We start from the raw sequence: 56,166 nt of genomic DNA on the forward strand, positions 1-56,166 counted from the left end.
AGGCATGGCCGCTGGGCATGCTGTAGCTGGTCAGTGGGTCGCTCAGCACTTCCGGGCGCACGCGGGCGAAAAAGTGCTTGGTCGCGGTATTGCCCAGCGCGGTGAAAAGCAAAGTGCCGCCTGCGAAAAGCGCGTGCCGCCATTGTCGTGTCAGCAACAGCAAAACTGTCAGCAGCGCGCTGAACATGAACATGTTGCGGAATTCGCCGATCAGCGTGAACACCACGGCCACTTCATCGAGCGCCGGGCTGCGGTGTTCCTGTATCAGGGTCATCAATCCTTGGTCGAGGGCGGTCAGGTGCGGGTAGCCGATGAACAGACCGATCAGGATCAACAGGCTCATGCTGCTGATCCAGATGGTCGCCCGGCGATGGCGGCGCAGGCTGCTGTTTGCGCTCAGACCTACCATCACCGCAATGCTGCCGGCGACAATCCCGGCTTCAAGCCAGAAACCTTCCGGCAATGGCAGGCGGATCGCCGCCCCGGTGGCCCAGCCCGGCAGGAGATAGGCGAGGCTCCAGCCTGCAGCAGCCAACAGGCTGACGACGGCGAAGCGCGGGAAGGGCATGTCGCACATCCCGGCAACCATCGGTAGCATCGGCCGCAAGGGGCCGATAAAGCGGCCGACCAACAGGCTGGCGATGCCATAGCGCTGGAAATACGCCTCGGCCCCGGCCATCCATTCCGGATGATGGCGCAACCCTGGCAGGCGACGGATGTTCTGGTGGAAATGTCGCCCTAAAAAGTACGAAACGATGTCACCCAGCACGCCGCCGAGGAAACCCAGTAGCAGCGTTTCACCCAATGACAACGCGCCACTGCCGGCCAGCACCGCCACGGCAAACAGCAATACTGTGCCGGGCACGATCAGCCCGGCAATCGCCAGGCATTCAATGCAAGCCACAATGAACACTGCCGCGGCCAACCACTGCGGATTGACCGTCAGCCAACCGGTCACGCTATCGAGCCATGGGCCCATAAAAACAACTCCATCGAATAATCAATTGGCCTCAAGGGACAAACGCAATCTTCACAACACCACAGATTTCATGTGGGAGCGGGCTTGCTCGCGAAGGCGGAGTGTCAGGCGGCACTAATATCGACTGAAAGGGCCCCTTCGCGAGCAAGCCCGCTCCCACACTGGATTTTCATCGTTCACGTCAGCAAAAAATAATCGCGCCCTTCGACTTGCCCCCGACGCAACGGGTTGCGCGTGCAATAAAGTGCGTAAGCCGCATCAACAAAACGGTACATCAAGTGTTCGTCACGCCCGTGGGGAATGCCCAGGCGTGTGGTCTGGATAATGTGGCCGGGCGCTGGCCCGACATCTTCCACCAGCAGCACTTCATGGTCGAAGCGCTTGGCGTCCCAGACCGGCACCTTCAGCCCCAGCGCCTTGCAAAGCAGCGTCTGCCCGGCACACAGCTTTTGCGAGGGGCGAGGGCGGCCCCGGGCATCGGGATTGTTCAATAGCATTTGCGCCAGGCTCGCCGGCCCGCTCAGTTCGTCGACCCATGGATAGGCGGATTTGATCAATACCGCATTACCCGGACCCTGAGCGCTGAAGTTCAACGAATCGCCACCGCGGGCGTAATACATATAGATGTGGCCGCCATCCAGAAACAAAGCCTTACGCTTTTCTGTGTAGCCAAGGGAGGCGTGGCTGCCTTTTTCTTCGCAGTAATAGGCTTCGGTCTCGATGATCCGGGCACTGAGCCACAGGTCGCCGACCTTATGGCGGATGATTTTACCCAGTAAATCCCGGGCCAGCGTTTGGGCGTCGCGGTCGAAAAATGCATCCGGCAGCCCCGTGGGCTGGCGCGTAGTGGATGCAGAAACAGGCAGATTGGTCATGATGAACAGCGTTTATCAGGGCTGATTGAGTCGTGATGATAACAATATGCAACTTAATCACGGCTGAACGTCGGCAAATTGCCCTCCATTTCGACCATCCGCCTGTCACCGCTGTTAGTCCCGGGACGCGACAGCTATAATCTGCCGCTTTACTCTTTACCAAGACCTTAGCAAAGACCATTGCAGACCATGACTGAGTCCGTTCTTGACTACATGACCCGTTTGGGTCGCGCCGCCCGCGAAGCTTCCCGCGTGATCGGCCGTGCCAGCACCGCGCAGAAAAACCGCGCCTTGCAGGCGGCTGCCAATGCGCTGGACGCTGCACGCGCCGAGCTGACCGCGGCCAATGAACTGGATTTGGCCGCCGGCCGCGCCAATGGTCTGGAACCTGCTTTGCTGGAACGTCTGGCACTGACCCCGGAGCGCATCGACGGCATGATCGTCGGTTTGCGTCAGGTCGCGGCACTGCCGGACCCAGTGGGGGCGATCCGCGACATGAGTTATCGCCCGTCTGGCATCCAGGTCGGCAAGATGCGCGTGCCATTGGGCGTGATCGGGATCATCTACGAATCACGGCCGAACGTGACCATCGATGCCGCCAGCCTGTGCCTGAAGTCCGGCAACGCGACCATCCTGCGTGGCGGCTCCGAGGCGATTCATTCCAACCGTGCCATTGCCGCCTGCATCCAGCGCGGCCTGGCCGAGGCCGGTCTGCCGGCCGCCGTGGTGCAAGTGGTCGAAACCACCGACCGTGCTGCCGTCGGCGCATTGATCACCATGCCGGAATACGTCGATGTCATCGTGCCCCGTGGTGGCCGTGGCCTCATCGAACGGGTCAGTCGCGATGCCCGCGTGCCCGTGATCAAGCACCTGGACGGCATTTGTCACGTCTACGTCAGCGCCCACGCCGATCTGCCGAAAGCCCAGCGCATCGCGTTCAACGCCAAGACTTACCGTTATGGCATCTGTGGCGCCATGGAAACCCTGCTGGTGGATCAAGCGGTCGCCAAGGATTTCCTGCCGTCGATGGCGGCACAGTTGCGCGAAAAAGGCGTCGAGCTGCGCGGTTGCGAGCGTACACGGGCGATCATCGAGGCCGTTGCGGCCACTGAAGAAGACTGGCACACCGAATACCTGGCGCCGATCCTCTCGATCCGCGTGGTCGACGGTCTGGATCAGGCCATTGAGCATATTAACAAGTACGGCTCCCATCACACCGATTCGATCGTCAGCGAAAACCTGGCCGATACCCGGCGTTTCGTGGCTGAAGTCGATTCGTCTTCGGTGATGATCAATACGCCGACGTGCTTTGCCGATGGCTTCGAATACGGATTGGGTGCCGAGATTGGCATTTCTACTGATAAGCTGCACGCCCGTGGCCCGGTGGGCCTCGAAGGGCTGACCTGCGAGAAGTACATCGTGGTCGGTGACGGTCAGTTGCGCGGCCAGGAGTCGCTCTGACTTGGGCGACCTCGACCCGTCAGCCCAGGTGACCGCCAGCGAGCCCCAGCCTCGACGCATTGGCGTGCTGGGCGGGACCTTCGACCCAGTGCACATCGGCCATTTGCGCGGTGCGCTGGAAGTCGCCGAATCGCTGGCGCTCGATGAGTTGCGTCTGACACCCAGTGCCAGGCCGCCTCATCGGGGCACGCCGCAGGTGTCAGCGAAGGACCGTCTGGCGATGGTCAAGTGCGCGGTGGCCGGTGTGGCACCGTTGGTAGTGGACGCCCGCGAATTGCAGCGGGACAAACCGTCCTACACCATCGACACCCTGGAACTGATGCGCGCCGAACTTGCCGCACAAGATCAGGTTTTTCTACTTTTGGGCTGGGACGCATTTTGCGGCCTGCCCACTTGGCACCGCTGGGAAGAGTTGCTCCAGCATTGCCACATCCTGGTGCTGCAACGCCCGGATGCCGACAGCGAACCGCCGGATGCCTTGCGCAACCTGCTGGCAGCGCGCTCGGTGAGCGACCCGCTGGCCCTCAAAGGGCCGAGCGGACAGATTGCATTCGTCTGGCAGACGCCGCTCGCGGTATCCGCCACCCAGATCCGTCAACTGCTGGCCAGCGGTAAGTCGGTACGTTTCCTGGTGCCCGACGCGGTCCTGGCCTACATCGATGCGCACGGGCTTTACCGTGCGTCGAACTGAAAAAGGGCGCGCTTCAAGGCACGTGAATGCGTGTATCGAAGCGCCCGAACACATGAGCAAAACGAGTTTTATATGACTGACAAAGACGTAAACAAAGTAAAGCGCAAGGGCACGTTCAAGAGCGCTCCGCTGCCAGTAGTGGCCAATACCGGCCCGGAACTGCGCGGCGAAGAGCTGGTCAAGGTTGCCGTAGCGGCCCTGGAAGACGTCAAGGCCCAGGATGTTCTGGTGATCGACGTTCGTGAAAAGCAGAGCATCACTGATTTCATGATCATCGCTACCGGTACTTCCAACCGCCAGATCGGCGCGATGCTGGATAAGGTCCGCGAGGCGGTCAAGGCCCAAGGCGTCAAGCCGTTGGGTGAAGAAGGCAAGGGCGACAGCGACTGGGTGCTGCTGGATATGGACGACGTCATCGTGCACATGATGACTGCCAGCGCTCGCCAGTTCTATGACCTGGAGCGTTTGTGGCAGGGTGCCGAGCAGAGCCGTGCCGGCAGCGCCGCGCACCACAGCCCGGAAAACACCCATGAGCATTTCATCAAGCTCAACAAAGACCAGCAATAAGGGAACGCTGTGCGACTGCGACTGATCGCCGTCGGTTCACGCATGCCCAAATGGGTGGAAGAAGGCTGGCATGAATATGCCAAGCGTCTTCCGTCCGAGCTGGCGCTGGAACTGGTGGAAATTCCGCTCAACACCCGCGGCAAGAACGCCGACGTGGCGCGCTTTATCCGTCAGGAAGGCGAAGCCATGCTGGCCAAGGTCGGGCCGAACGAGCGCATTGTCACCCTCGAAGTCCACGGCAAGCCCTGGAGCACCGAGCAACTGGCGGTCGAACTCGATCGCTGGCGGCTGGACTCGCGCACGGTGAATTTCATGGTCGGCGGCCCCGAGGGGCTGGCGCCGGAAGTCTGTGCCCGGGCGGATCAACGCTGGTCGTTGTCACCGTTGACGTTGCCGCACCCGCTGGTGCGGATTCTGATCGGCGAACAGCTGTATCGTGCCTGGACAGTCCTGTCCGGCCACCCTTACCACAAGTAGTTCTGCCCTCATGCCCCAGCCGATCCGCATCAAGGACCACGAAAAAGACGCCCGTCTGGTGCGTGGCCGCGTCGTGTTCGGGGCCATTGCAGTGGTGGCGCTGATTGGCGTGCTGATCGCGCGGCTGTATTTCCTTCAGGTGATCCAGTACGAGTACCACTCGACACTGTCGGAAAACAACCGCGTCCATGTGCAGCCGATTCCGCCGACTCGCGGGTTGATCTTCGACCGCAATGGCGTGGTGGTGGCCGATAACCGGCCCAGCTTCAGCCTGAGCATGACCCGCGAACGCTCCGGTGACTGGCAGCAAGTGCTCGACGTGATCGTTGAAGTGCTGGAGCTGACGCCCGAGGACCGGGTGATTTTCGAGAAGCGCATGCGTCAGGGGCGCCGACCGTTTGAGCCGGTGCCAATCCTGTTCGAACTGAGCGAAGAGCAGATCGCCCGCATCGCGGTGAACCAGTTCCGCCTGCCTGGTGTGGAAGTGGTCGCGCAGCTGGTGCGGCATTACCCGCAGGGTGCGCACTTTGCGCACTCGGTGGGTTACATGGGGCGGATCAACGAGAAAGAGCTCAAGACGCTCGATCCGGTGAGTTACAGCGGCACCCATCAAATTGGTAAAACCGGCATCGAGCGGTTTTACGAGCCCGAGCTGCACGGTCAGGTCGGTTACGAAGAAGTCGAGACCAACGCCCGTGGCCGCGTGTTGCGGGTGCTCAAACGTACCGAGCCGATTTCCGGCAAGGACATCGTCCTTAGCCTGGACATCAAATTGCAGGAAGCCGCCGAAGCCGCGCTCGGCGGTCGTCGTGGCGCGGTAGTGGCGCTGGACCCGAAAACCGGCGAAGTCCTGGCGATGGTCAGTCAGCCGAGTTTTGACCCGAACCTGTTCGTCACCGGCATCAGTTTCAAAGCCTATTCCGAGTTGCGCGATTCCATCGACCGGCCATTGTTCAACCGCGTGTTGCGCGGTCTGTACCCGCCGGGCTCGACGATTAAACCGGCGGTGGCGATTGCCGGCCTGGATGCGGGCGTGGTCACCGCATCGACCCGGGTCTACGACCCCGGTTACTACCAACTGCCCAATTACGATCACAAATACCGTAACTGGAACCGTACCGGCGACGGTTACGTGGATCTGGACACGGCGATCATGCGGTCCAACGACACCTACTTCTATGACCTGGCGCACAAGCTGGGGATTGATCGGTTGTCGGCTTACATGAGCAAATTCGGTATTGGTCAGAAGGTCTCCCTCGACATGTTCGAAGAGTCGCCGGGGTTGATGCCGACCCGGGAATGGAAGCGCGCGACCCGTCGTCAGGCCTGGTACCCGGGCGAAACGCTGATTCTCGGGATCGGTCAGGGCTACATGCAGTCCACTCCGTTGCAGTTGGCGCAGGCCACGGCGCTGGTGGCCAACAAGGGTGTGTGGAATCGTCCGCATTTGGCCAAGACCCTCGAAGGTGCGAAGCCGGTGGACGAAAATCCGATGCCGGACATCATTCTGCGCGACCCGTCGGACTGGACCAAGGTCAACCACGGCATGCAGCAGGTGATGCACGGTGCCCGCGGTACGGCGCGCAAGGCATCCATCGGTGCTCAATACCGGATTGCCGGCAAAAGTGGTACGGCCCAGGTGGTCGCGATCAAGCAGGGCGAGAAGTACGACCGCTCCAAGGTTCAGGAGCGTCACCGCGACCACGCCTTGTTCGTCGGCTTCGCGCCGGCCGACAACCCGCAAATCGTGGTGTCGGTAATGGTCGAGAACGGCGAGTCCGGTTCCGGCGTCGCCGCGCCAGTGGTGCGTCAAGTCATGGACGCCTGGCTCCTGGACCAGGACGGCCGACTGAAAGCCGAATACGCCAGCCCTATCAGTGCGGAGGCTACGGCCCGTGAAGAGTAATTTCGATCGCATCCTCTCCAGCGAGGATGTGATGCGTCGCCGTGCGACGCTGTTGCAACGCATGCACATCGACGGCCCATTGCTGATCCTGCTTCTGACCCTCGCGGCCGGCAGCCTGTTCGTGCTGTATTCGGCCAGCGGCAAAAGCTGGGATCTGCTGGCCAAGCAAGCCACTTCCTTCGGCATCGGCCTGGTGTCGATGATCGTCATCGCCCAGTTCGAGCCGCGCTTCATGGCCCGTTGGGTGCCGGTCGGTTATGTGATCGGCGTGCTGTTGCTGGTGGTGGTGGATGTCATGGGCCACAACGCCATGGGTGCCACGCGCTGGATCAACATTCCCGGGGTGATCCGCTTCCAGCCTTCGGAATTCATGAAGATCCTGATGCCGGCAACCATCGCCTGGTACCTGGCCAAGCGCTCCTTGCCGCCACAACTCAAGCATGTGGGCGTCAGTCTGTTTCTGATCGGGTTGCCGTTCATTCTGATCGTGCGTCAACCCGACCTCGGCACTTCGCTGCTTATTCTCGCCGGTGGCGCGTTCGTTCTGTTCATGGGCGGCCTGCGCTGGCGCTGGATTCTCAGCGTGATTGCCGCGGCTGTGCCGGTGGCGGTCGGCATGTGGTACTTCATCATGCACGACTACCAGAAGCAGCGAATCCTGACCTTCCTCGACCCAGAGAGCGATCCGCTGGGCACGGGCTGGAACATCATTCAGTCGAAAGCAGCCATCGGTTCCGGTGGCGTGTTCGGCAAAGGCTGGTTGCTTGGCACCCAGTCGCACCTGGACTTCCTGCCGGAAAGCCACACCGACTTCATTATTGCGGTGCTGGGCGAAGAATTCGGCCTGGTGGGCATCTGCGCATTGTTGCTGATTTACCTGTTGTTGATCGGTCGCGGGCTGGTGATTACCGCCCAGGCGCAGACATTGTTCGGCAAATTGCTCGCGGGCAGCCTGACCATGACGTTTTTTGTTTACGTTTTCGTCAACATCGGTATGGTCAGTGGCCTGTTGCCGGTTGTGGGGGTGCCGTTGCCGTTCATTAGCTACGGAGGAACTTCGCTGGTGACGCTACTGTCAGCGTTTGGGGTTTTGATGTCGATCCATACCCATCGCAAGTGGATCGCACAGGTTTGAATAAGGTGAAGATTTCAATGCAAGTAATGCGTGGCTGGGCGACTCGATACGCACCGTGGGTCGGCCTGGTAAGCATCCTTGGTACCACGCAGCAAGCGTGGGGCGGCGATTACGAAGGCTCACCCCAGGTGGCCGAGTTCGTCGGTGAAATGACCCGCGACTATGGCTTTGCCGGTGAACAGCTGATGGGCGTGTTCCGCGAAGCCGAGCGCAAACAGTCGATTCTGGACGCGATCTCCAAGCCCGCCGAACGGGTCAAACAGTGGAAAGAATATCGCCCGATGTTCATCACCGAGGCGCGCATCGCCCGTGGTGTGGACTTCTGGCGTCAGCACGAAGCGATCCTGGCTCGTGCCGAGCAGGAATACGGTGTGCCGGCGCAGGTCATCGTCTCGATCATCGGCGTGGAGACCTTCTTTGGTCGAAATACCGGCAATTTCCGGGTGATCGATGCCTTGTCGACCCTGGGTTTCGACTATCCTCCCCGTGCCGAATTCTTCCGCAAGGAATTGCGTGAATTCCTGCTGCTGGCCCGTGAAGAGCAGGTCGATCCGTTGACCCTCAAAGGCTCCTATGCCGGGGCCATGGGCTTGCCGCAATTCATGCCGAGCAGTTTTCGCGCCTATGCGGTGGATTTTGACGGTGACGGCCACATTAATATCTGGACCAACCCGGATGATGCCATCGGCAGCGTCGCCAGTTATTTCAAGCGTCACGGCTGGGTCGCCGGCGAACCTGTGGTCAGCCGCGCCGATGTGCGTGGCGATCAGGTAGATGAAGGTTTGACCGCAGGCATCGAGCCGACGAAAACTGTCGGGGAGTTGCGGGCGCTGGGCTGGTCGAGTCATGATGCGCTGCGCGATGATATGCCGGTCACAGCTTTTCGCCTGGAAGGTGACAATGGCCCTGAATACTGGATGGGCCTGACGAATTTTTACGCAATCACGCGTTATAACCGCAGCGTGATGTACGCCATGGCCGTACATCAACTGTCTGAACAGCTGGTCCAAGCACGGGGCGTCAAGTAATGCGGGCATTGCCTATGAATAAACCCCTGAAGCTCATGGCATTCGCCGCGTTGACGGTTCTGGTCGCCAGTTGTTCGACCAGTCGCGCGCCGGCTCAGAAGTCCCCGACCGCCGTTCGTTCGGCACTTGGCCTGGATATCAACCGGGCTCACAAGGATGGCGCACCCTGGTGGGACGTCGACGTAACGCGCATTCCAGATGCCACGCCGACCCTGCACAGCGGTCCTTATAAAGCCAACCCGTACACGGTGCTGGGCAAGACTTACTTCCCGATGCAAGAATCCAGGACCTACGTGGCCTCGGGCACTGCGTCCTGGTACGGCACCAAATTCCATGGCCAGAACACCGCCAACGGCGAAGTGTATGACCTGTACGGCATGAGCGCAGCGCACAAGACCCTGCCACTGCCCAGTTACGTTCGGGTGACTAACCTGGACAACAACAAGACGGTCATCCTGCGGGTCAACGACCGCGGGCCGTTCTACTCGGACCGGATCATCGACTTGTCCTACGCGGCCGCCAAGAAACTCGGCTATGCCGAAACCGGTACGGCGCGGGTCAAGGTCGAAGGCATCGACCCGCAGCAATGGTGGGCAGCCAAAGGCCGCCCGGCGCCTTTAATGCTTAACGAGCCGAAAGTCGCACAAAATAGCGCCCCGGTGATTACGGCATCGGCCGGCACCGTCGAGCAATGGACCCCACCGCCGCAGCAACACGCCGCGGCCGTAGTGCCCGTGCAGATCGATGCAAAAAAAAACGCTTCTGTACCAGCCTCTGGCCAGTATCTGCAGGTGGGCGCGTTCGCCAACCCGGACGCTGCAGAGCTCCTGAGATCGAAGCTCAGCGGGATGGTGAGCGCTCCGGTGTTCATCAGCTCGATCGTGCGTAACCAACAGACACTGCATCGGGTGCGCCTGGGGCCGATCGGCTCGCCGGGTGAAATCCAGCAAGTGCAAAACAGCGTGCGGCTGGCCAATCTCGGTTCGCCGAGCCTGGTCAGCGCCGAGTAACACGTAGTACTTGATTGACGGTTCGCTTGCGGTTTGGGGGGCGAACCGGGTTGTTGGCTCGTTGAAGAACAAAAGCCCGGCAAGGGTTGCAGAGTGAGCAACTGAACACGCGACAACTTTTTAGAGAGTTGTCTGATTAGTTTTGCCCTAGGGCAGTTTCCATTAGCGATTTCGAGAGACGGATGAACATCACCACCTTTGCCAAACGCCTGTGCCTGCTAGTCCCGCTGCTTCTCTCACCCGCGGCTTTCGCGGCCGAGATAATGCCGTCGCCACCGCAACTGGCCGCCAAAGCCTATGTACTCATGGACGCCAGCAGCGGCAACGTGCTGGTAGAGAACAATGGTGACCAGCGTCTGCCACCGGCCAGCCTGACCAAGCTGATGACCGCTTACATCGCGACCCTGGAAATCCGTCGTGGCCAGATCGGCGAAAACGATCCGGTGACCGTCAGCGAGAACGCCTGGCGTACCGGCGGTTCGCGGATGTTCATCAAGGTGGGTTCGCAAGTCACCGTCAGCGACCTGCTGCACGGCATCATCATTCAGTCGGGTAACGACGCCAGTGTTGCGCTCGCCGAGCACATCGCCGGCAGCGAAGACGCGTTCGCCGACATGATGAACAAAACCGTGGCCGACCTGGGCATGACCAACAGCCACTTCATGAACCCGACCGGTCTGCCAAACCCTGAGCACTACTCGTCGGCTCACGACATGGCCGTGCTGGCCCGCGCGATCATCCACGAAGACCCGGCTCACTACGCGATCTACTCGCAGAAAGAGTTCTTCTGGAACGGCATCAAGCAGCCTAACCGCAACCTGCTGCTGTGGCGCGACAAGACCGTCGACGGTCTGAAAACCGGTCACACCGACGAAGCCGGCTACTGCATGGTGTCTTCGGCTGTACGTGATGGCATGCGCCTGATCGCCGTGGTGTTCGGCACCAACAGCGAAGTGGCCCGTGCTGCTGAAACCCAGAAGCTGCTGACTTACGGTTTCCGCTTCTTCGAAACCCAGACCTTCTATCAGAAAGGCGCCGAGCTGGCTCAGGCACCTGTCTGGAAAGGCACCACCAATCAAGTCAAGGCCGGCCTGGCTCAAGACCTGACCATGACCCTGCCAAAAGGCCAGCTGAAAAAGCTCGCCGCCAGCATGACCATGACCCCGCAACTGGTCGCGCCAATCGCCAAGGGCGATGTGATCGGTAAAGTCGAAGTGAAACTGGACGACAAAGTGGTGCACAGCGCCGACCTGATCGCTCTGGACGCGGTTGACGAGGGTGGTATCTTCCGCCGCATGTGGGATAGCATCCGTCTATTCTTCTACGGCTTGTTCAACTGAATTAGTGTGGACCTGCATGGCCCCGTTCCAATCCGGAGCGGGGCCATGTCCGTTGCCACGGCTTACGAGGCCGTTACGCCATGACAGAAACTGAAGTAAAGGCGCCAAAAATCGAATTCCCCTGCGCGGATTACCCGATCAAGGTAATCGGCGACACCGGCGTGGGTTTCAAGGACAAGATCATTGCGATCCTTGAGAAACACGCGACCGTTGACCACAACACCTTTGCCGAACGGCAGAGTACCAACGGCAAGTACACGACCATCCAGTTGCACATCATCGCCACCGGCCAGGAACAGCTGTACGACATCAACAGCGAGTTGCGGGCTACCGGTTTCGTGCACATGGTGCTGTGATGTCTGGCACGCTGGGCTTTCGCGAGCTCGGCCAGATGGCTTACGAGCCGGTCTGGCATGCCATGCAGCGCTTCACCAATGAACGCGGCAGCGATGCCGCCGACGAAGTCTGGCTGGTCGAGCACCCGCCGGTGTTCACTCAGGGCCAGGCTGGCAAGGCCGAGCATCTGCTGCTGCCGGGGGATATTCCGGTGGTGAAGGTCGACCGCGGTGGTCAGGTGACTTATCACGGTCCCGGCCAGCTGGTGGCCTACCTGTTACTGGACGTTCGCAAGCTGGGGTTCGGCGTGCGTGATCTGGTCAGCCGCATGGAGCAATGCCTGATTGAGCTGCTGGCCAGCTACGGCGTGACCGCGGTGGCCAAGCCGGATGCGCCGGGTGTCTATGTCGATGGCGCGAAAATCGCTTCTCTGGGTCTGCGGATCCGCCACGGTTGCTCCTTTCATGGCCTGGCCTTGAACGTGGATATGAACCTGGAACCGTTTCGACGGATTAATCCCTGCGGCTACGCCGGGCTGGCAATGACCCAGCTGTGCGATCACGCAGGATCGATTGAATTTGCCGAGGTAAGTGCCCGGCTGCGCGCGCAGCTCGTCAAACACCTCGACTATGCTGAGCAGACGACCCTAACGGGCGGAATCGACTGATATGACTACTGATGCAGTGCAAACCATGATCCCGACGCTCGATGTCACCGAGCGTCCGGCCCCGCGTGCCAAGGTTGAAGCCGGCGTCAAGCTGCGCGGCGCCGAGAAGGTTGCACGCATCCCGGTGAAGATCATCCCGACCACTGAACTGCCGAAGAAACCCGACTGGATTCGCGTGCGCATCCCGGTTTCCCCGGAGGTCGACCGCATCAAGGCCCTGCTGCGCAAACACAAGCTGCACAGCGTGTGCGAAGAGGCGTCCTGCCCGAACCTGGGCGAGTGCTTCTCCGGTGGCACCGCGACCTTCATGATCATGGGTGACATCTGCACCCGTCGCTGCCCGTTCTGCGACGTTGGTCATGGTCGTCCGAAGCCACTGGACGTCAACGAGCCGCAAAGCCTGGCCATTGCCATCGCCGACCTGAAACTCAAGTACGTCGTAATCACCTCGGTAGACCGCGACGACCTGCGTGACGGCGGTGCCCAGCATTTTGCCGATTGCATCCGCGAAATCCGCAAACTGTCGCCGAACGTGCAGCTCGAGACCCTGGTTCCGGACTACCGTGGCCGCATGGACGTCGCGCTGGAAATCACCGCCGCCGAGCCGCCTGATGTGTTCAACCACAACCTGGAAACCGTGCCTCGCCTGTACAAGGCTGCGCGTCCGGGTTCGGATTACCAGTGGTCGCTGACCCTGCTGCAACGCTTCAAGCAGATGATGCCGCACATTCCGACCAAGTCCGGTTTGATGCTGGGCCTGGGCGAAACCGACGAAGAAGTCATCGAAGTCATGAAGCGCATGCGCGAACACGACATCGACATGCTGACCCTGGGCCAGTACCTGCAACCGTCCCGCAGCCACTTGCCGGTCCAGCGCTTCGTACACCCGGACACCTTCGCCTGGTTCGCCGAGGAAGGTTACAAGATGGGCTTCAAGAACGTTGCTTCCGGGCCGCTGGTACGTTCCTCGTACCACGCTGACGAGCAGGCGAAACTGGTCAAGGCCGAGCTGATGTCGTCCTGATCCCGTTTTGAGAGCAAAAAAGGCCCGCAAGGCTTCCAGGCCTTGCGGGCCTTTTTTTAGCAGTGCTCACGGCGATTACAGTCTTTTCCTGCAAATCGTGGTGCGATTGACCCTCTTCTGTTTATTCCCGTTCCTGACTACTGTGTGCTGAAGCGTTCACAGGGAGAATCATGGATGACTGCTCGACCGACCCACACCCTTTGTCCACATGCCCCCGTTCCGGCCTTGCCGCCTACAGGGCTGATTGGCGTGATCGCGCCCGCCGGCCCCGCAGCGCTGGACACCGATAAAGCCATCGGCTGGATGCGCGCTCGCGGCTATTCGCTGCGCGTGTTTCCCGGCGTTTATGAGCAAGAGGGTTATCTGGCCGGCAGTGATGATGTGCGGCTCAATGACTTGCATGGCGCATTCGCCGACAGCGAGGTCGATGCCATCATCTGTCTGCGTGGCGGTTACGGTACACCGCGTTTGCTTGATCGCATCGATTTCGAATTACTGCGCAACAACGCCAAGCCGTTTATCGGCTACAGCGACGTTACTGCACTGCACTCGGCCATCAGTCGTTATGCCGGGTTCGTGACCTTCCATGGCCCGATGCTCAACGCTGACCTGCTGGGTGACAAGCAGCAACCCACCGAGTTCTCGTTTTTCAACATGCTGCGCGGGCAGGTGAAGGCGGGCAGTGTGCTTTCTCACCCGGTGGCTTGGCCGTTGACCACAATCGAGCCCGGTATCGCTCACGGGCGCTTGCTGGGGGGCAATCTGTCGATGATCGCCGCGACCATGGGCACGCCTTATGAGATCGATGCCGAGGGCGTCATCCTGTTCATCGAGGACATCAACGAGCCGCTGTATCGCATCGACCGGCTGCTGACTCATTTGCGTCTGGCCGGCACGTTGCACAAGCTGCGTGGGGTTCTGGTGGGGGATGTGGCTGGGGTTGATGCGATTGCGCTGGAGAAGTTGCTCAAGCAGACCTTTGCGCCGTTGCGCATCCCCGTGCTGGCCGGATGGCGTAGCGGGCATTGTGATCCGAATCTGACGCTGCCGATGGGCGCGCTGGTCAGGCTGGATGCGGGGGGCAAGGCGTTGGTGTTGGAGCAGGATGTGGTGATCAAGCGGTAGTTCGTTAGCGCCTGATAGTCAGTCTTCGCGGGCAAGCCCGCTCCCACAGGGTCAAGGTGTATGCAAATGTCACATTCACCTTTGAACTTGTGGGAGCGGGCTTGCCCGCGATGCTTTTTAGCGGTTACGCAGACCTTCCAGCAACTTGTGCGTCGGATAACCATCCGCCGGCCAGCCAAACGACTGCTGCGCGCTGCGGATCGCTTTGCGGGTATTGGCGCCGATAATCCCGTCGGCGGTCCCTGCGTCGTAGTTCTGGGCGCTCAGCAGGTTTTGCAACTCGATTCGCTCGGTACGGCTCAGCGGCAAGTCATCTTTTGGCCATAGACCGCTGATCAAACCGCCACCATTGAAGCGCTCGGACAGCAGACTCACGGCCAGGGCGTAGGACGAAGAGTTGTTGTACTTGAGAATCGCGCGGAAGTTATCGAGGACCAGGAACGCCGGGCCGCGATAGCCTGCCGGCAACAACAGGGCGGCCGACAGGTGTTCGGAACCTGCCGGAACCTGGCCGCCATTGGGCAGGGTTACCCCCAGTTGTCGCCACTCGGCTACGCTCTTGCGAATCGCGCCATCGGCCAGGACGTAGTTGAAGCCGCTCGCCAGTTGTACTTCGAAGCCCCAAGGCTGACCTTTCTGCCAGCCGGAGCTTTGCAGGTAGTGCGCGGTCGAGGCCAATGCATCAGCGGAGCTGTTCCAGATGTCGCGGCGGCCATCACCGTCAAAGTCTACGGCGTGGGTGTTGTAGGTGGTCGGAATGAACTGGGTCTGGCCCATGGCGCCGGCCCAGGAACCGAGCATTTTCTCGGGGGCGATATCGCCTTGTTGCAGGATTTGCAAGGCTGCGATCAGTTGCGCGTGAGCAAAGCCCGGACGTCGACCTTCATAAGCCAGGGTCGCCAGGGAGTTGATCACCGACTTGCTGCCCTGGAACTGACCAAAGTTACTTTCCATGCCCCATACCGCGACCAGAGCCTGACGGTCGACGCCGTAGCGCTGTTCGATGTTTTGCAGGATGTCGGCGTGTTCGCCGACAAGCGCCTGACCTTTGCGCACCCGTAGCGGCGACAGCGCGCCATCGAGGTACTCCCACACCGGGCGAGTAAATTCCGGTTGGCTGCGATCGGCACGGATCACGCTGTCGTCCACGCTGACATTGGCAAAAGCACGATCGAACAGGTCGGCGCGAATGCCGGCGGCGAGGGCGTCTTTACGGAAACCCGCCTGCCATTCGGCAAAGGTCTGGGTAGGCTGGATGTCGAGATTTTCACCGGTTGGAACCACCGGCGGAATGATCGCAGGGGCCGTCGCAACGGTGCGGGTCTGAAGCGGTTGGGCGTCGGCGGCGGTGGGTTTTTCCGCGCAGGCGACAAGCAGAACGAGGCTGGAGGCAGCTATCAGTTGGCGAAGAGGCCAACGACGGGAAATACAAAGGGGCATGCACAGGTCCAGAGGATACGAATCAGGTGCAGACCTTAACATGTTGAGCGATGGCTTGCCTTTCAGGCCGCCAGAAAGTAAGAAGCCTCCCAGCTGTTAGACTGGAAGGCTTCGCGGCGGTAGCTGCCTTTGCCCTTGCCGGCTCGTTCCTGACGGCTACGGAACAGTGGCTGGGCGACGATGGATTTGGCCTTGTTGGGGCCATGTTTGGATGGCTTTTTGCTCATGATGGTCTCTCGCAAGTGAGTGGGTTTTGCGGGGGGAATAATCTGCCGAAGCAAGGGTTCTGTCTAGTCCCTACGATGTGTAGGAAATGATACCTGTGGCGAGGGAGCTTGCTCCCGCTCGGCTGCGCAGCAGTCGTGGAACTGGTAACCGAGGAACATCTGAAGGCGCGCGGTGACTGGTTTTAGGGTCGCTTCGCAACCCAGCGGGAGCAAGCTCCCTCGCCACAAAAACATTACTCGGCGGGTAACGATAATCTCTGCCCGGCCATCAACAGCGTCAACCGACTCAAACTCATCCACGGCGAACCCGCCGCCTGGCCTTTGATCTGCGCGTCGATGCGCTGGGCTTCCAACAGCAACTGCGCCCAGCGTTGTGCCGAGTAGCGTTGCAGCGCTTTGCTCATCAACGGTTTGCGTTTGTCCCAGATTGGCGGTCGGGCCTGGCTGAAAGCTTTGTCGAGCGGCACGCCTTGGCTGTATTGCAGCGACAGGTTGGCCAGCAGACGCAGTTCTCGGGCCAGCGCCCAGAGGATCACCGGCGGTTCGACGCCTTCGCCGCGCAACCCTTCGAGCATGCGCAGGGCGTGAGCAGCTTCGCCATTGAGAATCGCATCGGTCAGGCCGAAGACATCGAAACGGGCGCTGTCGGCTACTGCCGCTTGCACGGTTTCGACAGTGATCTGCCCACCCTCTGCCATCAGCTTGAGCTTTTCGATTTCCTGGGCGGCAGCCAGCAGGTTGCCCTCGACCCGAGCGGCGATCAGTTCGACAGCGTCCTGGCTGGCGGAAAGCCCGGCCTGGGACAGGCGTTGACGGATCCAGCTCGGCAACTGGTTGGTGTCCACGGGCCAGATCTGCACGAACTGGGTCTGCGGACCTTCGACCAGCGCCTTGCCCCACTTGGTCTTCTGCGCACTGCCGTCAAGCTTGGGCAGGCTGATCAGCAACACCGTGTCTTCGGCCGGGCGCGAGCAATACTCAATCAATGCCGCGGCGCCTTTGTCTCCGGGTTTGCCGGAGGGCAGACGCAGTTCCAGAAGACGTTTTTCGGCGAACAGCGACATGCTGGCGCCGGCCTGCAGCAGCGTACCCCAGTCGAAACTGGCGTCGGCGGCAAAGACCTGGCGTTCATCGAAACCTTGCTGGCGGGCAGCCGCGCGAATGGCGTCGGCGGCTTCCTGACACAGCAGTGGGTCATCGCCACTGATGACGTAGACCGGCGCGAGGGCGCCTTGCAGGTGTTTACCGAGTTGGGCGGGGGCGAGTTTCATAAGAAGAGGCAAACGGGGCGCCTGAGCGCCCCGTAAGGCTTATTGCTGCGGCAGTTCGATAGGCGACTGACGCGGCGTCTGCGCTTCAGCTTTCTGCGCCGCTTCCAATGCGTCGGCTTCAGCCTTGGCCCTGGCATCAGCGGTCTGTTGCAGTTGTTCCAACTGCGTCGGGGACATCTGTTGCAGGCGCAGCATCATGCGTTGAACCAGTTCACGACGCATTTCCTTGCGGGCATCGTTGGCTTCCTGGTCGGAACCCACCAGGTTGTTGCCGTCATGGATGAAGACTTTCTGCACTTCGAGCTTGTCGCTCAGCAGTGGCAGGTTGCTCTGACCCCGGATGTCATAGTTCAGCACCATGGTCATCTGGTACTCGCCAGTACGACCGGCGCCTGCGTAGCTGAGGATGCGCTGGCTTTCCTGCTCATCGGTCAGCACCAGTTTGTGAGGTGCGCCGCTGTAGACCTTGACGCCACTGCTTTCCAGCACCTGACGCAATTGCGTTACGGTTTCGCCGTAGGCATTGCGGGCGCTCAGATCGAGTTCCTTGATCGCCAGTTCAGTGGTGCCGGTGCCGCGCAGCTGGAAACCGCAGGCGCTCAGCAGGACTGCAAGGCCCATCACCAGCAAATTGCGTTTGATCATCTTGTTGCTCCCCTTGAAACCATGTGGGCCGGTCAAGCGGCCCGAAAGGTTTTACTCGGCGCCAGGCATCACCTGGCGCCCGATCCAATTTAGCTGGCGACGATATTGACCAGTTTCCCGGGCACTACGATCACTTTGCGAATAGTCAGGCCATCGACGAAGCGCAGGACGTTTTCGTTGGCCCGTGCGGCCGCTTCGACTTCTTCGCGGCTGGCGCTGGCCGGCATTTCGATGTGGCCGCGCAGCTTGCCGTTGACTTGAATGACAAGCTGCAGGCTGTCCTGTACCAGGGCACTTTCATCCAGCACCGGCCAACCGGCATCGATGACCGGATCGGCGTGACCCAGGCGATGCCACAGTTCGTGGCTGATGTGCGGGGTGATCGGAGCCAGCAGCAGGACTACGGTTTCCAGACCTTCGTGAATCAGTGCGCGATCCTGTTCGGTGCCTTGCGCGGCTTTTTCCAGCACGTTCATCAGCGTCATCACTTGGGCAATGGCGGTGTTGAATTTGTGGTTCTGGCCGACGTCGTGGCTGGCCTGCTTGATGGCCTGGTGGATCGAACGGCGAATGGCTTTCTGCTCGTCGTTCAGGCTGGCGACGTCCAGTTTGCCCGGCAGGCCCTGAGTGACGTGCGCTTGAGCCAGGCGCCAGACGCGCTTGAGGAAGCGGTGCGAACCCTCTACGCCGGAGTCGGACCATTCCGCGCTCATGTCGGGTGGCGAGGCGAACATCATGAACAGGCGGCAGGTGTCTGCGCCGAACTGGTCAATCATCGACTGTGGGTCGACGCCGTTGTTCTTTGACTTGGCCATCTTCTCGGTGCCACCGATTTCCACCGGCAGGCCGTCTGCGATCAGCTTGGCGCTAATGACCTTGGCCTTGCTGTCACGCTCAAGCTCCACGTCCGCCGGGTTGAACCAGGTGTAAGCACCATTGGCTTCGCGACGGTAGTAAGTCTCGGCGATCACCATGCCCTGAGTCAGCAGGTTCTTGAATGGCTCGTTGGAGCTCACCAGGCCTTCATCACGCATCAGCTTGTGGAAGAAGCGCGCATAAAGCAGGTGAAGAATGGCGTGTTCGATGCCACCGATGTACTGATCCACTGGCAACCAATGGTCGGCAGCCGATTTTTCCACCAGACCGCCTTCATAGTGCGGCGAGGCGTAGCGGGCGTAGTACCACGAGGACTCGACAAAGGTGTCCATGGTGTCGGTTTCACGCTTGGCTGCAGCGCCGCATTTCGGGCAGGTGCACTCGTAGAACTCGGGCATGCGCGCCAGTGGCGAACCGGCGCCGTCCGGTACGACGTCTTCCGGCAGCACCACGGGCAGTTGATCTTCCGGGACCGGCACATCACCGCAGGTGTCGCAGTGGATGATCGGGATCGGGCAGCCCCAGTAGCGCTGGCGGCTGATGCCCCAGTCGCGCAGGCGGAACTGGGTGCGCGAGGCTCCGAGGTTTTTCTTGATCAGCGCCACTTCAATGGCGTCGAACGCACCTGCGAAGTCGAGGCCGTCGAATTCGCCGGAGTTGATCAGCGTGCCGTGCTCGCCGTACGCATCCTGCCAAGGAGCCGGGTTGGTGTCACCGGAACTTGTGCGCACCACGGATTTGATCGGCAGGTTGTACTTGGTGGCGAACTCGAAATCACGTTCGTCGTGAGCCGGAACAGCCATGACCGCGCCATCGCCGTAATGCATCAGCACGTAGTTGGCGACCCACACCGGGAGTTTCTCACCGGTCAGCGGATGCTCGACGAACAGCGAGGTCGGCAGGCCTTTTTTCTCTTGAGTGGCGACGTCGGCTTCGGCAACGCTGCCGCCCTTGCATTCAGCGATGAACGCTTGCAGTTCAGGGTTGTTCTGCGCGGCCAGGGTCGCCAAATGGTGTTCGGCGGCCACCGCAACGTAGGTTGCGCCCATCAGGGTGTCCGGACGGGTGGTGAAGACTTTCAGCGCGCCGGTTTCACCGATGGAAGCGACGTCGTACGGGAATTGCACTTCCATGCCGCGAGATTTGCCGATCCAGTTGCGCTGCATGGTCTTGACCTGTTCAGGCCAGCCAGTCAGTTCGTCGAGGCTTTCCAGCAGCTCATCCGCGTAGGCGGTGATCTTGAAGTAGTACATCGGGATTTCGCGCTTTTCGATCAGCGCGCCGGAACGCCAGCCGCGACCGTCGATCACTTGCTCGTTGGCCAGAACGGTCTGGTCGACCGGATCCCAGTTCACAGTGCCGCTTTTTTTGTAAATCACGCCTTTTTCGAACAGGCGAGTGAACAGCCATTGTTCCCAGCGGTAGTAATCAGGCTTGCAGGTGGTCACTTCGCGCGACCAGTCCACCGCCAGGCCCAGGCTGCGCAGCTGGCTTTTCATGTAGGCGATGTTTTCGTAGGTCCACTTGGCGGGCGCTACGTTGTTCTTCATCGCGGCGTTTTCCGCCGGCATGCCGAAGGCGTCCCAACCCATGGGTTGCAGGACGTTCTTGCCTTGCATGCGCTGGTAGCGGGAGATCACGTCGCCGATGGTGTAGTTGCGCACGTGCCCCATGTGTAGCTTGCCGCTGGGGTAAGGGAACATCGACAGGCAGTAGAACGTCTCCTTGCCTGGCTGTTCACTGACTTCAAAGGACTTTTGCTCGTCCCAGAATGACTGGGCGGCGGCTTCGATTTCACGGGGCTGATATTGTTCGTGCATGGCTACTTTTGAACTGAATAGGGGTGGCCTAATCCTCTTCAATGCAACGCTGGACGGTGATAACGCCAAATCGACGTTTCGGTGCCCAGGCGAGCTGGAAGTGGAGTTACAGGAAGCGCCGTAGCATACATGACCGCACTCTACCGAGGGAAACCCTGATTACACGCAAGGATGCGGCCTATACCCGCTCCGAGGGCCGTTGGTCGCGGCACTCAGCCGGTTTTTTCAGCGAGGCTAAGCTCTAAAAGGGGAGTGAGTCTTATCTTCAATGAGGTGATGGATGGTTGAGTCACAGCAAAAAGCTACAAAACCGGAGCTGTACGAAAAACTGATAGACCGTCTCGCAATGGCCCTGGATGTGGCCAAAACCGCCGGTCGGCTTCGCGATGAGCGTCCCCTGGAGCTGGAGCTGCGTGGTTTGAGCCCCGCAGAGTTTGAACTGGTCAAGGCCTATCTGGACCGTAGTGAACGTGAGACGCATGGATGCTTGTCAGCAGCAGTGAAGCAACTCGAGGCACCACGTTCGGCCAATATCATCTGGCTCAAGGATAAGGCACCCGGCAAAGGCGCGGTAAAGGTCCGGTCTTTGCAATTCAAGTAAGAGCACTTGAAGCCGTTGGATATGCTTTTTTGAAGCAAAGTCCTTCCGCATTTGTTGTCGCATGGCGTCAATCCACCTAGGCTTCGGGCATCTATGGAGATGCCCGATGCCTTTTCGTTATTTCATTAAACAACTTCTATTGCCTCCCGGCATTTTATTGCTGTTGCTGGTGCTTGCCTGGTGGTGGCGCCGCTCAAGGCCGAGGCTGGCGGGGTTGTGCTTCGTCCTGGGCGTGGGTGGTTTCTGGTTGATGAGCCTGCCAGTGATGGTGGAGTGGAGTGCCAAGGCCCTGGAGCGCGAGCCGCCACTGGCGCGCGAGGAATGGGCAACCTTGGGCCGACGGGCGGACGCGATCGTGGTGCTGGGTTCAGGGCGTGAGCGTGGCGACCCGGCCTGGGGCGTTGACCAGCCGACCGGTGTAGGCCTGGGGCGCGAGCGTTATGCCGCGCGCCTGGCCAAGGCGTCCGGCTTGCCGATTCTGACCAGCGGCGGCCTGCATTACGGCACGCCACCGACCGAAGCGAAGCTGATGGCGGACTCATTGCTCGATGATTTTGGCGTGACGGTGCGCTGGCAGGAAGGGCGCAGCCGCACGACCTGGGAAAACGCGCAATTCAGCGCCCAGGTATTGTTGCCGGAGGGGATCAAGCGGGTGGTGGTCGTGACTCAGGCCTGGCACATGCCGCGAGCGGTCTGGAGTTTCCAGCAGGCGGGATTTGAGGTGGTGCCCGCGCCAGTAGGGTTTTTAGGCGTGGACAATGCCCGGCCGCTGGGTGGCTGGATGCCGGAGTTCAAATCGATCTGGCAGAGCGGGCAGCTGATGAATGAGGCGGTGGGGCAGATCGGGTATTCGTTGTTTTATCGAGGCGATGTCGACCCCGATTGATATTGTGCCTGTGATGCCGTCTTCGCGAGCAAGCCCGCTCCCACATTGGATCTCGAGTGTTCACACATACTGTGTTCGCCGCAGATCTACTGTGGGAGCGGGCTTGCTCGCGAAGCTTTAAACGGTCTTCGCCATCCGGTTCGCAACCAACGCCCAACCAAACAACAGCACGCAACTGATGATCAACGGCCACGAACGCCATTCCAGGTAGGGCGTCAGGTTGTGCATCGGCACCACTTCGCCATACAGAATGCCTTGTTCGAACTGCGGGATCTGCGCAGTGATTTGGCCAAACGGGTTGATCAGGCCGGTCACGCCGTTATTGGTGGAGCGGATCATCCAGCGGCCGGCTTCAAGTGCGCGCATCTGCGCCATCTGCAAATGCTGCAGCGGGCCGATCGAGGTGCCGAACCAGGTGTCGTTGCTGATGGTCAGCAGCAAATCGCTACGGGCGGCGAGGCTGGCGGCAAATTCCGGGTAGACCACTTCGTAGCAGATGAACGGCGCGATCTGATAACCCTTGGCTTGCAGCAGCGCTTGATCGGCCGGCCCACGGGCAAAGTCGGACATCGGCAGGTCGAAGAAGGCAATCAGGCCGCGCAAGACTTCTTGCAGTGGCACGTATTCGCCGAACGGCACCAGTTTCTGCTTCAGGTAAGTGCCATCGCCTTCACCGACGACGGTAATGCCGTTGAAATAGCGCTTTTGGTGATGGAGTTCCTGGCGAATCGGCACGCCGGTGATCAGCGCGGATTTACGCTCGGCGGCGAAGCTTCCCATCATGTTCAGGTAGCCCTCGGCGGACTCCCTGAGCACCGGGACCGCGGTTTCCGGCCAGATCAGCAGGTCGACGCGTTTGGAACTGAAACTCATGTCGCGGTACAGCGCCAACTGCGCATTGAGCTGCGACGGATCCCACTTCATGCTTTGTTCGATGTTGCCCTGAATCGCCGCGACGCTCAGTGGTGCGCCTGCGGGGCTGGTCCAGGCATGTTCCTTGAGTGCCATGCCGGCCACCCAAGGGCCAGCCAGCAGCAACACGCCGACAGCGATGAAGCCTTTACGTCCAGTGCGCACCAGGCGCGCCGCGTTGTAGATCAGAGCGGCCGTCAGAGCCAGGGTGAAGGAAATCAGCCACATTCCGCCGACCGGCGCGAGCCCGGCCAGTGGGCCATCGAGCTGGCTGTAGCCGGAATAGAGCCATGGGAAACCGGTAAGGAACCAGCCGCGAAAGGCTTCCTGACCCACCCACAACGCCGCAAATGCCAAGGCATCGGCCAGCGGCGCTTCGTTACGGCGCAGCCAGCGCGCCCAAATCCAGGCGGGCAGGGCGAAGAACCAGGCAATCGCTGCAGTGAAGAGCAGCATCAAGAACCCGGCCAACAGTACAGATGCGCCGCCGAAGTTGTGAATGCTGTAGTAGATCCAACTGGTGCCTGCGGCAAACAGGCCGAAACCGAAACACCAGCCACGGCCCAAGGCCTGACGGGGGCTCAGTTCGCGCAAACCGGCGTAAAAGAAACCGACCGCCAGCAAGGCCAGCGGCCAGATATCGAACGGCGCCAGGGCCAGAGTGGTGAGTGCACCGGCCGCCACGGCCAGCAGGTTACCGGGCCAGCCGGGGCGGGTCATCCAGTGCATTTCTTTCCTTAATTTTTACCGGGCAATAGGTGTCAGACGCAGCAAGTGAATCCGACGGCTGTCGGCGTTCAGGATGCGGAAGCGATAGGCGCCGATTTCAGTGATTTCGTTGCGTTTTGGCAAGTGCCCGAACGCGCTCATCACCAAGCCACCGACGGTGTCGAATTCATCGTCGGAGAATTCGCTGTCGAAGAACTCGTTGAAGTTATCGATCGGCGTCAGGGCCTTGATCAGGAAGTCACCGCTGGGCAGCGGCTTGATGTAGCTGTCTTCTTCGACGTCGTGCTCGTCTTCGATGTCGCCGACGATCTGTTCCAGCACGTCTTCGATGGTCACCAGACCGGCCACGCCGCCGTATTCGTCAATGACGATGGCCATGTGGTTATGGTTGGCGCGGAACTCGCGCAGCAGCACATTCAGGCGCTTGGACTCGGGCACGAACGTGGCCGGGCGCAGCAGGTCCTTGATGTTGAAGCTGTCGCCGTTCTCCTTGAGGATCAACGGCAGCAAGTCCTTGGCCAGCAACACACCCATCACGTCATCGTGGCTTTCGCCGATCACCGGGTAGCGGGAGTGGGCCGAGTCGACCACGGCCGGCAGGAACTCGCGAGGTGTCTGGGTCGCCTTGATGCTGATCATCTGCGAGCGCGGGACCATGATGTCCCGTACTTGCAGGTCTGCAACCTGGATGGCGCCTTCGACGATGGCCAGCGCTTCGCTGTCCAGCAACTTGTTTTGATGTGCATCGCGCAGCAGCTCCAGCAGCTCCTGGCGGTTTTTCGGCTCGTGGGCAAAAGCCTGGGTGAGCTTACCCAGCCATGACTTCTGCCCGTTGCTCGATCGATCTTCGCTCATAGCGATTACTCTGAATCCTTTGTTGTTACGATTGGGGATGTGTCTGTTTCGTCGTCCGCATAAGGGTCTGGATGACCCAACTCTGCAAGCAACGTTCGTTCCAGTGCTTCCATTTCTTCGGCTTCATCGTCATCTATATGGTCGTAACCAAGCAGATGCAAGCAGCCGTGAATGACCAGATGCGCCCAGTGGGCCTTTACTTCCTTGCCTTGTTCCGCCGCTTCGCGCTCCACCACTGCTACGCAGATCACCAGATCGCCGAGCAAGGGAATGTCGAGAAACTCATCGGGGACATCGGCCGGAAATGACAAAACGTTGGTGGCGTAGTCTTTCTGCCGCCAGGTGAAGTTCAGTTCGCGGGCTTCCTCTTCGTCGACCAGACGGATGGTCATTTCGGAGTCGGCAGTACGCTGGCGCAGGGCCAGTTCGCACCATTGTCGGAATTCGGCTTCGCTTGGGGCAGACGCTTCGGTAGCCAGTTGCAGGTCAAGCTCAAGCATCGGGGCGAGTGTCCTTGGGAGAGGGCTTCGCCGTTTCGTCGGCTATGCGATTTTCGAAGCGCTCATAGGCCTCGACAATGCGTTGCACCAACGGATGGCGCACCACGTCCTTGGGCATGAAGTGGGTGAAGCTGATCCCCGGAACGTCTTTGAGCACCTCGATCACATGATGCAGCCCGGATTTGGTGCCTTTCGGCAGGTCGACCTGGGTGATGTCACCGGTGATGACCGCAGTGGAGCCGAAGCCGATGCGGGTCAGGAACATCTTCATCTGCTCGACGGTGGTGTTCTGGCTTTCGTCGAGGATGATGAAACTGTTGTTCAGCGTACGACCGCGCATGTAGGCCAGCGGCGCGACTTCGATCACTTGACGCTCGATCAGCTTGGCCACGTATTCGAAGCCGAGCATTTCGTAGAGCGCGTCATAGAGCGGGCGCAGGTACGGGTCGATTTTCTGGGACAGGTCGCCGGGCAGGAAGCCGAGCTTTTCGCCCGCTTCAACCGCCGGACGAACCAGCAGAATACGGCGAATCTGCTCGCGTTCCAGCGCGTCTACCGCGCAGGCAACGGCCAGATAGGTCTTGCCGGTACCGGCCGGGCCGATGCCGAAGTTGATGTCGTTACCGAGGATTTCCTTCACATAGCGCACCTGATTCAAGCCGCGAGGGCGAATCATGCCTTTCTTGGTGCGCAAGGCGACGGACGGTTCGGCGGGGGAATGGTTGTCCAGTTCCTCGACGGCCGATTCCTGCAGGAACAGGTGAACCATGTCTGGCGATAGCTCGGTACCTTTGGTTTCCCGGTACAGGCGGCGCAGCAGGTTTTCCGCGGAGGTGGTGTGCTTGGGTTCGCCGATCAGTTCGAACTGGTTTCCGCGGTTGCGGATCTCGATCGCGAGGCGCTGTTCGATCAAGCGCAGATGCTCGTCGAATTGCCCGCACAGATTGGCGAAGCGGCGAGCTTCAAAAGGCTCGAGGATGAAACGATGTGGTTCTATGGGTGCGTTCAAGGTCGTATTTAGCCGCCCTGGGGCAATTATGATGAATAAAGGATAGCGCCAGTCGCCTGGGTACGAAAGCTCTTATACGGACCAATGTGATTCATGGTCTGGCGCGATCTCTGTGGGAGCGGGCTTGCTCGCGAAGAGGGAGTGTCAGTCGACATTAGTGTGGCTGACACACCGCTTTCGCGAGCAAGCCCGCTCCCACAAGGGGAATACGGTGTTATTGGATCAGCGAGCCCCGCAGCGAGTGCGGTTGCGCGGCATCGATGTGCACGTCGGCGAACTGGCCGATCAGGGTCGGATTGTCGCAGCGGAAGTTGACGATGCGATTATTCTCGGTCCGGCCTTGCAGTTCACCGGGGTCTTTTTTCGAATAATCGGTTACCAGAATCCGCTGAATGGAGCCCACCATTTGTCGGCTGATCTCGAAACCTTGCTGGTTGAGGCGATGTTGCAGGGCGTTCAAACGTTCTTTTTTCAGTTCTTCCGGCGTTTCGTCGGCCAGATCGGCGGCCGGCGTGCCCGGACGCTGGCTATAAACGAACGAGTAGGAAAAGTCGAAACCGACGTCTTCGATCAGCTTCATGGTCTGTTCGAAGTCTTTTTCGGTCTCGCCCGGGAAACCGACGATAAAGTCGGAACTGATGCAGATCCCCGGCACGGCAGCCCGCAACTTGCGCAGTTTGGATTTGTACTCCAGCGCGGTGTGGTTGCGCTTCATCGCCGCGAGGATCCGGTCGGAACCTGATTGCACTGGCAAATGCAGGTGTTTCACCAGCTCCGGTACGTCGGCGTGGGCCTGGATCAGGCTGTCGGAGAATTCCAGCGGGTGCGAGGTGGTGTAGCGGATCCGGTCGATGCCATCGACAGCGGCTACTACCCGGATCAATTCCGCCAGATCAGCCAGGCGACCATCGTGAGTGGTGCCGCGATAACCGTTGACGTTCTGCCCCAGCAAGGTCACTTCGCGCACGCCGTTTTCGGCCAGGTGAATGATCTCGGCAATCACGTCGTCGAACGGTCGGCTGACTTCTTCACCGCGGGTATAAGGCACCACGCAGAAAGTGCAGTACTTGCTGCAGCCTTCCATGACCGACACGTAAGCACTCGGCCCGTCGATGCGCGGCTCGGGCAAGTGGTCGAATTTTTCGATTTCCGGGAACGAGACGTCAACTTGCGGCAGCTTGGTAGCGCGCGCGGCGTCGATCATTTCCGGCAGGCGGTGCAGGGTCTGCGGGCCGAATACCACATCGACGTATGGAGCGCGGTCACGAATGGCCGCGCCTTCCTGGCTGGCCACGCAACCGCCGACGGCGATGACCATTTCCGGGTTAGCCAGTTTCAATTCGCGCCAGCGACCCAGCTGGGAATACACCCGGTCCTGGGCGCGTTCGCGGATCGAGCAGGTGTTGAGCAGGATCACGTCGGCGTCTTCAGCGCGAGCGGTGACTTCCAGGGCCTGGTGTTCACCCAGCAGATCGACCATGCGCGAGCTGTCGTACTCGTTCATCTGGCAACCGTGGGTTTCGATGTAAAGCTTCTTGGCCATGGATAGAGTCATCACGTGATTCAAAGAACCGCGCATTATAGGGAACATGCACCAAGGTTCCTACCGTTGCGCGTCCGGCGGCTATGCTATAGTTCGCGCCCTCATTTTTATCCCCGATGTGTTACCCGCCCACCATGACCAAACGTGAAGCTCCAATCTACAAGGTGATTTTCCTCAATCAGGGCCAGGTGTACGAAATGTACGCCAAGCAGATCTATCAAAGTGATCTGTGGGGCTTCCTGGAAGTGGAAGAGTTCGTCTTTGGCGAGCGCACGCAAGTGGTCGTCGATCCGAGCGAAGAGAAGCTCAAGGCTCAGTTCGAAGGCGTTGTGCGCAGTTTTGTGCCGATGCATTCGATCGTGCGCATCGACGAGGTCGAGCGCCTGGGCACCCCGAAAATCAGCGAAGCCCGTGGCGCGGTCGGCAATGTCATGCCGTTTCCGATGCCGATGCCTGAGAAGTAGTTTTCGAGACCGAGTCGCCTCCTTCGCGAGCAAGCCCGCTCCCACAGTTATCCTATGTGAACACATGATTTGTGAACACTGGAGATCCAATGTGGGAGCGGGCTTGCTCGCGAAGGGGCCAAAAAGATCGAAGCAGAATTCAAGGCAGTGGCGAAAACGGCGTACGCCCATCGGCGCTCTGCAATTCCATCAGGTATTTACGGAAAATTTGCCCCAGCACCTGGGTAGCGACTTCCAGATCTTCGCGGGGCATTTTTTCGGCGACTTCGTCGGCGGTGTCCAGCGCCTCTTCGGCACCGTTGACCGCGGCCATTTTCAGCACGATATACGCCTGAACGTTATTGGCCGGTACGCCTTCGCCATGGAAGAACATGGTGCCAAGTTTGAATTGCGCCTGGGCGTGGCCTTGCAGCGAGGCCTTTTCGAAGTAGCTCAGGGCTTGATTGAGGTCGCGCGGCGCGTTTTTGCCGTCGTAGTAGAACTCACCCAACTCGTATTGCGCTTGCGCATCCCCTTCATCCGACGCTTTCTGACAGGCGGCGAGCGCTTGCGTCAGGTCTTGCGGCTGAGTATTGAGGGTGCAGCGACCCATCGCCGGGATCAACAACGAGTTGCCGCCTGCTTGTGCGAGCGCGAGCAGGGGCTGAAGGAGCAACAGGCAGCCCAATGCAAGGGTGCGGCCGGTGCGGTTCATGGGAATCGACTTACCTCTGAGGGGCGCGTGGACCCATCGAGGGATCCAATAAGCGCGCATTATGAAATAAGCAGGGCCAACCTTACAAAGTCTTTACTCGTTTTTCTGCTGCACGGGGAATATATCGCCCACTTTGCGGGGAATTATTGGCAGATGAGTAGGAAAAAGGGCGCGAATGTAGGTGAAAGCTGACGCTGGCAATCGCCAACGTCAGCGTTACCACTTTATTTCAGTGCGGCAAATGCACGTTCGGCGGCGTCCAGTGTCAGTTTCAACTCGGTTTCGCCGTGGGCGATCGAGGTGAAGCCGGCTTCGAAGGCGCTTGGCGCCAGGTACACGCCGCCTTCCAGCATCAGGTGGAAGAAACGCCCGAACAGGCCGGCATCACTGGCCATCACGTCATCGAAGGTCACGATGTCGTCGGCACCGCTGAAGTACAGACCGAACATGCCGCCGGCCTGAGTGGTCACGAACGGAATACCGGCGGCGTCGGCGCGCTGCTGCAGGCCATCGAGCAGGCGGCTGGTGTAGTCGCTCAGCTCGGCGTGGAAACCAGGACGATTGATCAGGCGCAGGGTGGTCAAGCCAGCCGCCATCGCCAGCGGGTTCCCCGACAATGTGCCGGCCTGGTAGACCGGCCCCAGTGGCGCGATTTGCTCCATGATCTTGCGTTTGCCGCCGAAGCAGCCAACCGGCATGCCGCCACCGATGATCTTGCCGAAGGTGCTCAGGTCCGGCGTGACGCCGTAATGGGCTTGGGCGCCACCGAGGGCGACACGGAAACCGGTCATCACTTCGTCGAAAATCAGCACCACGCCGTGCTTGTCGCACAGGGTCCGCAGGCCTTCGAGGAAGCCCGGTGCCGGCGGTACGCAGTTCATGTTGCCGGCCACTGGCTCGACAATGATGCAGGCCACGTCCTGGCCGACTTCGGCGAGCATGGTTGCTACCGCGTCGATATCGTTGAACGGCAGGGTCAGGGTGTGTTTGGCGAACGCCGCCGGTACACCGGCCGAGCTCGGCACGCCTTGGGTCAGGGCGCCGGAACCGGCCTTGACCAGCAGGCTGTCGGAGTGGCCGTGGTAGCAGCCTTCGAACTTGATGATGCTGTCACGGCCGGTAAAGCCTCGGGCCAGGCGGATGGCGCTCATGGTCGCTTCGGTGCCGGAGCTGACCATGCGCACCATTTCCATTGACGGCACGATCGAGCAGACCAGATCGGCCATTTCGGTTTCCATCGCGGTCGGGGCGCCGTAGGACAGGCCGTGTTCCAGCTGTTTGCGCACCGCGTCCAGCACGTCCGGATGGCTGTGGCCGAGAATCATCGGCCCCCAGGAACCGACGTAATCCACATAACGCTTGTCATCTTCGTCGGTGACGTAGGCGCCTTCGGCGTGTTTGAAGAACAGCGGCGTGCCGCCAACACTCTTGAACGCACGAACAGGCGAGTTCACGCCTCCGGGAATGTGTTTCTGGGCATTGGCAAACAGGGTTTCGGAACGAGACATGATCGGGCTCTCAAAAAATCAGGATTTGAACAATTCGTTAAAGGCGCGGGCACGGCGTGTCACTTCAGCCGTGCTCTCGGCGCCAAACAGACCATGCACCACCGCCAGCAGGTCGACCCCGTGAGCCACCAGTGGCGCAGCGTTGTCCAGTGTGATGCCGCCGATCGCGCAGATCGGCAGGTGCAGTTTGCTGCGCGCCTGATCAAGCAGTTCGAGGCTGCAGGCCGGTGCGCCGGGCTTGGTGTTGGAATTGAAGAAGCGGCCGAAGGCGACGTAGCTGGCGCCTTCTTTGGCGGCTTGTTCGGCGAGTTCGAGTTGCGCGTGGCAGGTCGAACCGATGATCGCCTGACGACCGAGGAGTGCGCGAACCGGCATCAGCGGGCCATCGGTCTGGCCCAGGTGCACGCCGACGTTCAGGCGCGCGGCCAGTTCGGCGTCATCGTTGATGATCAGCTGGGTTTTGTAGCGTTCGCACAGATCGCGCAGGGCTTCGGCCTCGCGCAGGCGGCGGGCCTCGTCACTGCTCTTGTCGCGGTATTGCAGCAGGGTGACGCCGCCCTCGAGCGCCGCCTCCACGTACGAAAGAAATTTACCGGCCAGTAACTGGCTGTCGGTAATGGCGTACAGGCCACGTAGTTTCATCGGACAAGCCTCATGGCGTTACGAACAGAAGTCCAGTGGCAAGCGGCGCGGTACGAACTGGCCTTTGCCCAGCTGCTCCGCATCACGCAAGGTGCGCCAAGTGTAGTCAAGCGCGCTCTTTACGGCACTGGCGAGGTGTTCGCCCTGGGCCAGACGACCGGCGAGGGCGCTGGCCAGCGTGCAACCGGAACCGTGATAACTGCCGGGCAGGCGCTGGCAGGTAAAGGTTTCGCGGCGACCGTCGCGGCTGTACAGGCGATTGTGTATTTCGTGTTCGTCGCCATGACCGCCGGTGATCAGCAGGTGTTTGACGAATGGCAGAAGTTTTTCAGCGCACTCGTCCGCGGTGCCTTCGGGCAGTTCGGCGAGAATGCGGGCTTCGGGAAGGTTGGGGGTGGCAATGATCGACAGCGGCAGCAGGCGTTCGCGCATGGCGTAGCCGACTTCGTCCTTGCCCAGTCGTCCACCGCCGCCGGCACGCAGCACCGGGTCGCAGACCACCGGCAAATGCGGGTGCGCTGAAAGCAGTTCGACTACGGTGTCGACCATTTCCAGGGAACCGAGCATGCCCAGTTTGACGGCGGCGACTTCGGAGTCATTGAGCACGGCGTTGGCCTGGGCCAACACCCACTCGCGATCGAGAACGCGGAAGTCAGTGACGTTGACCGTGTCTTGCACGGTCAGGGCGGTGACGGCCGGAGCCGCATGACAACCCTGAGCGAGCAGGGCTTCGATATCTGCCTGCAAGCCGGCGCCACCACTAGGGTCGTGGCCGGAGAGACAGAGGACAACGGGGCGAGAGCTGTAGATATTCATGGTGCGCGAGCTTACCACCAAACATGTTTTTCGGGTGTTGCGACGTCCAGTCCGGTCGATACATTGTGGCGAGGGAGCTTGCTCCCGTTCGGCTGCGAAGCAGTCGTAAACCTGCCGACGCGGTGTTCCAGACAGAAGGCAAAGGGGGCGCTTCGCACCCCAACGGGGGCAAGCCCCCTCGCCACAAGTAATGGCTACGCACTGAGGCATTGTCACAACCTGACCAAGCCAACAGCTCTAACTCAATGTATAGAGCTGGAACGCTTGTTCTAGAGCCTTTTCAGGAAAAATTTCAATGGTGTTCAATGGCCACCAACGGCTATGCTAGAGTGGATCCAAACCAATAACAGGTAATACCGGTTTTACGTCTACTCAAAAGGAATGGGGGGCTTCCTGACAGAACCGGACAGGCCACGCTGGGGCTTAAATGCGCTATTTGCTGATATTGCTGTTGTGCTTGCCCCTCCTGGCGAGCGCCGTCGAATTCGACGAGTTCACCCAGAGCCTTCCCCTGGGCCGAACGATGCAGGTTTATGAAGACGCGGGCGGTCAGGCGACCATCGCCGATGTCCGTGCGCAAGCGGCGGCCGGGCAGTTCAAACCTCATGATAAAGCCACTCTGAACGCCGGTTATTCGCGTTCGGCGTTCTGGCTGAAAATCGACCTGCATTACCGCCCCACCAACCCGTCGGCGCAACGGTCCTGGTTGCTGGAGCTGGCTTATCCGCCCCTCGATCATCTTGATCTGTACTTGCCCGATGCTGGCGGTGACTATCAATTGGTCCGACAGACCGGCGATGCGTTGCCGTTCGCCACTCGCGAGATCCGCCAGAACAACTATCTGTTTGGTCTGAACTTTGTGCCCGAGCAGGCGCAAACCGTGTATTTGCGCCTGCAAAGCCAAGGCTCGGTTCAGGCGCCCGTTACGTTGTGGTCGAGCACCGCTTACCTCGAAGAGCAGCCGGTCCGGCTCTATGTGCTGGGGCTGATTTACGGTGTGTTGCTGGGGATGCTGGTCTACAACCTGTTCATCTTTCTCAGCGTGCGCGACACCAGCTACCTCTATTACATCGTCTATATCGCCTCGTTCGGCTTGTATCAGCTGTCGGTGAATGGTGCGGCCGTGGAGTATTTCTGGCCGAACAATCCCTGGTGGGCGAACGCTGCGACGCCGTTCTTCATCGGCTGTTCAGGATTGTTCGGCAGCCAGTTCGCCCGCAGCTTCTTGCAGACGGCCACCCACAGTCGCTGGCTCGACCGTTTGCTGCTGGCGTTGATTGCGTTCAGTGCGCTGGTGGTCGGATTGTCATTGATGACCAATTACGCCCTGGCCCTGCGTCTGGCGACGTTGCTGGCGTTGGTCTTTACCGTGGTGATTTTCGCCGCCGGGATTTTCGCCTGGTGGCGTGGCCTGCGGGTCGCGCGGTATTTCATCATTGCCTGGTCGGCGTTCCTGCTCGGTGGCGTGGTCAATACCCTGATGGTGCTGGGTTATTTACCCAACGTATTCCTGACCATGTACGCCAGCCAGATCGGCTCGGCGATCGAAGTGGCGCTGCTGTCCCTGGCCCTGGCCGATCGCATCAACGCCATGCGCGAGCAACAGGCGCAAACGCTGTTTGATGCCGGCCAGAAGCTCGAAGTGTTGAACCAGCAACTGGCTCACAGTAACAAGCTCAAGGACGAATTCCTCGCCACCCTGACCCACGAACTGCGCACGCCCATGAATGGTGTGATCGGTTCGCTGGAGCTGATGCAGACCGTCGAGATGAACCCTGAGCTGGAGCAATATCAACAAACGGCCGCCGGTTCGGCGCGGGACATGATGCGCATGGTCAACGGCATCCTCACCCTGACCGAATTGCAGGCCGGCAAGCTCAAGGTCTATCCGGATACATTCAGTTTGCGCAGTGTGGTCGAGGCCTTGCGTCTGCAGTTCGATGGCAATGCGTCGAGCAAGTCGCTGGACTTCAAGGTCGAGGTGACATCCGGGCTGCCGGATCGTTTGCACGGCGACAGCGGCAAGCTGACGCAATGCCTGGAATGCCTGCTGGATAATGCGATCAAATTCACCCGGATCGGCGGATTGGCGCTGCGGGTGACGGGTAAGCCGGTAGCGCCCGATCGGCTGGCACTTTCCTTTGCAGTGATCGACACCGGCATTGGCTTCACCGATTTGGACGAGGCAACGCTGTATCAACGCTTTTTTCAGGTCGACGGCTCGATGACCCGTGAATACGGTGGCTTGGGTGTTGGCCTGGCCATTTGTCGGCAACTGGTCGAATTGCTCGGCGGGCGCCTGAGCCATCGCTCGGAACCGGGTCGCGGCAGTCGCTTTCAACTGGACGTCGAGTTCGAGCTGCCGTTGCCGGTGGTGGAATCTGCGCCCGCAATCACCCGGCAAACCACCGGCCTGCGTTTGCCTCAGGACTGCACGGTGTTGCTGGTCGATGACAACAGCATCAATCAATTGGTGATGCGTGGCATGTTGCTCAAGCTGGGGTTCCGGGTGCGCACAGCTGACAGCGGCGTCGCTGCGCTCGATCTTTTGCAGCGTGAAACCGTTGATGCGGCGCTGCTCGACTGTCAGCTGCCGCCACTGGACGGCGCCTCGATCTGTGGTCGGATCCGCGCCTTGCCGGGTTGTGCCGAATTACCCGTGTTCATGATTGCCCAGAGTGCGGATCGGGCCTATTGCCCAAGCGACACCTTGGTCGATTACCTGAGCAAACCGGTGAAATTCGAAGATTTGCAGGCGGCGCTCTATCGGCGGGTGCTCTGTCCGGGGCAAGGCGAAAGCGCCGACAGTTAGGCAGATATGCCACTTTGTTCAACCTCGGGGCGGTGCTTAACTGAAAGTCCCTTGGCTGACCAAAGGAGCCCCGTCATGAACCTGCATCAGTTCGCCGAAACCCACGAAGTCACCAATCAGCCGCCGTCGCTGGACGGCGCCAACCTCTATCGCATCGACCTGCCTTTGCAGGAGTGGTCGCGGCGTTTCGATGCCGGTTGGGCCGAGTCGCGAATTGACGCTTATGGCGTATTGGCCGGCGGGCCGCTGATGGAGGCGGGGTTTGCGGCCAATCAGAACAAACCGGTGTTCGTCAGTCATGACCGTTACGGCCATCGCATCGACCTGGTGGAGTTTCATCCCGCCTACCACGAATTGATGCGCACGGCGGTGGAGCATGGCCTGACAGGCTTGCCCTGGACCGACCCGCAACCGGGCGCCCATGTTGCCCGCGCGTCCATGACCTATTTGCACAGTCAGGCTGAAGCCGGCAGCGGTTGCCCGTTGACCATGACCTTCGCCAGTGTCCCGGCGATGCGCCTGCAACCGGATCTGGCCAAACAATGGCTGCCGAAAATCCTCGCCACCGAATACGACCCGCGCAACGTCGGCATGGCCCACAAGGCCGGGGTCACCATCGGCATGGCCATGACCGAGAAACAGGGCGGCACCGATGTGCGGGCCAACACCACCAAGGCGTATCCGGTCGGCGCCAGCGGTCCCGGTCAGGCGTATGAACTGGTGGGCCATAAGTGGTTCTGCTCGGCGCCGATGTGCGACGCCTTCTTGACCTTGGCCCAGACCGACAAAGGCTTGACCTGTTTCCTGCTGCCGCGTCATCGCCCGGACGACTCACGCAATCAGTTCTACATACAGCGGCTGAAGAACAAACTCGGCAACTGGTCCAATGCCTCCAGCGAGGTGGAGTTCCGCGGCGCCCTGGCCTGGATGGTCGGCGAAGAGGGCCGGGGCGTTCCGACCATCATCGAAATGGTTGCCATGACCCGCTTCGATTGCATGGTCGGCTCCAGTGCGCTGATGCGCCAGGCGCTGACCCAGGCCAGCCATCACTGCGCCCACCGCAAGGTCGGTGGCAAATTGCTCAGCGAGCAACCCTTGATGCAAAACGTGCTGGCCGATCTGGCCCTGGAAAGCGAAGCGGCGCTGGCTTTGAGTTTGCGCATGGGCCGGGCGCTGGATCATCTGGATGACGATCACGAAGCGAAATTCGCCCGACTGGTGACGGCGGTGGGCAAGTACTGGATCTGCAAACGCGCGCCCGCGATGATCAATGAGGCTGCCGAATGCATGGGCGGCGCCGGTTATGTCGAAGAAAGCATCCTGCCGCGTCTGTACCGTGAGGCCCCGGTCAACTCGACGTGGGAAGGTTCCGGCAACGTGCAATGCCTCGACGTATTGCGCGCATTGTCGAAAGAGCCAGGTGTGCTTGATGTGCTGTTCAGCGAGTTGGGCGACGGTCATGGCGACAAACGCCTGGCCGCGCACATCAGCCAGTTGCAGGCCGCGTTCAAGGACACCGCCGACATTCAATACCGCGCCCGCCAGCTAACCGAAGACATTGCCTTGGGGCTTCAGGCCAAGCTATTGCTGGAGGCGGGTAATGCGGCGGTCAGTGATGCCTTCATCGCCAGCCGCCTCGGTTCGGCCGGTCGGGTGTATGGAACATTACCGCGCGGGCTGGATGTGGAGGCGATTGTCGCCCGGTCGACGCCGCAAGGTTTCTGACGACTCCTTTTTGATCGACACCAATAAAAGGTGGGAGCGGGCTTGCTCGCGAATGCGGCCTGTCAGTCAACATCATTGTTGAATGGTAAACCGCATTCGCGAGCAAGCCCGCTCCCACAGGGTTCCCGTGAAGCGATGATGCAGGCAAGATGAAGGTCTGCAAGTCAGAACACAGGAAGCTGATCGTGACCGAAGCGTTTATTGTCGTTCAAACCGCCGAGCAAGCCGTGGATCGGCTTGCTGCCTTGCACGAGCGTGCAACCACCGCGCTGAATCAGGCGCTCAAGCGTTATCTCAAGGATCGCGTCGAGCCGGACGCTGAACAGCGGGCTCTGTTTCGTTATCCCGAGTTGCGTCTGACCTACCTTTGCCAGGGCGAAGTCCCACAGACCACTCGCGCCTATGCCAAGGTTCAATTGCCGGGGACCTACAGTGTCACCGTCACCCATCCCCGCGCTTTCCGCAAATACCTGCTGGAACAACTCGTCCCGTTGATGCACGACTTCACCGTGACCGTGGAAGTCGGCGTCAGCCAGCAGAACATTCCTTATCCGTACGTGGTCGAGCAGGGCGATGAGCTGGCCGGTTCCGGCGTTACGGCGGCGGTGCTGGCGCGAGTGTTCCCGAGTACGGATTTGTCGGCCGCCACCGATGGCATCGCCGATGGCTTGTACGACTGGGAAAACACCGACCCGTTGCCACTGGCCCTGTTCGACGCCGCGCGAGTGGACTTCTCCCTGCGCCGGCTGGTGCATTACACCGGCAGCGACTGGCGCCATGTGCAGCCGTGGATTCTGCTGACCAACTACCACCGCTACGTCGACCAGTTCATCGTTCATGGCCTGGAGCAACTGCGCAACGACCCGCGTTTTGTGCGCATGGTGTTGCCGGGCAACGTGATCATCGAAAAGGGCATGGACCATGGCGAGGCGTCGGCGATTGCCGCGGGCGTGGTCTGGCATCGTTACCAGATGCCGGCTTATCACCTGATCGCCAGCGATGGCCATGGCGTGACTCTGGTGAACATCGGCGTCGGCCCGTCCAACGCCAAGAACATCACCGACCACCTGGCGGTACTGCGTCCGCATTGCTGGCTGATGATCGGCCACTGTGGCGGCTTGCGTCAGTCGCAGACCATTGGCGACTACGTGCTGGCCCACGCGTACATGCGCCGCGACGGGATTCTCGATCGCGTCGTGCCGCCGAACATTCCGATTCCGGCCTTGGCTGAAGTGCAGATGGCGTTGCAGCAAGCGGCGGCCAACATCACCGGTGAGAAGGGCGACGAACTGAAGAAGCGCCTGCGCACCGGCACCGTGCTGACCTATGACGACCGTAACTGGGAACTGCGCTGGGCGCAGGAGCGTCCGCTGATCAACCTGTCCCGCGCCGTGGCGGTGGACATGGAAAGCGGCACCATCGCCGCGCAGGGTTACCGCTTGCGGGTGCCATACGGCACGTTGCTCTGCGTATCGGATAAACCGTTGCACAGCGAAATCAAACTGCCGGGTTCGGCCAACGCCTTCTATGAGCGCGCGGTCAGCCAGCACTTGAAGATCGGCATCGAAGCAGTGGATCTGTTGCGCACCGAGCTCAACTCGCTGCACTCGCGCAAACTGCGCAGCTTCGACGAGCCGCCGTTCCGCTGATTGTTCTCATGGTCATTTGACGGTCAGGGCACTAGCATTGGCAGCCCTGACCGTTAGATGTTCTTTTCGCCATGCCTCGTCCACCTCGTCCCGTCTCTCGCCGCCCTGGCGCGAACAACCCGCAATCAGCCCCGCGCCGTCTCGCCAAAGCGCCGCCGGCCGAGCCGAAGCTGATTCTGTTCAACAAACCTTTCGATGTGCTGACGCAATTCAGCGACGGCGAAGGGCGGGCGACGCTCAAGGACTTCATCGAGATTCCGGGAATCTACCCGGCAGGGCGGCTGGACCGCGACAGCGAAGGCTTGCTGTTGCTGACCAACGACGGCCAGCTTCAGGCGCGAATTGCCGACCCGAAACACAAACTGGCCAAGACTTACTGGGTGCAAGTGGAAGGCGAACCAAGCGCCGAGCAGTTGCAGCGATTGCGCGATGGCGTCGAGCTGAACGACGGTATGACGTTGCCGGCCCAAGCGCGACAACTGGATGAGCCGCAACTGTGGCCGCGCAACCCGCCAGTGCGCTTTCGTAAAAGCGTGCCGACCAGTTGGCTGGAACTGGTGATTCGCGAAGGCCGCAACCGTCAGGTACGGCGCATGACTGCGGCGGTCGGCTTGCCGACGTTGCGTCTGGTACGGGTCAGAATCGGTGACTGGTCGATCGAAGGGCTCGATCAGGGCCAGTGGAAGGAAGTGCCGGCGCGCTTATAGCGTGCCGGATTCGATCAGGCCGATGACCACGCTTTTGATCACGAACGCGGCCACGCCCAGCCCCAGTACGAAGAACAAAATGAACGAGCCGAAGCGCCCGGCCTTGGATTTTTTCGCCAGATCCCAGACGATGAAACCCATGAAAATGATCAGGATGCTGACCAGACCAGTCATCATCCACTCTTCGAGTACTGCAGGATCCATCGGACATCTCCAGCGTGGGTGGGGCTAAAAGGCGCTGGAGTATACGCCATGGGGGATTGGCGAGGCATTGACCTGCGGCAGTGTGCCGCAGCTATTCGTCGCCTGTGCAGGCCTCTTCGCGGGCAAGCCCGCTCCCACAGGGGAATGCATTCCAAATGTGGGAGCGGGCTTGCTCGCGAAGGCGTCCTCAGCTGCGCAGATGAGTCAGCGGCAACTCGGTACTGTTGAGCACCTGATTAAGCACAAAACTCGACCGCACACTGGTCACCCCTTCAATCCGGGTGAGATGCCCCAGCAGCAGTTTCTGATAGTGATCCATGTCCGGCACCACTACCTTGAGCTGATAGTCCGCATCCATCCCCGTCACCAGGCTGCATTCCAGCACCTGCGGCAAGGTGCGAATGGCGGCTTCGAAGTTCTCGAACCGCTCGGGAGTATGGCGGTCCATGCCGATCAGCACGTACGCGGTCAGGCTCAGGCCGAGCATCTTGCGGTCCAGCAGGGCGACCTGGCGGGTGATGTAACCGTCGTCTTCCAGCTGCTTGACCCGCCGCGAGCAAGGCGAAGGCGACAGGCCGATGCGTTCGGCCAGCTCCTGATTGGAGATGCGCGCGTCGCGCTGTAATTCAGCCAAAATGCTCAGGTCGTATCGGTCGAGTTTGCTCATCAATCAGGCCTTTGTCATAACTATTGCGGCGGATTATCTATCCTGAGTTAAAAATTGCGCAAGTGATGTTTATTTGAGCAATCTTCGCAATCCTCTGCCGGTGCTCCGGGCCTATTCTTATCACCAGAATCACTGCTCGGACAAACAGTCCAGTGCGGCTCGCCCAATCAGGCCAGCTGCGGTCGCCACCCCCACAGGGGATGTGTCGGCCCCCGAGCTACACACTGTCCAGAAGACGGCGTGAGGTGAGCCGACGTCATAAGCGTCGAGCACGGACGAAGTTCTCAAAGGGAGGCCGACGGGTCTCCCTTTTTTCTTGCCCGGAATTTATGGGCGACCCTCAATAAATAAGTTGCGTGACTGATAACCTGTTGCAGAACCGGCCTGTGCTTTCCCAGTCTTACGTACAGGCCCTAACCCGCAGTGAGGAAAAGCATGAAGTCGCGCATCTGGCGTTTGGCCGGTGTTGGTTTGCTATGTGTGAGTGTCACTGCGCAATCGCTGGCCGATGAGCCGCAAATCCGTGGGCCTGATGGCGACCAACGCGGGCCGGATCATCAGGGCAAAGGTCAGGGTCATGACGGTAACAATCAGCCACGCCAGCAGAACAACGAAATCATTCGTGGCGACAACAGCCGTCAGTTCGAGCTCCACGACCAGAATCAGGGCGGCGAGCGTCAGAACCGTCAGTCGCACGATCCCAATGTTCAGGGCCTGCCGCCGCAACAACCCAGTAACAATCTGCCAATTCAGGGCCGGCCCGACACCGTGCGCCAGACCCAGGAACCCCGGCGTGGCTACTATCAGGACGAGCAGCCGCGCAACTATGACAACCAGCACTGGCAGACTGGCGGTCAGGGCTCCCGTCATGATGATCGTCGCTGGCCCGGTCGCCCGGATGGGCACGGCAATGGCTGGGGCCCCGGCCCGCAGTATCGTCCGGGGTACGTGATCGACCGCTTCCCGGAGCGCAACTACCGCGTGCCGTATCGTGGCCAGGATTATTTCTATTCCGGTGGTTATTGGTATCGTCCGCAAGGCCCGCGTTACGTGGTGGTTCAGCCGCCTCGCGGGATTCGGGTCAGCTATTTGCCCGATTACGCGCGTGAAGTGTGGATCGGCGGTGCGCTGTTGTTCCTGGCGGCCGGCGCGTATTACGCCTATCAAGAGAGCACTCGGGATTACGTCGTGGTCGAACCACCGATGCAGCCGCAACCGGTGAGCAGTGGTTATGACGTGGTGGCGTATCCGGCCAACGGCCAGTCGCCGGAGGAGGTCAGTCGGGACGGTTACGAGTGTTATCGCTGGGCCGTGGAGCAGAGCGGTTTCGATCCGCGTGCCGTCACCTATCAACCGGATCCGTCGGTGGTGCAAGCCTACCGACAGGCCCAGGGCAACTGCCTGAGCAGTCGCGGTTATCAGGTTCAGTAGCAGCTGCAAGCTATAAGCCTCAAGCCTCAAGCCTGGAGCTTAAAGCTTGTCGCTTGAAGCTGCTTTCATAGGGTCGGCGTGCACCAGCACTTCGGCTCGCGGGTAGGCTGTATGAATCGCATCGGCGGCTTGATCGCTGATGCCGTGGGCGACTGACAGAGTCAGCTCCCCCGGCAATTCCAGATGCAATTGCACAAACCACTGGTTGCCGGAGATGCGTGTGCGCAGGTCGTGGGCGCCCAAAACACCCGGCACGCTGCAGGCCAGCTCAAGCATGTGCTGGCTGACATCCGGCGGCAGCTCTTCATCCATCAGCACCGCAAAGCTTTCCCGGGCGATATGAATGGCGCTCCAGAGAATGTAGGCGGCGATCCCCAATCCAAACCAGGGGTCGACTTGATGCCAGCCAAACCCGGCCAGCACCAGCGCCACCAGAATGCTGCCGTTGAGCAGCAGGTCTGAGCGGTAATGCAGGGAGTCGGCACTCACCGCGTTGGAACCGGTAGCCTTGATCACCCGATGCTGCAGCATCAGCAGGGCCACGGTCAGGGCGAGGGAAAACACAATCACCCCGATGCTGAGCCACGCGGCGCTTACCGGCTCCGGATGCTTCAATCGCTCGATCGCCTGCAAGGCAATCAGCACCGCACTGCCGCCAATGAACAGCGCCTGAGCCATGCCCGCCAATGATTCGGCCTTGCCGTGCCCGTAACGATGATCGTCGTCGGCCGGGCGCAAGGCGTAATGCACAGCCAGCAGATTGAGCAGCGAGCTGACGCCATCGAGTGCCGAGTCGGTCAGCCCGGCGAGCATGCTCACCGAACCGCTCAGCCACCAGGCGATGGCTTTGGCGACGATCAAGATGCACGCCACCGCCACCGAGGCGCGCGTCGCCAGCCGTAGCAGGCGGGCGTGTTCGGTACTGCTGGTCATAAGTGCGGCTTTTCCTTTTTGGTGCACCGATTACGCGGCCGGTTGCAGGCCGAACATGGCCAGTTGTTGGGTGCTGCCCTTGTGCTGGATCAGACGTGGATCGTCCAGCGGGAAGCTGCGGCCCAACTCGGTTTCGAGAATAGTCTGCAACTTGTGGTTATCGACCTTGCCGTCGGCACCGATGGCTTCCTTGAGTTTTTCCGGAGCCACCTGGGCGGTTCGGCCGGGCTCGTAGTAAATGGCGCCAGTGGCAAAGTCCACCGCAAAGGCAATCAGCCCCGGAATGATATAAAACAGCAGGCCCACGGCATCCAGCGCGACGATGACCGGGTCGATCTTGCCATCGATCTGACCGCGACGATCGGGGTAGAAAATCGTGCCGCAGGCGGTCACCTGGGTCAGCAAAGTCGCGACCAATACACCGCCGATCAAGCGAAAGGGAGCACGCATTTGAAATCTCCTGGGTTATCTGGAAACGAAGCATCGTCGATATGAATTAGGACCGCGCCGAACGCCGTTATACTCGGCCCTCTGTTTGGGAGCCAGCATGATTTCTTTGCCGATTGATGAAGTTTTACCCGCCCTGCGTGAAGCCCTCGCTACACGCCACGAAGCCGTGCTCGAAGCACCGCCCGGCGCCGGTAAAACCACCCGCGTGCCCTTGGCCTTGCTCAACGAGCCATGGCTGGCCGGGCAGACCATTCTGATGCTTGAACCGCGCCGCTTGGCCGCGCGGGCGGCGGCGGAGCGGTTGGCCAGTGAGCTGGGTGAGAAGGTTGGCGAAACCGTTGGCTACCGCATTCGTCTCGACAGCAAAGTCGGCCCCAATACCCGCATCGAAGTGGTCACCGAAGGCATTCTCACCCGGCGCTTGCAGGATGATCCGGCGCTGGAAGGCGTGGGTTTGCTGATTTTCGATGAGTTCCACGAACGCAGCCTCGACGCCGACCTGGCGTTGGCCCTGAGCCTCAATGGCCGCGAGCTGTTTCGCGAAGATCAACCGCTGAAAATTCTATTGATGTCGGCAACCCTGGAAGGTGAACGCCTGGCCGGGTTGCTCGATGATGCGCCAATCCTGCGCAGCGAAGGTCGCATGTACCCGGTGACGATGCGTTGGGGGCGACCGTTTCAGCCTGGTGAATTTATCGAGCCAAGGGTGGTGCAGACCATTCTCGACGCGCTGAACGATGAGACCGGCAGCCTGCTGGTGTTCCTGCCGGGGCAGGCGGAAATTCGTCGGGTGCATCAACAACTCGCCGATGCGCTGGGCGATAGCACACAGGTTCTGCTCTGCCCGTTGCATGGCGAACTGGATCTGACGGCGCAGCGTGCGGCGATCGATCCGGCGCCCGCCGGCAAACGCAAAGTGGTGCTGGCGACCAACATCGCCGAGACCAGCCTGACCATCAACGGAGTGCGCGTGGTGATCGATGCCGGGCTGGCGCGAGTGCCGCGTTTCGATCCCGGCAGCGGCATGACTCGCCTGGATACTCAGCGCATTTCCAAAGCCAGCGCCACGCAGCGCGCAGGTCGGGCAGGGCGTTTGGAGCCCGGCGTGTGTTATCGCCTGTGGTCGCAGGATCAGCATGAACAACTGGCGGCTTACGCCAGTGCGGAAATTCTCTCGGCGGACCTTGCCGGGCTGGCCTTGCAACTGGGTCGTTGGGGCGTGACGCCGGGTCAGTTGGTTTGGCTCGATGTCCCGCCCGCAGCAGCTTATGCACAGGCTCAGGATCTGCTTGGACGTTTGGGCGCGCTGGAGGGCGAGGCGCTGACCCGTCACGGTCAGGCCATGGCTGAATTGCCAGCCCATCCACGGATTGCTCATTTGCTGTTGCGTGGTCAGGCGCTCGGCTTGGCTGACATGGCCTGCGATGTCGCGGCACTGCTCGGTGAACGGGATATTTTGCGTGGTGCTGGCGCGGATCTGCACAGTCGACTGGTGCTGCTGTCCGGCGAAGAGCGGGCTGCCCGCAGTGCGCAGGGCGGCGTTCAGCGTGCTCGGCAACTGGCGCGGCAGTATCGCGGTTACCTGCGTGGCAAGGCTTCGGAACCGGTCGGCGATCCGGATCATCCTCGCTGGCTTGGCGCGTTGCTGGCGTTGGCCTATCCCGATCGGGTTGCCCAACAGCGGCGGGCCGGTGGCGCTGAATATCGACTGGCCAACGGTCGTGCGGCGTTATTCGCCGAGGCAGACAGCCTGATGAAGCAACCGTGGCTGGTGATCGCTGATCTGGGTAGTCGCCAGGGCCAGCGTGAAGAACGGATTTATCTGGCGACGGATTTTGATCCGGCGTTGTTCGATTCGGTGTTGGCCGAGCAGGTGCGTTGCGTCGATCAACTGGATTGGGATGAGCGCGAAGGCGTGCTGCGGGCCGAGCGTCAGCGCAAGGTCGGCGAATTGATCCTCAGCCGCGAACCGCTGACCGGGCTCGATGAAAGCGCTCGCAGTCAGGCGTTGGTGAATCTGGTGCGGCGTAAAGGCCTGGAGCTGTTGCCCTGGACGCCAGAGCTGCGTCAGTGGCAGGCGCGGGTGGCGTTGTTGCGTCAATTGGATCTCGGCAGTAAGGAGCAGAGTGAATGGCCGGATGTCAGCGATGCTGCATTGCTCAAAAGCCTCGAGCATTGGCTGATGCCGTATCTGGGCAAGGTCTCGCGACTTAGTCACTTCGCCAATCTGGACTTGTCGAGCATCGTTCATAATTTGTTGCCGTGGCCGCTGCCGCAACGGCTCGAAGAGCTGGCACCGCATCATTTGAGCGTGCCGTCGGGTTCGTCGATTCGTCTGGATTACAGCGAGCAGCCGCCGATTCTGGCGGTGCGTTTGCAGGAGCTGTTCGGTTTGGCCGAGACGCCGCGCATTGCCGGTGGCCGGCAGGTGGTCAAGCTTCATCTGCTGTCCCCGGCGCGCCGGCCGGTGCAGGTGACGCAGGACCTGGCGAACTTCTGGCGCAGCACCTACGCCGAGGTGAAGAAGGATTTGAAGGGGCGTTATCCGAAACACTACTGGCCGGATGATCCTCTGGTGGCTGAGGCGACGGCGCGGATCAAACCCCGAAAATAATCTTCCTCAGACAACGAAGGATCCTGTGGGAGCTGGCTTGCCTGCGATGACGTCGTCACATTCAACATCTATGTTGCCTGACACACTGCTATCGCGGGCAAGCCCGCTCCCACAGGTTTTGCATTTGCCTGACGTCATGCGCTAAGGCGCGGCCGGCAACAGAAACCGCGCAATCACCGGCAAGTGATCGGAAATCCGCAACGTATCGTCCTGCCGCACCCGCGCCTCGACCCGTTTGAGGTGCGGGCTGTAAAACAGGTAGTCGACGGTCCGGTCCGGGCCGTTCAAGCCTGGGTCATTCGGGTAATGGGTCAACCATTGTGCCCGATCGATACCGCTGGCTTCGTTGTTGGTGGGGATCATCGGGTATTTGTCCCACAGCATATGCAGCGCGCTGTCGGCGGAGTAGGGCGTGCGTTGCTCGGAGGGCAGGCGTCGATACTGGCCCAACGGCAACAGGTTGAAATCGCCGCCGACCAACCACGGCGTGCCGCGGCTTTCGTACTTGTCGAGGACCTTGGCCACGGCTGTCACCTGGCGTTGCAAGGTTTCGTCGAGCGGGGGCGTGGCACGTTCCAGATGGGTATTGAACACGGCCATTTGGCCGCCATTACTCAATGGCAGGTGAGTGACCAGCAAGGCGTTTTTCGGCTTGAACTGACGGCTGATGAAATTGGCCGGTGCGACCGGTAATTGCAGGCGTTCGGCGTGTTCGATCTGGTAGCGGCTCAGGGTTGCCAATTGCCGGCCAACGCTGCCGTAGATGGGCGGTTCAGGCACGAAGTCGGCTTTCCAGTCGAAGGCCTGCGCACTGCACGGGTACAGATCGGTGACTCGATCCTGCAGCAATTTGAACTGGTTCTGGTAGTCGCTGGCCTTGGCACCGTCATCGAGTTCCTGCAACAGCACGATGTCCGGTTGCTCGTCGCGAATCACCCGCGCCACTTCGTCGAGGCTGAAGGCCATGTCTTCAGGCGTAGGGCTCTCGTCGTTTCCTGCAGCCAGATCGTTCCAGAAAACGTAGCGCTTGCCTGCCAGGTACTGGACGTTCCAGGTCATCACCTTCAGCGCCTGGCCGGGCACCAGCGTCGGCGCCTGGGCGCTGCAACTGACCGGCAGCGCTTCCTTGGCTTCGGGGCGCCAGGTGAGGCTGTAGATCATCAATGCAATCAGGCCAATGGCAATCAGCACGCACAGCAGGGTGTAGCGCAGTAGACGGGTCATGGCTCGGCTTATAGCGTTACAAAAGATGGACCCGAGCATAACCGAGCGCAAACGGCATGCCCATCAGTTAGCCGCGACACATCGTTCTTCAGAGCGCCCCGTCAACCTTCTCGGGCGCATCGCTAATCAGCATGAACAAACGGAACACCACGACGCTGGTGAACAGTTGCAGGAAGCTGTGCGCGCTGTCGATCAGCAGCGAGATCACCGGGTTCTGCGGGTCAGGGTAAACCGCCAGTGTCGCACCCTTGAGCACCCATAACGGCCCCATCACGCACAGAATGCACACCAGAATGCGCAGGAAATTCCCGCGGGTCAGGCGCAGGCTTTCCTTCATCGCTGCCAGCGGTGCCAAGCCGCGCAGCACCAGCAGGTACTCGCCGAACGCCAGTGTCACCATCAACCAGATCCCTGGCAGGAAATACAGCGACAGGCCGATCAGAATCAGCAGGGTATTGAGAGCGGTCAACAGGGCGAAACGCGGCCACAGGGTCGCGGAGGTCGCCAGCAAGTCGCGGGTGCGCGGCGTTTCGCCACGGCTGCGGGCATCGAGAAACAGGATCAGCGCGGCGGTGTATAGCGGATACACCAGCAGGCCGACCAATACACTGATGCCGGGGAAACTGCCCGGCTCGGTGGAGTGGTCGACCACCTGTTGCAGCAGCGCCTCGACAATCACCAGCGGCAGGCACAGCTGCACGATCTGGCGCAGATTGCGCTTGAAGAAATACAGAGAGTCACGCAGTACATCGAACGGATTCATCAGTCGGTATCGCAGGTCGAAAGCAGGTGCCTCACTTTAACCGATGAACCCCTTTGGGGCGCAAACGTAAACGTTCGGTAAAGGTCATTGAAACATCCTGTATCAGCCCCATTACTGGTGAGCACCTTATCCACCGTGGATAAGGGCGACGATATTCCCGGCAATCTATGAGGTCGCCATGAACAGCGAAGAACAAACCCTGATCGATGGACTGTTTTCCCGGCTGCAACAGGCCGAAACGGATTCAGCCCCGCGCGACGCCCAGGCCGAAGCGCGGATCAAGGAACACCTGACTCGCCAGCCCGCGGCGGGCTATTTCATGACCCAGGCGATTCTGGTGCAAGAGGCAGCCATCAAGAGCCTCGACGAACAGAACAAGCAACTCACTCAACAAATCCAGCAATTGCAGGCTGAACTGCAATCGGCCAAGGCTCAGACGGCGGCGCCGGCACCGAGCAGCGGTGGCTTTTTGTCGAGCATCTTCGGTGGCGCTTCCCGTGATCCACAGCCTGCTCCGACTCAAAGCGCAGCCCCGTCGAATGGCGGCTGGCGTGAACCGGGGCGGCCGTCATTCAACTCGCAGCCGCCACAGCAAAACTTCGGAGCGCCGCCCCAGCAAAACTACGCACCACAACAGCCTGCCGGCAGCAGTTTCCTCGGTGGCGCGTTGAAAACGGCAGCGGGCGTGGCCGGTGGCGTCATGCTGGCGCAAGGCATCAGTAGCCTGTTCCAGCACAATCAGCAGCCGGAAGTGGTTGAAGTCATCAAGGAGGAGCCGGCTCAGGTCAACGATCAGAGCGACAGCGGCAATGGCTGGGGCGACGATCAGCGTGTGGCTGATAATTCCAGCGATCAAGGCGGATACGCCGACGCCGACTATAGCGATGACAGCTCATCGTTCTTCGGTGGCGACGACGATTCCTTCGTCTGACACATCTGTGGCGAGGGAGCTTGCTCCCTCACCACATGGCCGATTATTCGCGGAACAATCCTTTGGGCTGGCATACTGGGCAACTTTTCGGGCCCTGGTGCCTGATCCTGCCCGCGCTTCGGCACGCCAAAGAGGATGTACGGTGAAAAAAATCGCAGTGTTCGCCGATGTCCAGAACCTCTATTACACCGTGCGTCAGGCTTATGGTTGCCACTTCAACTACGCCGCGCTGTGGGCTGACGTCAGTAAAGAAGGGCAGATCGTCGAGGCCTATGCCTATGCGATCGATCGTGGCGACAGCAAGCAGCAGCAGTTTCAGCAGATCCTGCGCAATCTCGGCTTCATCGTGAAGCTCAAGCCCTACATCCAGCGCAGCGACGGTTCGGCCAAAGGCGACTGGGACGTGGGCATCACCCTCGACATCATGGACGCCGCCGATCATGTCGACGAAGTGGTGCTGGCTTCTGGCGACGGTGATTTCGACATGCTGCTGGAACGCATCATCGCTAAGCACGGCGTGCAAGCGGTGGCCTATGGCGTGCCCGGTCTCACCGCCAACTCGCTGATCCGCGCTGCCAGCCGTTACGTGCCGATCGAAGGCGCGTTGCTGCTCAAGAATTGATTTTTACGGAGTTGAAACAGGTTTGGAACGCATAGCAGTCATCGACTTTGAAACCACCGGACTCTCCCCGAGCAGCAGCTGCCGGGCCACGGAAATTGCCGTGGTGATTCTTGAACAGGGGCGCATTGTCGAGCGTTACCAAAGCCTGATGAACGCTGGCGTGCGGGTGCCGGCTTTTATTGAGCAACTCACCGGCATCAGCAACGCCATGCTGCGTACCGCGCCTTCGGCCGAGCAGGTGATGAACGAGGTCAACGAATTCGTTGGCATCACGCCGCTGCTGGCGCACAACGCTGCGTTCGACCAGAAGTTCTGGGACTACGAACTCGGGCGAATCAAACGCACACGCTTGCAGAACTTTGCCTGCTCGCTGTTACTCGCCCGCCGCCTGATGCCCGCCGCGCCGGACCACAAACTCGGCACCCTCACCACTTTCGCCAGCCTGCCCAATACCGGCAAGGCTCACCGGGCCATGGCCGATGCCGAAATGGCCGCCAACCTGACGGCGCACTTGGCTGAAGAGTTGCGGCGCAAGCATGGGTTGCGCGAGTTGTCGCATGATCTTCTCGTCAGCTTGCAGAAAGTGCCGGCGGCGAAGATCAATGAGCATCTGAAGCGGTATCGCGGGTTCTGAAACGCACCTAACCCCTGTGGGAGCGGGCTTGCCCGCGATGAGGCCGTCACATTCAGCAGCGTTGTTGACTGACAGTCCGCAATCGCGGGCAAGCCCGCTCCCACAGGGACCGTGCGACATCACGATTTACCATTCCCCTCCAACTGCCCCAACGGCACGCGCTTCTCGATGGCGCTCGACAGCACGATCGAGGTCTTGCTGAACCCGAACGTGGCGATCCGGTTGATCAACTCTTCCAGCTCCGGCATCGAGCCCACCGCCGCTTGCATGATCACGCACGGGTCGCCGGTGACGCGATGGCATTCGGTGAGCTGTGGGATTTTGATCAGTTCGTCGTAGGTTTTCTGTTTGCCGTGCTGGTTCAGGCGCAGTTCGATGACGCACTGGATCGGCAGACCGAGTTTTGCCATGTCGACTTTCGCCTGGTAGCCGGTGATCACCCCGCAGGCTTCAAGTTTGGCCACGCGCTCGGCCACCGCCGGAGCGGACAGGTTCACCTTGCGTGCCAGATCGGCGTAGGACGCACGACCGTTTTCCAACAGGGCGCTGAGGAGCATGCGGTCGTATTTGTCCATCGTGGTGTTCCTGAAAAAAGGCTGACTTTCGAAAGCACGGTTTATAGCGCTGAACTCCGTGTTTTGAAAAGTGTACCGGCGCTATAAACAGGTTTTGTAACTTATTTTCCGCTGCTGGCCTTTCTAGAATAGCTGCTCTCTTTGTCTTGTTCTCGAGCTGCCCATGCCTGGCATACGCCGTTTTTCCTTACCGCTGATCGCTGCTTTTTTCGCGCTGTACGTGATTTGGGGGTCGACCTACCTGGTGATTCGAATCGGCGTGCAGTACTGGCCACCGTTGTTGCTCGCCGGTATCCGCTTCGTGATCGCGGGTACGTTGATGTACGCGTTCCTGCGATGGCGCGGGGCACCGGCACCGACGTGGGCGCAATGGAAAGCAGCGGGGATCATCGGGATTCTGCTGCTGACGTGCGGTAATGGCGCGGTGAGTGTGGCCGAGCACACGGGCGTGGCTTCTGGCGTGGCTGCGTTGGCGGTGGCGACGGTGCCGCTGTTTACCTTGCTCTGCGGATATTTCTGGGGCGCGCGTAATACCCGTCTCGAATGGGCCGGGATTGTGCTCGGGCTGATCGGTATCGCCATGCTCAACCTCGGTTCCAATCTGCAATCGAGCCCGTTGGGCGCGGCATTGCTGGTGTTCGCGGCAGCGTCCTGGGCTTTCGGTTCGGTGTGGAGCAAACACTTGCCGTTGCCGCAGGGCGCGATGGCGAGTGCCGTGGAAATGCTGGTGGGCGGCGTGGTGTTGTTGATCGGCAGCGCGGTGAGTGGCGAGCATCTGGAGCAACTGCCGCCGATCGAAGGCTGGGCGGCGCTGGCCTACCTGACCGTTTTCGGTTCGATCATTGCCTTCAACGCCTACATGTACTTGTTGAAACACGTGCGTCCGGCGGCGGCCACCAGTTATGCCTACGTCAACCCGGCGGTGGCGGTGTTGCTGGGTATCGTGTTTGTCGGCGAGACCATTGGTATCGAAGAAGCGTTGGCCATGGCGGTGATCATCAGCGCCGTGGTGCTGATCGGGTTGCCGCAGTGGCGCCGAGGTGCAGATCGACCAGCCGTAGTGGTGCCGACAGAATCCCGCGCGAATTAGGGTAAACTGCGCGCCATTGCATCTTGTTTTGCACACTTGTTTTGAAAAACCCGCGCTGAATTTTCCTACGGTACTCCCATGACTTTCGCCACCCTTGGCCTGATCGAACCCTTGCTGCGCGCTCTCGAGACGCTCGGCTACCAGACCCCTACGCCGGTGCAGACACAAGCGATTCCGGCGGTGCTGGCCGGTCGTGACCTGATGGCAGCAGCCCAGACCGGCACCGGCAAAACAGCCGGTTTCGCCTTGCCGCTCCTGCAATTGCTGGCCATGGAAGGGCCGAAAGTCAGCGCCAACTCCGTGCGCGCACTGATCCTGGTGCCAACCCGCGAGTTGGCCGAACAGGTTCACGAAGCCGTGCGCCAGTACGCCGAGAACCTGCCGTTGAGCACGTACGCGGTGTACGGCGGTGTCAGCATCAACCCGCAAATGATGAAGCTGCGCAAAGGCGTCGACCTGTTGGTGGCGACTCCGGGCCGCTTGCTCGACCTGTTCCGTCAGAACGCGCTCAAGTTCAACCAGTTGCAAACCCTGGTGCTGGACGAAGCCGATCGCATGCTCGATCTGGGCTTTTCCGAGGAGCTTGGGAACATTTACCGCGTATTGCCGAAGAAACGTCAGACGTTGTTGTTCTCTGCCACGTTCTCCGATGCGATCCGCCTGCTGGCCGGGCAAATGCTCAACGACCCGCTGAGCATCGAAGTCAGCCCGCGCAACGTCGCCGCCAACACCGTCAAGCAATGGGTGGTGACGGTGGACAAGAAGCGTAAGCCGGAGCTGTTCATTCACTTGATGCGCAAGGGCAAGTGGAAGCAGGTGCTGGTGTTCGCCAAGACCCGTAACGGCGTAGACGCGTTGGTGGAAAAACTCCAGGGCCTGGGCATCAATGCCGACGGCATTCACGGCGACAAACCTCAGGCGACCCGTCAGCGGGCACTGGATCGTTTCAAGGCCAGTGAAGTGCAGATCCTTGTAGCCACCGATGTGGCAGCGCGTGGCCTGGATATCGAAGATTTGCCATTGGTGGTCAATTTCGACCTGCCGATCGTGGCCGAGGACTACATCCACCGTATCGGTCGCACCGGCCGTGCGGGCGCAACCGGGCAGGCGATTTCGCTGGTGTGTGCTGATGAGGTGAATTTGCTGTCGGCCATCGAGACGTTGACCCGTCAGACGTTGACTCGCCAGATGGAGCAGGATTTCGAGCCTGAGCACCGCGTGCCGGATACTGATGCCAGCGGTCAGGTGGTCAAGAAGCCGAAAAAGCCGAAGAAGCCCAAGACCTCCAGTGGCGGCAAGCGCAATTTGGGCAAGTGGGTCGAGAGCGGTGATGCCTCGGCGCCGGAGCCTTCGATCAAGCCTGTGCGTAAAGTGCCGGTGTTTAACACTGGGCCGCGTAAGCGTAAGCCTTGATCCTCTGAGGATCGTTCCCACGCTCTGCGTGGGAACGCCTCAATGGACGCTCTGCGTCCGCTTGGGTAGGGACGCGGAGCGTCCCGGGCTGCATTCCCACGCAGAGCGTGGGAACGATCAGTGTCGGTGTTTCAACCACTCCACCATCCCCATCCCCGCCGCTCGCCCACTGGCGAAACACGCGGTCAGCAGATAGCCGCCGGTCGGCGCTTCCCAATCGAGCATTTCCCCTGCGCAGAACACGCCAGGTAGTTGCTTGAGCATCAAACGTTCATCCATCGACTCGAACATCACGCCCCCCGCGCTGCTTATGGCCTCGTCCAATGGCCGGGTTTTCACCAGCGTCAGCGGCAATGCCTTGATCGCTTTGGCCAGCAGCGCCGGATCGGTAAAACAGTCGGCCGGTGTCAGCTCTCGCAACAACGCCGCTTTCACGCCATCAAGCCCTAGCTGACTGTGCAGGTGTTTGGCCATGGAACGGGAGCCGCGAGGTTTGCTTAGCGCAGCCTGGATTTTATCCACAGGCTTGCCCGGCAACAGGTCGAGGTGAATGGTTGCCGAGCCGTGTTGATTGATCGCTTCGCGGATCGGTGCCGACAGGGCGTAGATCAAACTGCCTTCAATCCCCGTGGCCGTGATCACACATTCCCCGAGTCGCGGCACGTCGTCATTGAGGCCAATGGCGATGTTTTTCAGCGGGCTGCCTGCGAATTTGCTGACCATCAATTCGCTCCAGGCCTGCACCTCGAAGCCGCAATTGCTCGGTTGCAGCGGCACCAGTCCTACACCGCGCTGTTCCAGCGCCAACATCCAGGCACCGTCCGAACCGAGACGCGACCAACTGCCGCCACCGAGGGCCAACAGGGTCGCGTCGGCTTGAACAGTTTTTTCGCCTTCGGGGCTGTCGATGCGCAAGTCACCGTTGTCATCCCAACCGAGCCAGCGATGGCGGGTGTGGATAACTACGCCGGCATCGCGCAGGCGTTTGAGCCAGGCACGCAACAGGGGCGCGGCTTTCATGTCGGTAGGAAACACCCGGCCGGAGCTGCCGACAAAGGTTTCGATGCCCAGGTCATGAATCCATTGGCACAAGGCGTCGGCGCCGAAGGACCGTAACAGCGGCGCAATCTGCGGTGCCCGTTCGGCATAGCGTGAGAGAAACGCCGGGTAGGCCTCGGAATGGGTGATGTTCATGCCGCCAACCCCGGCGAGGAGGAATTTTCGCCCCACTGAAGGCATGCCGTCGTACAGATCGACTTTGATCCCGGCCTGGCTCAGCACTTCAGCCGCCATCAAACCGGCAGGGCCGCCGCCGATGATGGCGACGTGAGGGGGGAGGGAAGTGGAGGGCTGGGTCATGGAATGCGCTGCGGTTTGGCGGAATGAAGTCGGGCATTCTATCAGCCCCGATCAATGTGGGAGCGGGCTTGCTCGCGAAAGCGGTGGGTCAGTCGACATCAATGTGGATTGTTAAATCGCCTTCGCGAGCAAGCCCGCTCCCACATTTGATCTTCGGTGTTTTCAAAGGTGGTTAAAAAACAACCACCGTTCTGTAGCCTACACCCCACATGGCCTGCAGACCCTTTCACTCAGGTTATCCACAGGCGGTTCCACAGGCATTGTGGGTAAAGATCCATAACTCAGTGACAACCTGATGACTGCCAGACCCGTTGGGCGCTGTGATGGAGGATTCCATGGCGGCGTGCCAGGGCCTTGCGGTCTTTGCTGTAGCCGCCGCCGATCACGCCGACCACCGGAATATCCCGGCCCAGGCAATGACGCATCACGCTTTCATCGCGAATGGCGACGCCTTCGTCTGTCAGCTTCAGATAACCCAGGGCGTCGTCCTTATGCACATCGACGCCGGCGTCGTACAGCACCAGGTCCGGTTGGTAGAGCGGCAGCAAATAGTTGAGTGCGTCGTCCACCACTTTCAGGTAATCGGCATCGCCCATGCCCATCGGCAACGGAATGTCCCAATCACTTTCGGCTTTGCGGGCAGGAAAATTCTTTTCGCAGTGCAGGGAAACGGTTATCGCCTCAGGGGTGTTGTGCAGGATTCGTGCAGTCCCGTCACCCTGATGCACATCGCAGTCGAAGATCAGCACCCGATTCACTCGGCCACTTTCCAGCAGGTAATGGCTGATCACCGCCAGGTCATTGAAGATGCAAAACCCGGCGGGATGATCGTAATGCGCGTGGTGGGTGCCGCCAGCCAGATGACAAGCCAAACCATGTTCCAGTGCCTGTTCGGCCGCCAGCAGCGAACCGCCGACCGCTCGCACCGTGCGCCGGGCCAGCGCTTCGCTCCAGGGCAAGCCGAGGCGTCGTTGATCTTCGCGGGACAATTCGCCGCCCATGTAGCGTTCGATATACGCAGGGTCATGGGCGAGGGCGAGAATCTCTGGCGGGCAGAGGTCCGGGCGCAGCAAATCGGTGTCGCGGGTCAGCCCACTGTCCACCAGGTGATCGCGCAGCAGGCGAAACTTGTCCATGGGGAAGCGGTGATCCGCCGGGAACTCGGGGCTGTAGTCTTCGTGGTAGATCAGTGGCAGGGGCATGGCAGATTTATACAGGAAGGCAGGTAGGAATGAGTGAACGATCCTACCAGCGATGTAGACTTGCGGCATGGAAACGGGGGAGGAGGCACGATGGAGCCGATACTGGAACTCGAAAGCGCACGACTGTTGTTACGGCAGTGGCGTGATGAGGATTTGCCGGCGTTTGCGGCGATGTGCGCCGATCCACAAGTGATGCGTTATTTTCCGGCACCCTTGAGTCGACTGGAAAGTGCCGCGTTGATCGGGCGGATTCGCGGGCATTTTGCCGAGCATGGTTTCGGCCTCTGGGCACTGGAGCGCAAGGACACCGGGACGTTCATCGGGTTTACCGGGCTGGGTGTGGTCGGCTTTGATGCGCCATTTACGCCGGCCACTGAAATCGGCTGGCGCCTAGCGCGCGAGCACTGGGGCCTGGGCTATGCCGGTGAAGCGGCGTGGACCGCTCTGCGCTGCGGGTTTGATCGGTTGGCGCTGCAAGAGGTCGTCGCATTCACCACAAAGACCAATCTGCCATCCGAGAAAGTCATGCAAGCGATCGGCATGCACCATGCCCCCGCCGATGACTTCGAGCACCCGCGGCTTGCAGCCGATCATCCGCTGCGTTCGCATGTGTTGTACCGCATCACCCGTGAGCAATGGCTGCAAACCTTGCATGGATAAGCAGGCGCGGACGTTTACAATGGCCCTCATGTTGAACCGGCCATAAACTGAATCGACCGCCGCAGCCAAGACTGCGCGGCATTGCGTTGTGTGAGGAGAGTCTGAATGAGCCAAGTGTTGGAAGATCTGGTAGACCTGCTGACCCTGGAACCGATTGAAGAAAACCTGTTCCGTGGCCGCAGCCAGGACCTGGGTTTTCGTCAGTTGTTCGGCGGCCAGGTACTCGGCCAGTCCCTGTCGGCGGCCAGTCAGACCGTCGAGGCGGCGCGCCATGTGCATTCGATGCACGGTTATTTCCTGCGCCCGGGTGATGCCAAATTGCCGGTGGTGTATCAGGTCGATCGGGTGCGCGATGGCGGCAGTTTCAGCACGCGCCGGGTGACGGCGATCCAGAAGGGCCATCCGATTTTCACCTGCAGCGCCTCGTTCCAGTACGACGAAG

Annotated in this window: 54 protein-coding genes (2 of these 54 running past the window's edge); 29 read left to right on the forward strand and 25 right to left on the reverse strand. The window is 60.4% G+C overall.

The genetic code is table 11. The features are described from left to right. Both AC1RQB_RS07995 and AC1RQB_RS08000 read right to left on the reverse strand, forming a co-directional pair. Positions 1 to 979 carry the 5' portion of a bifunctional DedA family/phosphatase PAP2 family protein gene (locus tag AC1RQB_RS07995; RefSeq protein ID WP_063342418.1) on the reverse strand. The gene continues 338 nt to the left of window position 1, outside the view, so 979 of the gene's 1,317 nt are visible here — the first part of the coding sequence; its start codon is at positions 977 to 979; the stop codon falls past the left edge of the window. 176 nt (positions 980 to 1,155) lie between these two features. Beyond that, positions 1,156 to 1,854: a DNA-3-methyladenine glycosylase gene (locus AC1RQB_RS08000; protein ID WP_063342419.1), complete on the reverse strand. Its 699-nt coding sequence runs from the start codon at positions 1,852 to 1,854 to the stop codon at positions 1,156 to 1,158. Positions 1,855 to 2,043: 189 nt separating this feature from the next. Between AC1RQB_RS08000 and AC1RQB_RS08005 the strand changes: the two genes are divergently transcribed. From AC1RQB_RS08005 to AC1RQB_RS08065, 13 genes are all read left to right on the forward strand, one after another. Beyond that, positions 2,044 to 3,315, forward strand: coding sequence for a glutamate-5-semialdehyde dehydrogenase (locus AC1RQB_RS08005; RefSeq protein WP_008070131.1), 1,272 nt, complete (start codon positions 2,044 to 2,046; stop codon positions 3,313 to 3,315). A gap of 1 nt (position 3,316) precedes the next feature. Next, on the forward strand, positions 3,317 to 4,006 hold the full coding sequence (gene nadD / locus AC1RQB_RS08010) for a nicotinate-nucleotide adenylyltransferase (RefSeq protein ID WP_063342420.1): 690 nt from the start codon (positions 3,317 to 3,319) through the stop codon (positions 4,004 to 4,006). A 72-nt stretch (positions 4,007 to 4,078) separates the two neighbouring features. Further along, positions 4,079 to 4,573: a ribosome silencing factor gene (gene rsfS / locus AC1RQB_RS08015; protein ID WP_038981377.1), complete on the forward strand. Its 495-nt coding sequence runs from the start codon at positions 4,079 to 4,081 to the stop codon at positions 4,571 to 4,573. A 9-nt stretch (positions 4,574 to 4,582) separates the two neighbouring features. Next, positions 4,583 to 5,050: a 23S rRNA (pseudouridine(1915)-N(3))-methyltransferase RlmH gene (rlmH, locus tag AC1RQB_RS08020; protein WP_003185785.1), complete on the forward strand. Its 468-nt coding sequence runs from the start codon at positions 4,583 to 4,585 to the stop codon at positions 5,048 to 5,050. A gap of 10 nt (positions 5,051 to 5,060) precedes the next feature. Continuing rightward, the gene (gene mrdA, locus AC1RQB_RS08025) at positions 5,061 to 6,956 is read left to right on the forward strand and encodes a penicillin-binding protein 2 (protein ID WP_008070114.1); all 1,896 of its coding nucleotides are present in this window, start codon (positions 5,061 to 5,063) and stop codon (positions 6,954 to 6,956) included. Between the two features lie 31 nt (positions 6,957 to 6,987). Then, positions 6,988 to 8,091, forward strand: a complete 1,104-nt coding sequence (rodA, locus tag AC1RQB_RS08030; protein WP_050549258.1) for a rod shape-determining protein RodA — start codon at positions 6,988 to 6,990, stop codon at positions 8,089 to 8,091. A gap of 17 nt (positions 8,092 to 8,108) precedes the next feature. Continuing rightward, positions 8,109 to 9,119 carry a lytic murein transglycosylase B gene (gene mltB, locus AC1RQB_RS08035; RefSeq protein ID WP_063342421.1) on the forward strand — a complete coding sequence of 337 codons (1,011 nt, stop codon included), beginning with the start codon at positions 8,109 to 8,111 and terminating at the stop codon, positions 9,117 to 9,119. Beyond that, positions 9,119 to 10,129, forward strand: coding sequence for a septal ring lytic transglycosylase RlpA family protein (locus AC1RQB_RS08040; protein WP_063342422.1), 1,011 nt, complete (start codon positions 9,119 to 9,121; stop codon positions 10,127 to 10,129). The genes mltB and AC1RQB_RS08040 overlap by 1 nt, the downstream gene beginning before the upstream one ends. 182 nt (positions 10,130 to 10,311) lie before the next feature. Next, complete coding sequence (locus AC1RQB_RS08045; protein ID WP_008070106.1) at positions 10,312 to 11,469, forward strand: D-alanyl-D-alanine carboxypeptidase family protein; 1,158 nt, start codon at positions 10,312 to 10,314, stop codon at positions 11,467 to 11,469. An 80-nt stretch (positions 11,470 to 11,549) separates the two neighbouring features. Further along, positions 11,550 to 11,825, forward strand: coding sequence for a DUF493 domain-containing protein (locus AC1RQB_RS08050; protein WP_007894389.1), 276 nt, complete (start codon positions 11,550 to 11,552; stop codon positions 11,823 to 11,825). Beyond that, a complete protein-coding gene (gene lipB / locus AC1RQB_RS08055) occupies positions 11,825 to 12,472 on the forward strand; it encodes a lipoyl(octanoyl) transferase LipB (RefSeq protein WP_008070104.1) in 648 nt (215 codons plus the stop codon). Before AC1RQB_RS08050 ends, lipB begins: the two co-directional genes overlap by 1 nt. A gap of 1 nt (position 12,473) precedes the next feature. Continuing rightward, positions 12,474 to 13,496, forward strand: coding sequence for a lipoyl synthase (gene lipA / locus AC1RQB_RS08060; protein ID WP_007894397.1), 1,023 nt, complete (start codon positions 12,474 to 12,476; stop codon positions 13,494 to 13,496). A gap of 174 nt (positions 13,497 to 13,670) precedes the next feature. Next, entirely contained in the window at positions 13,671 to 14,621 is a 951-nt protein-coding gene (locus tag AC1RQB_RS08065) for a S66 peptidase family protein (RefSeq protein WP_063342423.1), read from the forward strand. A gap of 117 nt (positions 14,622 to 14,738) precedes the next feature. Here the strand turns inward: AC1RQB_RS08065 and AC1RQB_RS08070 are convergent, their stop codons facing one another. From AC1RQB_RS08070 to leuS, 5 genes are all read right to left on the reverse strand, one after another. After that, complete coding sequence (locus AC1RQB_RS08070; RefSeq protein WP_063342424.1) at positions 14,739 to 16,061, reverse strand: lytic murein transglycosylase; 1,323 nt, start codon at positions 16,059 to 16,061, stop codon at positions 14,739 to 14,741. Between the two features lie 62 nt (positions 16,062 to 16,123). Further along, positions 16,124 to 16,288 carry an alternative ribosome rescue factor ArfA gene (arfA, locus tag AC1RQB_RS08075; protein ID WP_046069682.1) on the reverse strand — a complete coding sequence of 55 codons (165 nt, stop codon included), beginning with the start codon at positions 16,286 to 16,288 and terminating at the stop codon, positions 16,124 to 16,126. Between the two features lie 233 nt (positions 16,289 to 16,521). Further along, positions 16,522 to 17,559 (reverse strand): DNA polymerase III subunit delta, encoded by a 1,038-nt coding sequence (gene holA / locus AC1RQB_RS08080; protein ID WP_063342425.1) that lies wholly within the window; start codon positions 17,557 to 17,559, stop codon positions 16,522 to 16,524. A 39-nt stretch (positions 17,560 to 17,598) separates the two neighbouring features. Continuing rightward, positions 17,599 to 18,204, reverse strand: coding sequence for an LPS-assembly lipoprotein LptE (locus AC1RQB_RS08085; protein WP_063342426.1), 606 nt, complete (start codon positions 18,202 to 18,204; stop codon positions 17,599 to 17,601). 89 nt (positions 18,205 to 18,293) lie between these two features. Then, positions 18,294 to 20,900 carry a leucine--tRNA ligase gene (gene leuS / locus AC1RQB_RS08090; protein ID WP_063342427.1) on the reverse strand — a complete coding sequence of 869 codons (2,607 nt, stop codon included), beginning with the start codon at positions 20,898 to 20,900 and terminating at the stop codon, positions 18,294 to 18,296. 280 nt (positions 20,901 to 21,180) lie between these two features. On the opposite strand from leuS, the gene AC1RQB_RS08095 reads away from it, so the two are divergent. After that, positions 21,181 to 21,501 (forward strand): hypothetical protein, encoded by a 321-nt coding sequence (locus tag AC1RQB_RS08095; protein WP_063342428.1) that lies wholly within the window; start codon positions 21,181 to 21,183, stop codon positions 21,499 to 21,501. 106 nt (positions 21,502 to 21,607) lie between these two features. Next, positions 21,608 to 22,387, forward strand: a complete 780-nt coding sequence (locus AC1RQB_RS08100) for a YdcF family protein (protein WP_008070093.1) — start codon at positions 21,608 to 21,610, stop codon at positions 22,385 to 22,387. 117 nt (positions 22,388 to 22,504) lie between these two features. Here the strand turns inward: AC1RQB_RS08100 and lnt are convergent, their stop codons facing one another. The 5 genes from lnt to miaB form a co-directional block, all read right to left on the reverse strand. Continuing rightward, entirely contained in the window at positions 22,505 to 24,028 is a 1,524-nt protein-coding gene (lnt, locus tag AC1RQB_RS08105; RefSeq protein ID WP_063342429.1) for an apolipoprotein N-acyltransferase, read from the reverse strand. A gap of 15 nt (positions 24,029 to 24,043) precedes the next feature. Beyond that, positions 24,044 to 24,883, reverse strand: coding sequence for a CorC family transporter (locus tag AC1RQB_RS08110; protein WP_007894419.1), 840 nt, complete (start codon positions 24,881 to 24,883; stop codon positions 24,044 to 24,046). Between the two features lie 5 nt (positions 24,884 to 24,888). Beyond that, a complete protein-coding gene (ybeY, locus tag AC1RQB_RS08115) occupies positions 24,889 to 25,383 on the reverse strand; it encodes an rRNA maturation RNase YbeY (protein ID WP_063342430.1) in 495 nt (164 codons plus the stop codon). Beyond that, positions 25,376 to 26,392, reverse strand: coding sequence for a PhoH family protein (locus AC1RQB_RS08120; protein WP_008070090.1), 1,017 nt, complete (start codon positions 26,390 to 26,392; stop codon positions 25,376 to 25,378). The genes ybeY and AC1RQB_RS08120 overlap by 8 nt, the downstream gene beginning before the upstream one ends. Before the next feature lie 214 nt (positions 26,393 to 26,606). After that, entirely contained in the window at positions 26,607 to 27,935 is a 1,329-nt protein-coding gene (miaB, locus tag AC1RQB_RS08125; protein WP_018925767.1) for a tRNA (N6-isopentenyl adenosine(37)-C2)-methylthiotransferase MiaB, read from the reverse strand. 134 nt (positions 27,936 to 28,069) lie between these two features. On the opposite strand from miaB, the gene AC1RQB_RS08130 reads away from it, so the two are divergent. Beyond that, positions 28,070 to 28,399, forward strand: a complete 330-nt coding sequence (locus AC1RQB_RS08130) for a DUF1820 family protein (RefSeq protein WP_007894425.1) — start codon at positions 28,070 to 28,072, stop codon at positions 28,397 to 28,399. A 139-nt stretch (positions 28,400 to 28,538) separates the two neighbouring features. Here AC1RQB_RS08130 and AC1RQB_RS08135 read toward each other — a convergent pair whose 3' ends face one another. The 4 genes from AC1RQB_RS08135 to AC1RQB_RS08150 all read right to left on the reverse strand — a co-directional run bounded on the left by AC1RQB_RS08135 (position 28,539) and on the right by AC1RQB_RS08150 (position 32,059). Then, the gene (locus AC1RQB_RS08135) at positions 28,539 to 29,093 is read right to left on the reverse strand and encodes a tetratricopeptide repeat protein (RefSeq protein WP_008070087.1); all 555 of its coding nucleotides are present in this window, start codon (positions 29,091 to 29,093) and stop codon (positions 28,539 to 28,541) included. A 224-nt stretch (positions 29,094 to 29,317) separates the two neighbouring features. Then, a complete protein-coding gene (hemL, locus tag AC1RQB_RS08140) occupies positions 29,318 to 30,601 on the reverse strand; it encodes a glutamate-1-semialdehyde 2,1-aminomutase (RefSeq protein ID WP_063342431.1) in 1,284 nt (427 codons plus the stop codon). Between the two features lie 18 nt (positions 30,602 to 30,619). Continuing rightward, a complete protein-coding gene (gene thiE / locus AC1RQB_RS08145; RefSeq protein WP_008012634.1) occupies positions 30,620 to 31,243 on the reverse strand; it encodes a thiamine phosphate synthase in 624 nt (207 codons plus the stop codon). Between the two features lie 18 nt (positions 31,244 to 31,261). Beyond that, positions 31,262 to 32,059 carry a hydroxymethylpyrimidine/phosphomethylpyrimidine kinase gene (locus AC1RQB_RS08150; protein ID WP_008012635.1) on the reverse strand — a complete coding sequence of 266 codons (798 nt, stop codon included), beginning with the start codon at positions 32,057 to 32,059 and terminating at the stop codon, positions 31,262 to 31,264. Positions 32,060 to 32,486: 427 nt separating this feature from the next. Here AC1RQB_RS08150 and AC1RQB_RS08155 point away from each other — a divergent pair, with 427 nt between their 5' ends. The 4 genes from AC1RQB_RS08155 (at position 32,487) to AC1RQB_RS08170 (ending at position 38,952) form a co-directional block, all read left to right on the forward strand. Beyond that, positions 32,487 to 34,871 (forward strand): hybrid sensor histidine kinase/response regulator, encoded by a 2,385-nt coding sequence (locus tag AC1RQB_RS08155; protein ID WP_063342432.1) that lies wholly within the window; start codon positions 32,487 to 32,489, stop codon positions 34,869 to 34,871. 75 nt (positions 34,872 to 34,946) lie between these two features. After that, positions 34,947 to 36,596 carry an acyl-CoA dehydrogenase family protein gene (locus tag AC1RQB_RS08160; RefSeq protein ID WP_008070078.1) on the forward strand — a complete coding sequence of 550 codons (1,650 nt, stop codon included), beginning with the start codon at positions 34,947 to 34,949 and terminating at the stop codon, positions 36,594 to 36,596. 149 nt (positions 36,597 to 36,745) lie between these two features. Continuing rightward, on the forward strand, positions 36,746 to 38,245 hold the full coding sequence (gene amn, locus AC1RQB_RS08165) for an AMP nucleosidase (protein ID WP_161794734.1): 1,500 nt from the start codon (positions 36,746 to 36,748) through the stop codon (positions 38,243 to 38,245). A 71-nt stretch (positions 38,246 to 38,316) separates the two neighbouring features. Then, the gene (locus AC1RQB_RS08170; RefSeq protein ID WP_063342433.1) at positions 38,317 to 38,952 is read left to right on the forward strand and encodes a pseudouridine synthase; all 636 of its coding nucleotides are present in this window, start codon (positions 38,317 to 38,319) and stop codon (positions 38,950 to 38,952) included. Here AC1RQB_RS08170 and AC1RQB_RS08175 read toward each other — a convergent pair. Then, complete coding sequence (locus tag AC1RQB_RS08175; RefSeq protein ID WP_007894445.1) at positions 38,947 to 39,156, reverse strand: DUF2788 domain-containing protein; 210 nt, start codon at positions 39,154 to 39,156, stop codon at positions 38,947 to 38,949. The genes AC1RQB_RS08170 and AC1RQB_RS08175 overlap by 6 nt on opposite strands. Positions 39,157 to 39,343: 187 nt before the next feature. Continuing rightward, positions 39,344 to 39,823, reverse strand: coding sequence for an Lrp/AsnC family transcriptional regulator (locus AC1RQB_RS08180; RefSeq protein WP_007894448.1), 480 nt, complete (start codon positions 39,821 to 39,823; stop codon positions 39,344 to 39,346). A 435-nt stretch (positions 39,824 to 40,258) separates the two neighbouring features. Between AC1RQB_RS08180 and AC1RQB_RS08185 the strand changes: the two genes are divergently transcribed. Continuing rightward, positions 40,259 to 41,254 carry a DUF6515 family protein gene (locus tag AC1RQB_RS08185; RefSeq protein ID WP_063342434.1) on the forward strand — a complete coding sequence of 332 codons (996 nt, stop codon included), beginning with the start codon at positions 40,259 to 40,261 and terminating at the stop codon, positions 41,252 to 41,254. A gap of 39 nt (positions 41,255 to 41,293) precedes the next feature. On the opposite strand, the gene AC1RQB_RS08190 is transcribed toward AC1RQB_RS08185, so the two are convergent. Together AC1RQB_RS08190 and AC1RQB_RS08195 are read right to left on the reverse strand one after the other, a co-directional pair. Then, positions 41,294 to 42,187, reverse strand: a complete 894-nt coding sequence (locus tag AC1RQB_RS08190) for a cation diffusion facilitator family transporter (RefSeq protein WP_063342435.1) — start codon at positions 42,185 to 42,187, stop codon at positions 41,294 to 41,296. Between the two features lie 30 nt (positions 42,188 to 42,217). Then, on the reverse strand, positions 42,218 to 42,637 hold the full coding sequence (locus tag AC1RQB_RS08195; protein WP_063342436.1) for a hypothetical protein: 420 nt from the start codon (positions 42,635 to 42,637) through the stop codon (positions 42,218 to 42,220). A gap of 97 nt (positions 42,638 to 42,734) precedes the next feature. Here AC1RQB_RS08195 and hrpB point away from each other — a divergent pair, with 97 nt between their 5' ends. Beyond that, positions 42,735 to 45,251 carry an ATP-dependent helicase HrpB gene (hrpB, locus tag AC1RQB_RS08200; protein WP_063342437.1) on the forward strand — a complete coding sequence of 839 codons (2,517 nt, stop codon included), beginning with the start codon at positions 42,735 to 42,737 and terminating at the stop codon, positions 45,249 to 45,251. 141 nt (positions 45,252 to 45,392) lie between these two features. On the opposite strand, the gene AC1RQB_RS08205 is transcribed toward hrpB, so the two are convergent. Continuing rightward, the gene (locus AC1RQB_RS08205; RefSeq protein ID WP_063342438.1) at positions 45,393 to 46,475 is read right to left on the reverse strand and encodes an endonuclease/exonuclease/phosphatase family protein; all 1,083 of its coding nucleotides are present in this window, start codon (positions 46,473 to 46,475) and stop codon (positions 45,393 to 45,395) included. Positions 46,476 to 46,563: 88 nt separating this feature from the next. Next, positions 46,564 to 47,238 carry a YciC family protein gene (locus tag AC1RQB_RS08210; RefSeq protein WP_063342439.1) on the reverse strand — a complete coding sequence of 225 codons (675 nt, stop codon included), beginning with the start codon at positions 47,236 to 47,238 and terminating at the stop codon, positions 46,564 to 46,566. Positions 47,239 to 47,416: 178 nt separating this feature from the next. On the opposite strand from AC1RQB_RS08210, the gene AC1RQB_RS08215 reads away from it, so the two are divergent. From AC1RQB_RS08215 to AC1RQB_RS08225, 3 genes are all read left to right on the forward strand, one after another. Next, complete coding sequence (locus AC1RQB_RS08215; protein WP_063342440.1) at positions 47,417 to 48,169, forward strand: DUF2076 domain-containing protein; 753 nt, start codon at positions 47,417 to 47,419, stop codon at positions 48,167 to 48,169. A gap of 142 nt (positions 48,170 to 48,311) precedes the next feature. Beyond that, complete coding sequence (locus tag AC1RQB_RS08220) at positions 48,312 to 48,791, forward strand: LabA-like NYN domain-containing protein (protein ID WP_008070052.1); 480 nt, start codon at positions 48,312 to 48,314, stop codon at positions 48,789 to 48,791. Positions 48,792 to 48,813: 22 nt separating this feature from the next. Continuing rightward, on the forward strand, positions 48,814 to 49,425 hold the full coding sequence (locus AC1RQB_RS08225) for a 3'-5' exonuclease (RefSeq protein ID WP_007895390.1): 612 nt from the start codon (positions 48,814 to 48,816) through the stop codon (positions 49,423 to 49,425). A 119-nt stretch (positions 49,426 to 49,544) separates the two neighbouring features. On the opposite strand, the gene AC1RQB_RS08230 is transcribed toward AC1RQB_RS08225, so the two are convergent. Next, positions 49,545 to 50,000, reverse strand: a complete 456-nt coding sequence (locus AC1RQB_RS08230) for an Lrp/AsnC family transcriptional regulator (protein WP_063342441.1) — start codon at positions 49,998 to 50,000, stop codon at positions 49,545 to 49,547. A gap of 163 nt (positions 50,001 to 50,163) precedes the next feature. Here AC1RQB_RS08230 and yedA point away from each other — a divergent pair, with 163 nt between their 5' ends. Continuing rightward, positions 50,164 to 51,090 carry a drug/metabolite exporter YedA gene (gene yedA / locus AC1RQB_RS08235; RefSeq protein ID WP_008012659.1) on the forward strand — a complete coding sequence of 309 codons (927 nt, stop codon included), beginning with the start codon at positions 50,164 to 50,166 and terminating at the stop codon, positions 51,088 to 51,090. 78 nt (positions 51,091 to 51,168) lie between these two features. Then, a complete protein-coding gene (gene rhlE1 / locus AC1RQB_RS08240) occupies positions 51,169 to 52,503 on the forward strand; it encodes an RNA helicase RhlE1 (protein ID WP_063342442.1) in 1,335 nt (444 codons plus the stop codon). Positions 52,504 to 52,620: 117 nt separating this feature from the next. Here rhlE1 and AC1RQB_RS08245 read toward each other — a convergent pair whose 3' ends face one another. Both AC1RQB_RS08245 and AC1RQB_RS08250 read right to left on the reverse strand, forming a co-directional pair. After that, positions 52,621 to 53,862, reverse strand: coding sequence for a TIGR03862 family flavoprotein (locus AC1RQB_RS08245; RefSeq protein WP_207267410.1), 1,242 nt, complete (start codon positions 53,860 to 53,862; stop codon positions 52,621 to 52,623). A 281-nt stretch (positions 53,863 to 54,143) separates the two neighbouring features. Continuing rightward, positions 54,144 to 55,064, reverse strand: coding sequence for a histone deacetylase family protein (locus tag AC1RQB_RS08250; protein WP_063342443.1), 921 nt, complete (start codon positions 55,062 to 55,064; stop codon positions 54,144 to 54,146). Between the two features lie 90 nt (positions 55,065 to 55,154). Here AC1RQB_RS08250 and AC1RQB_RS08255 point away from each other — a divergent pair, with 90 nt between their 5' ends. Together AC1RQB_RS08255 and tesB are read left to right on the forward strand one after the other, a co-directional pair. After that, positions 55,155 to 55,724: a GNAT family N-acetyltransferase gene (locus AC1RQB_RS08255; protein WP_063342444.1), complete on the forward strand. Its 570-nt coding sequence runs from the start codon at positions 55,155 to 55,157 to the stop codon at positions 55,722 to 55,724. A 105-nt stretch (positions 55,725 to 55,829) separates the two neighbouring features. Then, on the forward strand, positions 55,830 to 56,166 hold the beginning of the coding sequence (gene tesB / locus AC1RQB_RS08260; protein ID WP_063342445.1) for an acyl-CoA thioesterase II. 533 nt of this gene lie beyond the right edge of the window; 337 of the gene's 870 nt are visible here — the first part of the coding sequence; it begins with the start codon at positions 55,830 to 55,832; its stop codon lies beyond the right edge, outside the window.

Source organism: Pseudomonas sp. GW822-FHT02E03 (assembly GCF_058802325.1).

Bases quoted from the DNA above. Each gene is read 5' to 3' on its own strand.
- AC1RQB_RS08000 (WP_063342419.1), bottom strand. From the start codon at position 1,854: ATGACCAATCTGCCTGTTTCTGCATCCACTACGCGCCAGCCCACGGGG.
- AC1RQB_RS08005 (WP_008070131.1), top strand. From the start codon at position 2,044: ATGACTGAGTCCGTTCTTGACTACATGACCCGTTTGGGTCGCGCCGCC.
- rsfS (WP_038981377.1), top strand. From the start codon at position 4,079: ATGACTGACAAAGACGTAAACAAAGTAAAGCGCAAGGGCACGTTCAAG.
- mrdA (WP_008070114.1), top strand. From the start codon at position 5,061: ATGCCCCAGCCGATCCGCATCAAGGACCACGAAAAAGACGCCCGTCTG.
- rodA (WP_050549258.1), top strand. From the start codon at position 6,988: ATGCGTCGCCGTGCGACGCTGTTGCAACGCATGCACATCGACGGCCCA.
- mltB (WP_063342421.1), top strand. From the start codon at position 8,109: ATGCAAGTAATGCGTGGCTGGGCGACTCGATACGCACCGTGGGTCGGC.
- AC1RQB_RS08040 (WP_063342422.1), top strand. From the start codon at position 9,119: ATGCGGGCATTGCCTATGAATAAACCCCTGAAGCTCATGGCATTCGCC.
- AC1RQB_RS08045 (WP_008070106.1), top strand. From the start codon at position 10,312: ATGAACATCACCACCTTTGCCAAACGCCTGTGCCTGCTAGTCCCGCTG.
- AC1RQB_RS08050 (WP_007894389.1), top strand. From the start codon at position 11,550: ATGACAGAAACTGAAGTAAAGGCGCCAAAAATCGAATTCCCCTGCGCG.
- lipB (WP_008070104.1), top strand. From the start codon at position 11,825: ATGTCTGGCACGCTGGGCTTTCGCGAGCTCGGCCAGATGGCTTACGAG.
- lipA (WP_007894397.1), top strand. From the start codon at position 12,474: ATGACTACTGATGCAGTGCAAACCATGATCCCGACGCTCGATGTCACC.
- AC1RQB_RS08065 (WP_063342423.1), top strand. From the start codon at position 13,671: ATGACTGCTCGACCGACCCACACCCTTTGTCCACATGCCCCCGTTCCG.
- AC1RQB_RS08070 (WP_063342424.1), bottom strand. From the start codon at position 16,061: ATGCCCCTTTGTATTTCCCGTCGTTGGCCTCTTCGCCAACTGATAGCT.
- arfA (WP_046069682.1), bottom strand. From the start codon at position 16,288: ATGAGCAAAAAGCCATCCAAACATGGCCCCAACAAGGCCAAATCCATC.
- holA (WP_063342425.1), bottom strand. From the start codon at position 17,559: ATGAAACTCGCCCCCGCCCAACTCGGTAAACACCTGCAAGGCGCCCTC.
- AC1RQB_RS08085 (WP_063342426.1), bottom strand. From the start codon at position 18,204: ATGATCAAACGCAATTTGCTGGTGATGGGCCTTGCAGTCCTGCTGAGC.
- leuS (WP_063342427.1), bottom strand. From the start codon at position 20,900: ATGCACGAACAATATCAGCCCCGTGAAATCGAAGCCGCCGCCCAGTCA.
- AC1RQB_RS08095 (WP_063342428.1), top strand. From the start codon at position 21,181: ATGGTTGAGTCACAGCAAAAAGCTACAAAACCGGAGCTGTACGAAAAA.
- AC1RQB_RS08100 (WP_008070093.1), top strand. From the start codon at position 21,608: ATGCCTTTTCGTTATTTCATTAAACAACTTCTATTGCCTCCCGGCATT.
- lnt (WP_063342429.1), bottom strand. From the start codon at position 24,028: ATGCACTGGATGACCCGCCCCGGCTGGCCCGGTAACCTGCTGGCCGTG.
- AC1RQB_RS08110 (WP_007894419.1), bottom strand. From the start codon at position 24,883: ATGAGCGAAGATCGATCGAGCAACGGGCAGAAGTCATGGCTGGGTAAG.
- ybeY (WP_063342430.1), bottom strand. From the start codon at position 25,383: ATGCTTGAGCTTGACCTGCAACTGGCTACCGAAGCGTCTGCCCCAAGC.
- miaB (WP_018925767.1), bottom strand. From the start codon at position 27,935: ATGGCCAAGAAGCTTTACATCGAAACCCACGGTTGCCAGATGAACGAG.
- AC1RQB_RS08130 (WP_007894425.1), top strand. From the start codon at position 28,070: ATGACCAAACGTGAAGCTCCAATCTACAAGGTGATTTTCCTCAATCAG.
- AC1RQB_RS08135 (WP_008070087.1), bottom strand. From the start codon at position 29,093: ATGAACCGCACCGGCCGCACCCTTGCATTGGGCTGCCTGTTGCTCCTT.
- hemL (WP_063342431.1), bottom strand. From the start codon at position 30,601: ATGTCTCGTTCCGAAACCCTGTTTGCCAATGCCCAGAAACACATTCCC.
- thiE (WP_008012634.1), bottom strand. From the start codon at position 31,243: ATGAAACTACGTGGCCTGTACGCCATTACCGACAGCCAGTTACTGGCC.
- AC1RQB_RS08150 (WP_008012635.1), bottom strand. From the start codon at position 32,059: ATGAATATCTACAGCTCTCGCCCCGTTGTCCTCTGTCTCTCCGGCCAC.
- AC1RQB_RS08155 (WP_063342432.1), top strand. From the start codon at position 32,487: ATGCGCTATTTGCTGATATTGCTGTTGTGCTTGCCCCTCCTGGCGAGC.
- AC1RQB_RS08160 (WP_008070078.1), top strand. From the start codon at position 34,947: ATGAACCTGCATCAGTTCGCCGAAACCCACGAAGTCACCAATCAGCCG.
- amn (WP_161794734.1), top strand. From the start codon at position 36,746: ATGAAGGTCTGCAAGTCAGAACACAGGAAGCTGATCGTGACCGAAGCG.
- AC1RQB_RS08170 (WP_063342433.1), top strand. From the start codon at position 38,317: ATGCCTCGTCCACCTCGTCCCGTCTCTCGCCGCCCTGGCGCGAACAAC.
- AC1RQB_RS08175 (WP_007894445.1), bottom strand. From the start codon at position 39,156: ATGGATCCTGCAGTACTCGAAGAGTGGATGATGACTGGTCTGGTCAGC.
- AC1RQB_RS08180 (WP_007894448.1), bottom strand. From the start codon at position 39,823: ATGAGCAAACTCGACCGATACGACCTGAGCATTTTGGCTGAATTACAG.
- AC1RQB_RS08185 (WP_063342434.1), top strand. From the start codon at position 40,259: ATGAAGTCGCGCATCTGGCGTTTGGCCGGTGTTGGTTTGCTATGTGTG.
- AC1RQB_RS08190 (WP_063342435.1), bottom strand. From the start codon at position 42,187: ATGACCAGCAGTACCGAACACGCCCGCCTGCTACGGCTGGCGACGCGC.
- AC1RQB_RS08195 (WP_063342436.1), bottom strand. From the start codon at position 42,637: ATGCGTGCTCCCTTTCGCTTGATCGGCGGTGTATTGGTCGCGACTTTG.
- hrpB (WP_063342437.1), top strand. From the start codon at position 42,735: ATGATTTCTTTGCCGATTGATGAAGTTTTACCCGCCCTGCGTGAAGCC.
- AC1RQB_RS08205 (WP_063342438.1), bottom strand. From the start codon at position 46,475: ATGACCCGTCTACTGCGCTACACCCTGCTGTGCGTGCTGATTGCCATT.
- AC1RQB_RS08210 (WP_063342439.1), bottom strand. From the start codon at position 47,238: ATGAATCCGTTCGATGTACTGCGTGACTCTCTGTATTTCTTCAAGCGC.
- AC1RQB_RS08215 (WP_063342440.1), top strand. From the start codon at position 47,417: ATGAACAGCGAAGAACAAACCCTGATCGATGGACTGTTTTCCCGGCTG.
- AC1RQB_RS08230 (WP_063342441.1), bottom strand. From the start codon at position 50,000: ATGGACAAATACGACCGCATGCTCCTCAGCGCCCTGTTGGAAAACGGT.
- yedA (WP_008012659.1), top strand. From the start codon at position 50,164: ATGCCTGGCATACGCCGTTTTTCCTTACCGCTGATCGCTGCTTTTTTC.
- rhlE1 (WP_063342442.1), top strand. From the start codon at position 51,169: ATGACTTTCGCCACCCTTGGCCTGATCGAACCCTTGCTGCGCGCTCTC.
- AC1RQB_RS08245 (WP_207267410.1), bottom strand. From the start codon at position 53,862: ATGACCCAGCCCTCCACTTCCCTCCCCCCTCACGTCGCCATCATCGGC.
- AC1RQB_RS08250 (WP_063342443.1), bottom strand. From the start codon at position 55,064: ATGCCCCTGCCACTGATCTACCACGAAGACTACAGCCCCGAGTTCCCG.
- AC1RQB_RS08255 (WP_063342444.1), top strand. From the start codon at position 55,155: ATGGAGCCGATACTGGAACTCGAAAGCGCACGACTGTTGTTACGGCAG.